The sequence below is a fragment of the Aquabacterium sp. A08 genome, from assembly GCF_011742065.1.
Genome location: NZ_JAAQQT010000633.1, coordinates 1 through 40,659, shown reverse-complemented (window position 1 = coordinate 40,659; position 40,659 = coordinate 1). Strand labels below are relative to the sequence as shown.

Sequence of the window (40,659 nt, the reverse complement as noted above, 5' to 3'; positions counted from 1 at the left end):
GCCAGTGGAACGACGGGTTTTTGAGGTAGCGCACGCTGAACAGGTAAAACACCTCCATCGCCACCAGGGTGTTGACGGCCAGGGTGCGGGCGTGTTCCACCGCGTGCCCCTGGGCCAGCGACCACTGGTAGGCGCCAAAAATGCCAGCGGTGAACAGGCCCGACACCAGCAGCACCCGCCACACCACAAAGCCGCTGAGCATGGGTTCGCCCGGTGGGCGGGGGGCGCGGCGCATGACGTCGCGTTCGGTGGGCTCGAAGGCCAGCACCATGGCCAGGGCGATGGAGCTGACCATGTTGACCCACAAAATTTGCGCCGGCGCGATGGGCAGCGCCAGCCCCAGCAGCACCGCCACCAGCAGCGACAGGGATTCGCCGCCGTTGATGGGCAGCAGGAAAGTGACGGTTTTGCGCAGGTTGTCGTACACCGTGCGGCCTTCCTCCACCGCGTGGGCGATGGAGGCGAAGTTGTCGTCGGCCAGCACGATGGCGCCGGCCTGTTTGGCCGCTTCGGTGCCCTTGCGGCCCATGGCCACGCCCACGTCGGCCTGCTTGAGCGCGGGGGCATCGTTGACGCCGTCGCCGGTCATGGCCACCACCTCGCCGCGGGCCTGCAGGGCGCGCACCAGCCGCAGCTTGTGTTCGGGGCTGGCGCGGGCGAACACGTCCACCGACTGCACCGCGTCTTGCAGGGCGGCGTCGTCCAGCGCCTCAATGTCCGGCCCGGTGAGGGCGCGCAAACCGCCGCCCATGCCCAATTGCCCAGCAATGGCGCTGGCGGTGACGGCGTGGTCGCCCGTGATCATCTTGACCCGGATGCCGGCGGCGCGGCACTGGGCCACCGCCTGGATGGCTTCCTGGCGCGGCGGGTCGATGATGCCGACCAGCCCCAGCAGGGTGAGGCCTTGGGCGACGTGGGCGTGGTCCAGCCGCTGGCCAGCGGCCACGGTGGTGCGGGCCAGCGCCAGCACCCGGCGGCCGGCGCGGGCCTGGGCTTCGATGGCGGCGAGCCAGTGGGCGTGGTCCAGCGGTGCGGATTCGCCGTTGGTTTGCAGTTGCCGGTGGCACATGTCCAGCAGGCGTTCGGGTGCGCCCTTGACCCAGACCGTCCATTGGCCGGGGTCGCCGTTGGGGTGGGCGGTGGCCATGTAGCGGTGTTCGGACTCGAACGGCACCACGCCCAGACGCGGGCGCTCCTGCGCCAGTTCGCTGGGGGCGATGCCGGCCTTCATGGCCAGGGTGAGCAGGGCGCCTTCGGTGGGGTCGCCGGCCAGGTGCCACAGGTCGCCCTGGCGGTGCAGGGCGGCGTCGTTGCACAGCGCGGCGGCTTCGGCCAGGGCCAGCAGGGCGGGGGCTTCGCGGAACAGCTCGGCCGGCTGCAGCGTGTGGCCCTGCCGCTGCAGCGTGCCCAGCGGGGCGTAGCCGGCGCCTTCGACGGCGATGGTCTGGTCGGCCAGCACCACCTGCTGCACCGTCATTTCGTTGCGGGTGAGGGTGCCGGTTTTGTCGGAACAGATGACGGTGACCGCGCCCAGCGTTTCCACCGCCGGCAAGCGCCGCACCACCGCGTGGCGGCGCGCCATGCGCTGCACCCCGATGGCCAGGGTGATGGACATGATGGCGGGCAGCCCTTCGGGGATGGCGGCCACGGCCAGGCCGACGGCGGTCATGAACACGTCGGCCACGGCCATGCCGCGCACCAGCACACCGTAGGCGAACAGCGCGGCGGCGGCGCCCAGCACCGCGAAGGTGAGGGTGCGGCCCAGTGCGGCCATTTGCCGCACCAGCGGGGTGGTGGTTTGTTCCACCGTGGCCAGCAGCTTGCCGATGCGGCCCATTTCGGTTTGTGCGCCGGTGGCCACCACCACGGCGGTGCCTTGGCCCTGGGTGACCAGCGTGCCGGCGTAGCCCATGCCCAGGCGGTCGCCCAGGGCGGCGTCGGGCGCCACGGGGTGGGGGGCTTTTTCCACCGGCACCGATTCGCCGGTGAGCGCGGCTTCGTCCACCCGCAGGTTGTGCGTCTGCAGCCAGCGCACGTCGGCGGGCAGGCTGTCGCCCGAGGCCAGAGCAACCACGTCGCCGGGCACCAGGGCGGCGGCGTCCACGTCATGGGCGCGGCCGTCGCGCCAGACGCGGGCGTGCGGCGCCAGCAGGTGGCGGATGGCCTCCAGCGCCTTTTCGGCCTTGCCTTCTTGCAGCACGCCAATGCCGACGTTGAGCAGCACCACCGCGAGGATGACCGCCGCGTCCACCCAATGCGCCATGAAGGCGGTGGTGAGCGCCGCCGCCAGCAGCACGTAGATGAGCAGGTTGTGGAACTGCGCGGCGATGCGCCGCCACAGCGGCGGCGGGGCCACGGTGGCCAGGCGGTTGGGGCCGTGCTGGCGCAGGCGCTGTTCGGCCTCGGCCTGGCCCAGGCCGTGGGCACTGGCGTGCAGGGCCTCCAGTGCCTGGGCGCTGGTGAGCGCATGCCAGGCGGGCGCCGGGCGGGCGGGCGGGGTGGGGGCGGCGGGTGTCATCCGGCGCAGGGCGGGGCGGGCTGGAGAGGGGTGCCGGCCGGGGTGAGGGCGGCGGCCAGGCCGCGGAAAAAGCCCACCAGTTCTGGGCTGACCGGGGCCGCCGTGGCGTCGCTCGTCGGTGGCAGGTGGCCCAGCAGGTGCGCCGCCTGCCACAGGTCGCGCTGCTGGCCGATGCGCAGCTGCCAGCCGCTGGCGCGCCGCGTCCAGCGCCGGGTGCGGCGGGCCTCGGCGGCGGGCAGGGTGGCGGCGATGGCCTCGCTGGCGTAGCGCAGGCGTTTGGCCAGCAGGCGGGCGTCGTGCAGCAGGGCGGGTTGGGTGTGGGCGGCGGCCACCAGCTGTTCCATGCGGCGGTGCCAGCGCGCCAGCCGGCGCGTGGCCCAGTCGCCGTGCGGCGTGGGGGTCGCTGGGGCGGGGTCGATGGGGGCGCCCAGGCCGTGCAGCCAGGCCGTCAGGGCCAGCAGGGCGCCGCCCGCGCCGGGCGTGGCCAGCCGCTGGCGCACCTGGGCGCGGGCGGTGTGGCCGGCGTCGGTCAGGGCGTGCAGGGCGGCGTCCCAGTCGGCCTGGCGGGCGCGGGCGGGGTGGGCGGTGTCGGGCAGGCCGGGCGGGGGGCTCAGGTAGGCCGTGGCCCAGGCGGGCAGGGTGTCGTGGCGGGCCACGTCCAGGTCGCGCAACTGGCCCAGGGCGTCCAGCAGGGGGCGCAGCGCGGTGGTGTCGGGCGCGGCGGGCAGCCAGGGGCGAAGCAGCCGGGTGACGCTGCGCCAGCGCCGCCACGCCACCCGCGCCTGGTGGACGAGCTCGGGCTCGTCGCGGTGCAGCAGGCCCTCCAGGTTGCGGGTGAACTGCTGCAGGATTTCGGCCAGCACCGGGCGCGCCAGGGCCTGGGGGGGCAGGCGTTTTTTCAGGGGCACAGGCTGGGCCTTGGCCACCGGGTGCACAGCGCCGCTGGCCAGGGCGTGGCCGCGCTGGGCCTTGCTCACGTCGCTGGGCAGCAGGGGCAGGTGCTGGGCCAGCTCCTGCGCCAGGGCAAACAGCGCGGCGCGTGGCCCGCTCAGCAGTTCCAGTTCCAGCTCCAGCAGGGGCGTGGTGCGGTCGCCGGCGCGCACGCTGCCGGCGTCCAGCGCCACCTCGATGTCGGTGCCGTTGCGCCTGCGCACGCGCCAGGTGGTGCGCAGGCAATGGGTCTCGAAGCGGGGCTGCAGGGTGGCCAGCAGGGTGCCGTGCGGGTCCAGCGCGTCCCAGGCGGTGCCGTGCAGGGCGGCCGGGTCGAGCCGGCCCTGGGCCACCGGGCTTTCCCATTCGCCGCGCTGGCTCAGGCCGCCGTGCGAGGTGCCCGCGGTCTTGAGCGTCTGGACCCAGCTGCCCGGGCCGGCGTCGCCCGGCGTGCCGATGTGGCGCAGGCGCAGCGCGCAGCGCTGGCGCTGCAGGGCCAGGTCGGGGGTGTCGAAATAGCGGTTGAGCAGCAGCTGCTGTTGCGGGCGGCGCCGGCGCAGGCTGGGGGCGCGGCGCAGGCGTTGCAAGGCCTCGTCGGGCGACAGGCCGGGCACCAGCAGCTTGAGTTCGATTTCCTGGGGCGTGAGCATGGGGCTTAGCTTACACAGTCTGCGGGTTTTCGCCACCCTGGCCGGGTGACGCGCCGCACGGAAGCGCCACGGGTTTCCGGCAAAATGGCTGGCTGACGCGGCCCCGCCGCCCAACCCGAACTGCCGACCATGAGCCACACCCCGCACCCCACCCGCGACACCTCGCACATCCAGCCGCGCGACCGCGCCGAAATCCTGGCCCAGGCGCTGCCCTACATCCGCAAGTTCCACGGCAAGACCATGGTCATCAAGTACGGCGGCAACGCCATGACCGACCCGGAACTGCAGCAGGCCTTTGCCGAGGACGTGGTGCTGCTCAAACTCGTGGGCATCAATCCGGTGGTGGTGCACGGCGGCGGCCCGCAAATTGAAGGGCTGCTCAAGCGCCTGGGCAAGCAGGGCGAGTTCATCCAGGGCATGCGCGTGACCGACCCCGAAACCATGGAGGTGGTGGAGTGGGTGCTGGCCGGCGAGGTGCAGCAGGACATCGTCGGCCTGATCAACCGCGCCGGTGGCAAGGCGGTGGGCCTGACCGGCCGCGACGGCGCCATGATCCACGCCCGCAAGCTGCGCATGGTGGACCAGAAAGACCCGAGCAAGGAACACGACGTGGGCCAGGTGGGCGACATCGTCGGCATCGACCCCAGCGTGGTCAAGGCGCTGCAGGAGGACCAGTTCATTCCGGTGGTCAGCCCCATTGGGTTTGGCGAGCACAACGAGAGCTACAACATCAACGCCGACGTGGTGGCGGCCAAGCTGGCCACGGTGCTGCAGGCCGAAAAACTGCTGATGCTGACCAACATCCCCGGCGTGCTGGACAAGGACGGCCAGCTGCTGCCGTCGCTGACCATGAAGCGCATCGACGAACTGGTGGCCGACGGCACCATCAGCGGCGGCATGATCCCGAAAATTGCCGGCGCACTGGACGCGGCCAAGAGCGGGGTGAACGCGGTGCACATCATCGACGGCCGGGTGCCCCACGCCATGCTGCTGGAGATCCTGAGCGACCAGGCCTTCGGCACCATGATCCGTTCGCACTGACCGCGCCATGGCCACCCGCCCCGCGCCCGGCGAACGCCGCCTGCAGATTTTGCAGGCCCTGGCCGACATGCTGCAGACCCCCGGGGGCGAGCGGGTGACCACCGCCGCATTGGCCACGCGCCTGGGCGTGAGCGAGGCGGCGCTGTACCGCCACTTCGCCAGCAAGGCGCAGATGTTCGAGGGGCTGATCGACTTCGTCGAGCAAAGCGTGTTTGGCCTGATCCAGCAGATCGAGGCGCGCCAGCCGCAGCCGCTGGCGCAGGTGCCGCTGGTGGTGACGATGGTGCTGCAGTTCGCCGAGAAAAACCCCGGCATGGCCCGGGTGATGGCCGGCGATGCGCTGGTGGGCGAGCACGAGCGCCTGACCGCGCGCGTGGCCCTGCTGTTCGACAAGCTGGAAAGCGCGCTGAAGCTGCGCCTGCGCGAGGCCGGCCACCCCGACGCGGTGGCGCTGGGCGCGGTGCTGGTGGCCTTTGTGACCGGGCGCCTGCAGCGCTACGCGCGCAGCGGCTTCCAGCGCCCTCCCACCGAACACCTGGCCGACTGCCTGCGGGTGATGCTGACGGCCTGACGGCCACCCCCGGGTTTACCCCGGGGCCGCGCGGGTTGACGCGCCCGGCTTTGCCTCTAAAATAGTACGACCGTTCGTTTTATTTTGGATGCCATGACCGCCGCCACCGCCCCCCGCACCGCCCGCAGCCAGAAAGCCCTGCACAAAGGCCAGCAGACCAAGGCCGCCATTGTGGACGCGGCCCTGGCCCTGGCCGCCCAGGTCGGGCTGGAGGGCTTGAGCATCGGCGCCATTGCCGAAATCACGCAGATGAGCAAGTCCGGCGTGTTCGCCCACTTCGGCTCGCGCGAGGAACTGCAGATATCGGTGGTGCACGAGTACCACCGCCGCTTCGAGGCCGAGGTGTTCACCCCCGCGCTGCAAGAGCCGCGCGGCCTGCCGCGCCTGCGCGCCCTGTTCGACAACTGGATGCGCCAGACCTCGCTGGAGATCGACTCGGGCTGCATCTACATCAGCGGCGCGGTGGAGTTCGACGACCGCCCCGGCCCGGTGCACGACGCGCTGGTGGCCACCATGAACACCTGGCAGTCGGCCATGCACCGGGCGGTGGAACTGGCGATTGCCGAAGGCCACCTGCAGGCCCAGGCCGACCCCGGGCAGCTCGCGTTCGAGATCCACGGCCTGATCCTGGCCCTGCACTACGAGGCCCGCTTCCTGCGCAACCCCAAGGGCCTGGCCCGCGCCCGCCAGGGCTTCGACAACATCGTCGCCCGCAACCTGCCCTGACCCGTTTTTTCCCCGACCCACACCCATCCCAGGAGACCGCCATGCCCAGCTACACCCCGCCCCTGCGCGACATGCAATTCGTGCTGCACGAAGTGCTGAACGTGACCGACGAACTGAAGGTGTGCCCGCCGCACGCCGAGATCGACGCCGACACCATCAACGCCGTGCTGGAAGAAGGCGGCAAGTTCGCCGCCGGGGTGGCGTTTCCGCTGAACATCAGCGGCGACGCCGAGGGCTGTGTGCTGGACAAAACCACCCACGAGGTGCGCACCCCCAGCGGCTTCAAGGCCGCTTACCAGACCTATGTGGACGGCGGCTGGCCGGCGCTGAGCTGCGACCCCGAATACGGTGGCCAGGGCCTGCCGTTCGTGGTGAACCAGTGCTTTTACGAAATGCTCAACAGCGCCAACCAGGCCTGGACCATGTACCCCGGCCTGAGCCACGGCGCCTACGAATGCCTGCACGCCCACGGTTCGCCCGAGCAAAAAGCCCTGTACCTGCCCAAGCTGACCAGCGGCGAGTGGACCGGCACCATGTGCCTGACCGAGCCCCACTGCGGCACCGACCTGGGCCTGCTGCGCACCAAGGCCGAACCGCAGGCCGACGGCAGTTACCGCATCACCGGCCAGAAGATTTTCATTTCCGCCGGCGAGCACGACATGGCCGCCAACATCGTGCACCTGGTGCTGGCCCGCTTGCCCGACGCGCCCAAGGGCAGCAAAGGCATCAGCCTGTTCCTGGTGCCCAAGTTCCACGTCAACGCCGACGGCTCGCTGGGCGGGCGCAACGGCATTCACTGCGGCGGCCTGGAGCACAAAATGGGCATCCACGGCAACGCCACCGCGCAAATGGTGCTGGACGGCGCCGTGGGCACCCTGGTGGGCCAGCCGCACAAGGGCCTGCAGGCCATGTTCGTGATGATGAACGCCGCCCGCCTGGGCGTGGGCAACCAGAGCCTGGGCCTGACCGAGGTGGCCTTCCAGAACGCGCTGGCCTACGCCAAAGACCGGCTGCAAATGCGTTCCCTGACCGGCACCAAGGCCAAGGACAAAGAGGCCGATCCCATCATCGTCCACCCCGACGTGCGCAAGATGCTGCTGACCGCCAAGGCCTACGCCGAAGGCGGCCGCGCCCTGCTGTGCTACAGCGCCGTGCTGCTGGACAAAGAGCTGCACCACCCCGATGAAAAGGTGCGCGCCGACAGCGCCGAACTGCTGGCGCTGCTCACCCCCATCGTCAAGGCCTTCCTGACCGACAACGGCTTCAACGCCGCGGTGATGTGCCAGCAGGTGTACGGCGGCCACGGCTTCATCAAGGAATGGGGCATGGAGCAGTTCGTGCGCGACGCCCGCATCAACATGATTTACGAAGGCACGAACACCGTGCAGTCGCTCGATTTGCTGGGCCGCAAGGTGCTGGGCAACAACGGCGCCAGCCTGAAGAAGTTCGCCAAGCTGATTGGCCGCCTGGTGGAAGAAGAGGGCGTGAACGAGAAGATGGCCGAGTTCATCAACCCGCTGGCCGGGTTGGGCGAGCAGATGACCAAGTTCACCACCGAAATCGGCTTCAAGGGCTTCCAGAACCCGGACGAGGTGGGTGCCGCAGCGGTGGACTACCTGCGCGTGGCCGGTCACCTGGTGTTTGGGTACTTCTTCGCGCGCATGGCGTCGGTGGCGTTGAAGCAGATCGCTGCCGGCAGCACCGACCCCTTCTACACCGCCAAGCTGCAGACCGCGCGCTTCTACTTCGCCAAGCTGTTCCCGGAAACCGCCACGCTGATGCGCACTGCCCGCGCCGGCAGCCGCGTGCTGATGGACACCGACGCCGCCCTGGCCTGAGCCCCGCACGGCTGCCCCGACACAAGGAAACACCATGTCCCGTTTCACCGTGAAACAAGTCGCCGTGCTGGGTGCCGGCGTGATGGGGGCGCAGATCGCGGCGCACCTCGTCAACTGCCAGGTGCCCGTCATCTTGTTCGACCTGCCCGACTCGACATCGGCCGACAAAAACGGCATCGCTACCCGGGCCATTACTAACCTGAAAAAACTCAAGCCCAGCCCCTTGGGCGTGGCCAGCGACGCCGACTTGATCCGGCCCGCCAACTACGAAGAGCACTCGGAACTGCTGCGCGGTTGCGACCTGATCATCGAAGCCATTGCGGAACGCCTGGACTGGAAGCGCGACCTGTACGCCAAGATCGCCCCGTTCGTGGCCGAAGGCGCGATTCTGGCGTCCAACACCTCGGGCCTGTCGATCGGCGCCTTGGGCGAGGCGCTGCCCGAAGCCCTGCGCCCGCGCTTTTGCGGCATCCACTTTTTCAACCCGCCGCGCTACATGCCGCTGGTGGAACTGATCGCCACCCCGGCCACCCAGCCGCCTGTGCTGGACCAGTTGGAAGCCTTCGTGACCACCGGCCTGGGCAAGAACGTGGTGCGCGCCAAGGACACGCCCAACTTCATCGCCAACCGCATCGGCATCGCCGGCATGCTGTCCACCCTGCACGAGGCCGAGCGCCTGGGCCTGAGCTACGACGTGGTGGACGACCTGACCGGCAAGCGCCTGGGCCGCGCCAGCAGCGGCACCTTCCGCACCGCCGACGTGGTGGGCCTGGACACGATGGCCCACGTCATCAAGACCATGCAGACCGCCCTGAACGCGCAGAGCGACCCGTTCTACGGCAGCTTTGCCACGCCCACCGTGTTGCAGACGCTGCTGAAGATGGGGAACCTGGGCCAGAAAACCAAGGCCGGTTTCTTCAAGCGTGTGGGCCGCGAGACCTTCCGTTTTGAGCTGGAGAGCAAGGACTACATCCCCGCCGGGCAAAAAGCCGACGAGGTGTACGGCCGCATGCTGAAAAAGCCCGCCGCCGAGCGCCTGAAGCTGCTGCGCCACGCCGAAGGCCCGCAAGGCCAGTTTCTGTGGGCGATTCTGCGCAACGGCTTCCACTACGCCGCGGTGCACCTGGCCGGTATTGCCGACAACGCGCGCGACCTGGACCAGGCCATGCGCTGGGGCTACGGCATGCAGCAAGGCCCGTTCGAGCTGTGGCAAGAGGCCGGTTGGCTGGCCGTGGCGCAGATGATCCAGGAGGACATCGACGCCGGTAAAACGCTGTGCAGTGCGCCGCTGCCCGACTGGGTATTCCACGGCCCGGTGGCCGAGCGCGGCGGCGTGCACCAGCCCGAAGGTTCGTGGAACCCGTCCAAAGGCAGCTTTGACCCCAAGCGCCAGTTGCCCGTGTACCAGCGCCAAATCTTCCGCGAACCGGTGCTGGGCGAGGCCGCGCCGGTGTTCCAAACCGCTGGCAAAACTGTCCATGAGGACGCCGACATCCGCCTCTGGACGCTCGACAACGAAGTGCTGATCGCCAGCATCAAGAGCAAGATGCATGCGATCGGCCCCGGCGTGACCGAGGGCCTGGGCCGCGCCGTGGACCTGGCCGAAGCCAGCTACCAGGGCCTGGTGGTGTGGTCGGGCGACGAGCCCTTCAGCGTGGGCGCCGACCTGCAGGCCGTGATGCCCGCCTTCATCGCCGCCGGCGTGGCGGCCATTGAGGACGTGGAAGCCGAAATGCAGCGGGTGATGCTGAAGCTGCGCTACGCCCAGGTGCCCACCGTGGCCGCCGTGCGTGGCATGGCGCTGGGCGGTGGCTGCGAACTGGCGGTGCACTGCGCCCGCCGCGTGGCGCACCTGGAAAGCTACATCGGCCTGGTGGAAGTGGGCGTGGGCCTGGTGCCCGGCGCCGGCGGCCTGACCTACATCGCCCGCCGTGCGGCGGAGAACGCCCAAGCCAGCACCGGCACCGACCTGCTGCCCTTCCTGAGCGAAGGCTTCAAGGCCGCCGCCATGGCCACCGTGGGCACCAGCGCGCTGGAAAGCCGCAAGATCGGCTACCTGCTGGACAGCGACCGCGTGGTGCCGCACAAGGACGAGTTGCTCTACGTGGCCATTGCCGAAGCCAAGGCCATGGCCAACGCCGGCTACCGCCCGCCGCTGAAACGCCTGTTCCCGGTGGGGGGACGCTCGGTCAAGGCCACCATCCTGGGCTCGTTGGTGAACATGCGCGACGGCGGCTACATCAGCGAGCACGATTTCCACATCGCCGGCCTGATCGCCCACGTGCTGACCGGCGGTGACGTGGAAGCCGGCACCCTGGTGAGCGAGGAATACCTGATGCAACTGGAGCGCCAGGCCTTCTGCAGCCTGATCGTCCACCCCAAGACGCAAGCGCGCATTCTGGGCATGCTGTCCACCGGCAAACCCCTGCGTAACTGATGCGGAGCACCGACATGAAACACCTTCAAGACGCCTACATCGTCGCGGCCACCCGCACCCCCATCGGCAAGTCGCACAGGGGCTATTTCAAGCACACCCGGCCCGACGACCTGCTGGCCCACGTGCTGCGCGCGGCCGTGGCCCAGGCCCCGGGGCTGGACCCGGCGGCCATCGAAGACGTGATCTGTGGCTGTGCCATCCCCGAAGCCCAGCAGGGCCTGAACGTGGCCCGTGTGGGCGCGGTGCTGGCCGGCCTGCCCCAGAGCGTGGGCGGCATCACCGTCAACCGCTTCTGCGCCTCGGGCCTGAGCGCGGTGCAGATGGCCGCCGACCGCATCCGCGTGGGCGAGGCCGACGTGATGATCGCCGCCGGCGTGGAAAGCATGAGCCTGGTGCCCATGATGGGCAACGCGCCCAGCCTGTCGCCCAGCATTTTTGCCAACACCGCCAACGTGGACGACTACGGCATCGCCTACGGCATGGGCTTGACCGCCGAAAAAGTGGCCCAGCAGTGGCGGGTGAGCCGCGACGCGCAGGACGCCTTCGCCCTGCAGTCGCACCAGCGCGCCCTGGCCGCGCAGGCTGCCGGCGAATTCGCCGACGAAATCACCCCGGTGGACGTCACCCAGCGCGAGCTGGACCTGGCCAGCGGCGAAGTGCGCATCAGCCAGCGCACCGTCAGCCTGGACGAAGGCGCGCGCCCCGACACCTCGCTGGAAGGGCTGGCCAAGCTCAAGCCGGCCTTTGCCATACCGCGCCGGGCCGACGGCACGCCCACCGGCCTGGGCAGCGTGACCGCCGGCAACAGCTCGCAAACGTCGGACGGCGCCGGTGCCCTGATTCTGGCCAGCGAAGCGGCGGTGAAGCGCTTCGGCCTCACGCCGCTGGCGCGTTTCGTCAGCTATGCGTCACGCGGCGTGCCGCCGCACATCATGGGCATCGGGCCGATCGAGGCCATCCCGGCCGCGTTGAAAGCCGGCGGCCTGTCGCAGAACGACCTGGACTGGATCGAGCTGAACGAGGCTTTCGCCGCACAGTCGCTGGCGGTGATGCACCAGCTCGGCCTGGACCCGGCCAAGGTCAACCCCAACGGTGGCGCCATCGCCCTGGGCCACCCGCTGGGCGCCACCGGCGCTATCCGTTCCGCGACAGTGGTGCACGCGCTGCGCCGCCACAATCGGCGTTACGGCATGGTGACCATGTGCGTGGGCATGGGGCAGGGCGCGGCGGGCATTTTCGAACGCGTCTGACCCACCCGCAGGGGCTGCCAAGGCAGCCCCTTTTGCCGCCCCCACACCAGAACAACAGGAGACCCGATTGACCACAGCTCCCTCCAGCGGCGGCGCGCACCCGTTTGACGAGGCCATGGCGCTGCAGCCACAGCCCACGGCCGGCGCGCCCGCGCCGGGCACCCGGTGCTGGCAGGGCCGGGCCCACCCCGGCTACCAGAACATGGTGGGGCCGTTCGGCGGCGTCACCGCAGCGCAGGCGCTCAACGCCGTGCTGCAACACCCGGACCGGCTGGGCGAGCCCGTCACGCTCACCGTCAACTTCGCCGCGGCGGTGGACCCGGCCACCCCGTTCCGGCTGGAAGCCACCCCGGCCCGCACCAACCGCTCCACCCAGCACTGGACGCTGCGCATGCTGCAGCCCGACGCCCACGGCGCCGACCAGGTGGTGCTGACCGGCAGCGCCGTCACCGCCGTGCGCCGCGACACCTGGAGCGCGACGGACGCCGTGATGCCCCAGCTGCCGCCGCCCGACGCTGTCGCCCCCACCCCCTGGGGCGGGCCCATTCCGTGGATACAGCGCTACGACTTCCGCTTGTGCGAAGGCAGCCTGCCCCAGCACTGGGACGGCAGCGAAGCCGACAGCCTGACCCGGCTCTGGCTGCGCGACGAGCCGCCCCGCCCGCTGGACTTCTGCAGCCTGACCGCCTGTGCCGACGCCTTCTTCCCGCGCGTCTGGCGCCGCCGGGCGCTGATGACGCCCATCGGCACCGTGTCCATGACCGTGTACTTCCACGCCAGCCGCGCCGAACTGGCCGCCACCGGCACCGGGCACCTGCTCGGCCAGGCGCGGGCACAATCGTTTTTCAACGGCTATTTCGACCAAAGCGCCGAACTCTGGAACCCCGCCGGCCACCTGCTGGCCACCACCCACCAGATCGTCTATTTCAAGGAGTGAACCCCATGTCCGACATCCTGAGCCACGTCGACGGCGGCGTGATGACGCTGACCTTCAACCGCCTGGCGCGCAAGAATTCCCTGACCGCCGCCATGTACGCCACCCTGGCCGACGCGCTGGAACAGGCCCAGGCCGACGCCAGCGTGCGCGTGGTGGTGCTGCAGGGCGACGAGGCCATCTTCAGCGCCGGCAACGACGTGGGCGACTTCCTCAACGCCCCGCCGGCCGACCAGAACACCCCGGTGTTCCGCTTCCTGCGCAACATCGCCAGCTTCCCCAAACCGCTGGTGGCTGCTGTCTGCGGCCCGGCCGTGGGCATCGGCACCACCCTGCTGTTCCACTGCGACCTGGTGTATGCCGGCGACAACGCCGCCTTCTCCATGCCCTTCGTCAACCTGGGGCTGTGCGCCGAAGGCGCGTCCAGCCTGCTGGCGCCGCAAATGTTCGGCTACCACCGCGCCGCCGAAGCCCTGCTGCTGGGCGACGCCTTCTACGCCGAAGCCGCGCTGGAAGTGGGCCTGGTGAACAAGGTGCTGCCGCCCAGCGAAGCCAACGGCTACGCCCAGGCCGTGGCGCGCAAGCTGGCCGCCAAACCCCTGAGCAGCCTGGTGGAAACCAAACGCCTCATGAAAAAAGGCCAGCAGGCCCTGGTGCTGCAGACCATGGCCGAAGAGGGTGACGTGTTCGGCCGCATGCTGCGCGAACCCGCCGCCAAAGAGGCGTTTTCGGCCTTTCTGCAAAAGCGCCAACCGGATTTTTCGCAGGTATGAGCAAACCCATCGTCCACCCCCCCGCCGCGCCGGTGGTGTTTGAGCCCGAGTTCATCGAGGGCGTGCGCCAGATCTTCGAGGAAAAAATCGTCTTCAACACCGTGCTGGGGCTGAAGATCACCGCCATCGCGCCCGAGCAGGTCACGGCCCGCATCGACATGCGGTCCCAGTTGGTGGGCCACTTTGCCTACAACCGGGTGCACGGCGGCGTCATCAGCGCCGGGCTGGACGCCATGGGCGGCCTGGCGGCCATGGCCGCCATCGGCGCGCGCCACATGGACGAAACGCCGGAACAGCGCCTGCACCGCTTCGGCAAGCTGGGCACCATCGACCTGCGCATCGACTACCTGCGCCCCGGCATTGGCGAGTGGTTCGAGCTGCGCGCCGAGGTGTTGCGGCTGGGCTCGCGCGTGGCGTCCACCCGCATGGGGTTTTATGGGGCCGATGGGAAGTTGTTGTCCACGGGGGCCGGGGCGTATATCGTGTCTTGACCCTTGAGTCAGGTCGTGTCTTATTCAGCGTTGCACGGATTCCGTGAGTGTTTGTCGGTCGTAGTGCAACGCTGCGTAGCGGAAGAAACATTCCAGCGCGATAAAGAACGCATACAAGAAACCCGGCCCTCCCGATAAGAAACTGGCTCTGAAAATGTACAAGCGTACAAACATTGCGAGCCCCGAAGCAATTCCTCTCATCACGCCACCGTATTTGCCTTTGGAGGCGCGCTTGGCTGCACCGAGCATGGAGTATTGCGTCAATTTCCGCAGGCTGTCGTGAACAGTCTCGCGAGAATAGTGCAACAGAGGGGACTGAAAAACACGACGTGGAATGTCTGGGTCTTTAAGTAAAGCGTGTTCGTGAACCACCCCTTCAAAGTGCAGAAGCACCGAGCGAGGGAACAGGCGTGCCAGACTCTTTTTTCCGAATAAATTAAAGATCGGGCGCCCGAAGGCCACTTCTCTCCAGTAAGTTTCCCAGACGGTGGGGGTGGCGGCCGTTAAGGCTGCTTGAATTTCTGCCCGCAAACCAGGGGTGATTACTTCGTCAGCATCCAGGAAGAACACGTAGTCTTCCTTGCAGAACGTTAACAATCGATTGCGTTGCACGGCAAAGCCTTGCCAATCCAGCGATTGATGTACTTCAGTGCCCATTTTCTGGGCAATCTCACGTGTGCTGTCGGTGCTGCCGCTGTCCAACACCACCACTCGATCTGCAAACGAGGCGCTTTCTAAGCACTGACGAATTCGGCGTGCTTCGTTCAGCGTCAGCACCCCAATGCACAGGGTGGGGCGGGGGGCGGGGGCGTCAGCCATGGGGCGGGGTCCAGTCCAGGGCCCCGCGCAGCCGCCCGATCATGCGGGCCGCCAGCCGGGGCGAAATGAGCAAAAGGCGCAGCGGCAGCCCGAGCAGGGTGGTGCCCACCAGGCGGCGCCGCTGGCGCTGGGCCAGGGTCACCGTCTGGTGCTTGGCCGTGAAGATGAGTTTGGATTGCGCGTGGTGGTAGCCGCGCAGGTATTCGCTGCGCCAGGGGCTGTTGCCGCGCACCGAGCCGCGCGAGCGGTGCACCGCCGTCACGCTGGGCACCACCACCAGCGGCCGTTGTGCCTGGAACAGGCGCAGGCACAGGTCGTCGTCTTCGTAGTACAGGAAGAAGCGTTCGTCGAAAAAACCCACGCCTTCAAAGGCCGACAGGCGGCACAGCATGGCGGCGCCGCACACAAAACCCACGCAGGCGGGGCCGTCGGCGGCGGGGCCACGGCTGGCCCAGTGCAGGTGGGGCCAGCGGTAGTTCACGTCGGGCCGGCCCTGGGCGTTGGTCAGCTGCGGGGCCAGCACGGCGGCCTGGGGGTCGGCGTCGGCGGCGGCCACCAGGGCGGCCAAGGCCTCGGGCGCCAGTTCGCAGTCGGGGTTGAGCAGCAGGGCAAACGGGGTGCGCACCTGTGCCAGGGCGCGGTTGTTGGCGGCACCAAACCCCAGGTTCTGGGGCAGGGCCAGCACCTGGGCTTGCGGCAGGTGCTGCGGTGTCAGGGAAGCGCAGCCGTCGTCGCTGCCGTTGTCCACCACCACCACCTGGGGGCAGGCGGCCAGCGCGCGGCCCAGGTCGGGCAGGCAGTGGGCGCTGTTGAACGTGACCACCACCACGGTGACGCGCTCCAGCGCGGCGCGCACCTCGGCGCTGACGGGGTTGACGAGGCTCACGGTGGGCTCAGTGCCCGTGGGCCACCACCTCGCCCGCCTTCAGGCGGTACACGGTGCCGCAGTAGGGGCAGCGGGCCTCGCCGGTCTTGGCCACGTCCAGGTACACCTTGGGGTGGCTGTTCCACAGCTTCATGTCGGCCAGGGGGCTGGGGCAGAACACGCCGCCGTGGGCGTTCAGGTCTTTGGCGGCCAGTTCGATAGCAGAAGGGACTTGGCTCATGGCAATCACACTTTGGTCAGCCAATGGGCGTATTTCGGGTTGCGGCCGTTGACGATGTCAAAGAACGCGGTTTGCACCTGTTCGGTGATCGGCCCGCGGCTGCCCGCACCGATCTCGATGCGGTCCAACTCGCGGATCGGCGTCACCTCGGCGGCGGTGCCGGTGAAGAAGGCTTCGTCGGCAATGTACACCTCGTCGCGGGTGATGCGCTTTTGCACGATGTCCAGGCCCAGGTCTTTGGCGATGTGGAACACCGTGTTGCGGGTGATGCCGTTGAGCGCGCCGGCCGACAGGTCGGGGGTGTAGATCACGCCGTTCTTGATGACGAAAATGTTTTCGCCCGCGCCTTCGCTCACGAAGCCGGCGCTGTCGAGCAGCAGGGCCTCGTCGTAGCCCTCGTCGGTGGCTTCCATGTTGGCCAAAATGCTGTTGGTGTAGTTGCTCACCGCCTTGGCCTGCGTCATGGTGATGTTGACGTGGTGGCGGGTGTAGCTGCTGGTCTTGACGCGGATGCCGCGCTTCATGCCTTCTTCGCCCAGGTAGGCGCCCCAGGCCCAGGCAGCGACCATCAGGTGGATGGTGTTGCCCTTGGGGCTGACGCCCAGCTTCTTGTCACCGATCCAGGTCAGCGGGCGCAGGTAACCGCTTTCCAGCTGGTTTTCACGGATGACGGCTTTTTGCGCTTCGTTCACCTCTTCCTGGGTGAACGGGATCTTCATGCGCAAAATTTTGGCACTGTTGAACAGGCGCTGGGTGTGTTCTTCCAGGCGGAAAATGGCCGGACCGTTGACGGTGTTGTAGGCCCGCACCCCCTCGAAGGCGCCGCAGCCGTAGTGCAGCGTGTGCGTCAGGACGTGGATTTTGGCGTCGCGCCAATCGACCATCTGGCCATCCATCCAGATTTTGCCGTCGCGGTCGGACATGGAGGGGATCACGGACATTGCTTGCCTCGGTAGGTTGCTTATCCACGCATTTTACGGCGTGGCGTGGCTTGAATTTTTTGGATGCGGACCCTAAAGTTTGCTTCAGGAGGTCCGATAGAACGAGGGAAAGCGGAAATCCCGTGCAATCTGGATGCTTCGCCGAGGAGTTCGCCATGTTGACCATTTCTTCTGTCGCCGTCTCACCCGTGCCGCCACAGGCCCCCGTTGCCAAGGCGCAGCCGGTGGTGCCGGTCAAGCCCAGCAACGCGGTCTCGCCCGAGAACGCGGGTGTGTCCGTGGTCGTGTCGCAGGGCGGGGGCGATGGCGGGCGTGCCGCGGCGGTGTACGCCCCGCCGGCCCTGCCGCCGGTGAACCCCACCGGCCAGACCGCCACCGTGGAAGTGCGCAACAACGCCGCCGCGCCCGACAAGGTGGGCCAGGTGCCGGCTGCGGCCCAGGCCACGGCCGGTGCTGTGGCGCAGGCGTCGCGGGCCGCTGCGCCTGCGCCCAGCAACGCCGCCGACGGCGCGGCCCAGGACGCCACGGCCGCGGCCCCCGAAGCGGACGAAGCCAACCCGGCCGCCGCCCCCAACGCCCAGACGCAGGCCCAGGCCCGCCAGGCCGAAGCCGAGCGCGCCGCCCAGGCGCGGGCCGAGCAGCAGCGCTTCAAGGGCGAATTCCCGCGCGAGGTGAAAAGCCCAGCGCAGGAGGCGATGGACACCCAGATCAACGAACTGCTGCCCAACATGTGGAAGGCCAGCCGCGCCGCGGTGGACGTGCTGATTGGCGACGACGCCCGCGCCGCCGCCGCCGCCCGGGCCGAGGTGCTGGCGCCGCAACCGCCTATGCCCAGCGAACGCGCGCTGGAGGCCACCGAAAACTACGTGCGCACCGGCAGCGGCGACTTCCCGGCGCCGGGGGCCAACGTCAACCAGCGCGTCTGAGCGGCTTCAGATGCGGTGGCGCACGCCACCGGCGCTGTTGACCCGTTCCATGATTGCGCGCGCGATCTGCCGCAGCGGCAGCACCTCGTGTGCCGCGCCGTGCTGGATGGCCATTTTGGGCATGCCAAACACCACGCAGCTGGCTTCGTCCTGCACGATGTTGTAGCTGCCGGCGTCGCGCATCTCGCGCATCGCGGCCGCGCCGTCGCCGCCCATGCCGGTCAGCATCACGCCCACCGCGTTGGGGCCCAGCACCCGGGCGCACGACTTGAACAGCACCTCCACCGAGGGCTTGTGGCGGTTGACCGGCGGGCCGTCGTCCACCACCGCCACGTAGTTGGCGCCGCTGCGTTCGATGTGGAATTGGGTGCCGCCCGGCGCGATGTAGGCGTGGCCCGGCAGCAGGCGCTGGCCGTGCTGGGCCTCGGCCACGCGGATTTTGCACAGCGAGTCCAGCCGCGCGGCAAAGCTGCTGGTGAAGCCGGCCGGCATGTGCTGGGTGATGACGATGGCCGGCGCGTCGGCCGGCAGCTCCACCAGGATTTCCTTGATCGCTTCGGTGCCGCCGGTGGAGGCGCCGATGCAGATCATTTTTTCGGTGGACAGCAGCCGGGTGGCCGGGCGCGGCGGCGCGGCGGCGCCACCGTCCGCGCGGGGTGGCGTCGGCGGGGCGGGCGGGGCCACGTGGCGGCTCACCCGCGCCTGGCTGGCGATGCGGATTTTCTCCACAATCTCCTGCCCCAGCTCGCGCAGCCCGGCCGAGACGCCCACGCGCGGTTTGGCCACAAAGTCCACCGCGCCCATTTCCAGCGCGCGCAGCGTGGTGTCGGCGCCCTGCTCGGTCAGGGTGGACACCATGACCACCGGCATCGGGCGCAGCCGCATCAGCCGCGACAGGAATTCCAGCCCGTCCATTTTGGGCATTTCCACGTCCAGGGTGATGACGTCGGGGTTGAGTTCGCGGATCATCTCGCGCGCCTGCAGCGGGTCGTTGGCCGCGCCGATGCACGCCATGTCCGGCTGCTGGTTGATGATTTCGGTGAGCAGGCTGCGCACGAGCGCCGAGTCGTCCACCACCACCACTGTGATTTTCTGCATGCCGCGCCTGAATGGGGTCAGAACAGGTCGACCGAGCCGCCGGCGGTGGACTGCACCACGCGGGTGGCCACGCCCTGGCGTTCCTGGGATTCGAGCGTTTCGGGGTGGGCGTGGGCCAGGCGTTTGACCATGGCCTTGCCGGTGACCGGGAAAAACACCACCTTGCGCGGGTAGATGTCCATCACGTCTTTGGAAACCACCGGAATGCGTTCGGTGGCCAGGTAGTCGAGCACGAATTTGGTGTTGCGTTCGCCCACGTTCATGCTGGTGAAACCGGCAATGACCGCGCCGCCACCGAACACCTTGGCCTGCATGTACTCGCGCGAGGAACCCATTTTCACCAGTTCGTTGATCAGCAGTTCCATGGCGTAGGAACCGTAGCGGCCCGAGGTGTCGGCGCCGCCTTCGGGCAGCATGAAGTGGTTCATGCCGCCGATGCGCAGGCGCGAGTCCCAGATGCAGGCGGCGATGCACGAGCCCAGCACGGTCATGATGACCACGTCCTCGTTGGACACGAAATATTCGCCCGGCAACACCTTGGCCGCGTTGTACTTGAAGTGCTGGTCGTGGAAAAAGAACGACGCCTCCCCCGGCTTGCGCGGCCGGGACTTGAGGGTTTGCAGGTGCGCGGTGCTGCGGTGCATACGGTTCAGACTTTTTCGTAAACGGTTTTACCACGCAGCGCGAACAAGGAGCGTGCATCGCTGAAGTTTTCGGCGTGCCCCACGAACAGCGTGCCCTTGGGCTTCATCAGCCGGTGGATGCGCGCCAGCACCTGCCGCTGCGTGGTGTTGTCGAAATAGATCATGACGTTGCGGCAGAACACCACGTCAAACTCCTCGCGCAGCGCCCAGCTGTCCTCGATCAGGTTGAGGTTGAAGAACTGGATGTGCTTTTGCAGCTCGGGCCGCACCCGGGCCAGGCCGCTGTTGTGGCCGGTGCCTTTGAGGAAGTATTTGCGCAGTTGGTCCGGGCTGACGTTTTTCAGGCCGTCCAGCTTGTACACCCCGCGCGAGGCGGTCTGCAGCACCTTGGTGTCGATGTCGCTGGCCCAGATGCGGAAGCGGCCGTTGAGGCCCAACGCGTCGGCCAGGGTGATGGCGATGGAGTACGGCTCCTCCCCGGTGGAGGCGGCGCTGCACCAGACCTTCCATTCGTGGCCGGCGCCGCCTTCCTTGAGCAGCCGCGCCAGCTCCACGAAGTGGTGATTTTCGCGGAAGAAGGAGGTGAGGTTGGTGGTCAGCGCGTTGACGAATTCCTGCCACTCGTCGGCGCTGCCGTGCTGTTCCAGCCAGTCCAGGTAGTTGCGGAAGCTGCCGTGCCCGGTGTCGCGCAGCCGCCGCGCGATGCGGCTGTACACCATGGCCTGCTTGCCATCGTGCAGGCTGATGCCGGCGTGCCGGTAGATCAGCTGCTGGATGCGGGTGAAGTCGGCCGGGGTCCAGGCGAACTCCCGGCTCTGCAGCGCGCTGTCGTCGTCAACGGCCATGGGCGGGGTCCGTCATTGGCGGGCGCGGCGCACCAGCGAGGAGGTGTCCAGGATCAGCGACACGCTGCCGTCGCCCAGAATGGTGGCGCCGGACACGTACTGCACCTTGCGGTAGTTGGACTCCAGGTTTTTGATCACCACCTGCTGCTGGCCCAGCAGCTCGTCCACCATCAGCGCCACCCGCGAGCCGTCGGACTCGATCACCACCATGATGGTGTTGCCCGGCGTGGCCTCGGCCGGGCGCGGCACCGCGAACAGACGGTCCACCTCGATCACGGGCATGTACTCGTCGCGCACCTTCACCAGCTGCGCGTTCTGCGCCACGGTGTTGATGTCCTTGGCCTGGACCTGGAACGACTCCACCACCGACGACAGCGGCAGGATGTACACCTCGTCGGCCACCCGCACCGTCATGCCGTCCATGATGGCCAGCGTCAGCGGCAGGCGCACCTTCACGCTCATGCCAAAGCCTTCGGACGAGTCCAGCTCCACCGAACCGCCCAGCGCGGCGATGTTTTTCTTGACCACGTCCATGCCCACGCCGCGGCCGGACACGTCGGTCACCACCTCGGCGGTGGAGAAGCCCGGTGCGAAGATGAGCTGCCAGGCCTCCTGGTCGGGCATGTCGTCCGACACCGGGATGCCCTTGGCCCGCGCCTTGTCGATCAGCTTCTGGCGCGACAGGCCCTTGCCGTCGTCGCGCACCTCGATCAGGATGGAGCCGCCCTGGTGCGCCGCAGACAGGGTGATGGTGCCGATTTCGGGCTTGCCTTTGGCCAGCCGTTCGTCGGGCTGTTCGATGCCGTGGTCGCAGCTGTTGCGGATCAGGTGGGTCAGCGGGTCGGTGATTTTTTCGATCAGGCCCTTGTCCAGCTCGGTCGCTTCGCCGTGCGTGAGCAGTTCCACCTTCTTGCCCAGCTTGGACGCCAGGTCGCGCAACATGCGCGGGAAACGGCTGAACACCACCGACATCGGGATCATGCGGATCGACATGACCGATTCCTGCAGGTCACGGGTGTTGCGCTCCAGGTCGGCCAGGCCCGACAGCAGCTGCTGGTTCAGCGTCGCGTCCAGGCTGCGGCTGTTTTGCGCCAGCATGGCCTGGGTGATGACCAGTTCGCCCACCTGGTTGATGAGCTGGTCGATCTTGCTGACCGACACCCGCAGCGAGGTGGTTTCCAGTTGCGCGGTGGCCGCGGCGCGGGTGGCCTTGGCGCCTTCGCGCGCCTTGGACTCGGCCGGGGCGGCGGCGCTGCCCGCCGCCAGGCCGCTTTCGGCCTGGACGATGTCGGCATGGGCGCGGGGGGTCAGCGGGTTGCCGGGCGCGCCGGGGAACAGGCCGTAGCCTTGCACCAGGTCGTCGGCCGGCACCGGGGCGCCCGAGGCCCCGGGCACGGTGGACGCCACCGGGCTGCCCGGGGCGCCGGCGAACAGGCCGTAGCCCTGTTCGATGATGTCCTGGCTGTGGTCAAAGCCCGACCCTTCGGCGGCGGCCGCGGCCGGTGCCGGCGGCGCCACGGGGGCGGGCGCCGGGGCCGCGCCGGCCGGCAGCAGGGCGATTTTTTCTTTGGCCACGTGGAAGGCGAACAGGTCCAGCAGGTCGGCGTCGCTGCTGGTGGTGTCGATCAGGTAGACCTTGCGGCCGCCGTCGTCGCGTTCGCCGGTGATGGTGCCCAGGCCTTCGATGTCGCGGAACAGCTCCTTGATGGCCTCGGCCTGTTCGGGGTGGTCCAGCGGGCCGATGACCGCCTGCAACTGGCGCGCGGCGCCGGGCGCGCTGGCCGCCGGCATGCCGCCGGGGGCCGGGGCGGGCGGGGGCGGAGGGACCGGCGCAGGGGGGGGCGGGGGCACCGCCGCGCCGCCCGAGGCCAGCACCCGGATGCGCTGCACCAGACCGGCGGTTTCGGGCGGCTCACCGCCCAGGCCCTGGTGGCGCGCCAGCAGGCCCTTGAGCGCGTCGGAGGCTTCCAGCAGCACGTCCACCATGGGCATGGTGGGGGCCAGTTCGTGGCGGCGCAGCTTGTCCAGCAGCGACTCCATTTGGTGGGTGAGTTCGGCCACGTCTTCGAAGCCGAAGGTGGCGGCGCCGCCCTTGATCGAGTGGGCGCAGCGGAAGATGGCGTTGAGTTCTTCGTCGTCGACCGTCTCCAGGTCTAGGTTGAGCAGCTGTTGCTCCATCTGCTCCAGGTTCTCGCCCGCCTCTTCAAAGAAGATTTGGTAGAACTGGGTCAGGTCAAAGCCGTCGTTCTTGTCGTCTGCCATGGGCGTGGTTCTCGGTGGAGGCCGGTGGGGGGAGCGGGGGCGTCAGGCCGGCTTCAACGGATGACCTTGTTGATGACCTCGATCAGGCGGTTGGGGTCGAAGGGCTTGACCAGCCAGCCGGTGGCGCCGGCGGCGCGGCCGGCCTGTTTCATCTGGTCGCTGGACTCGGTGGTCAGGATCAGGATGGGCGTGTTCTTGAACGCCGGGTGCTCGCGCAGCTTGCGCGTCAGGCCGATGCCGTCCAGGCGCGGCATGTTCTGGTCGGTCAGCACCAGGTCGAAGGTCTGTTTCTGGGCCTTTTCGAACGCGTCGACGCCGTCGACCGCCTCGACCACGTTGAACCCGGCGCCCACCAGGGTGAAAGACACCATCTTGCGCATGGAGGCGGAATCGTCAACGGCGAGAATCGAATGCATGGGGTTACCTTGTGAACGGGGCGGTGATGGCGGGAGAGATCAGAACAGTTCGATGGAACCGGCGTCCATCTCGCTCTGGGTCACGGGGTTGGGGTTTTGCGGCAGGTGGGTCACCACCACGCCGATTTCGTCTTCTTCGGGCTCCATGGCCTGTTCGGCCAGGGTGTAGGCGCAGCCCTTGAGCACCTTGCCGGTGTGCACCAGCAACTGGCTGGCCATGTCGTGGAACTGCAGTTCGGTGACGGCCAGGTGCAGCGCGGCACGGATGGACTGGGTGTCCGGGCTGTCGGGCAGGCCCTCGGCCACCTGCATGGCCTGGTTGAAGCGGTCCAGCAGGTTGCCGGTGGCGTGGTCGAGCAGGCCCTCCAGGCGCTTGAGGTCGTTCATGGCCACGAGCAGCGAGTCCTGCAGGTCGGCCACGGCGGCCACGTTCATGGCAACCGCCGGCTCGTCGGAGCGGTCGGGCAGGGGGGCCACCGTGGTGACTTCTTCGCGCGGCCAGCGGCGTTTCTGGCGTGGGTCGGCGGGTTCTTCTTGCATGGGGCGGTGCACAGGGTCCCGAAAAGGTGTCGTTCCCTGCAAATATAAGCGCGAGTGACAGTCTAGACTAGGGCGCGGGTCTGACATGGCTCAAAATAGTGCGCATCCACCGTCCATCTTTCGCAAAAATGCGGGCTCCCAGCACGCACAGGCCCCTTTGACCGATTTGCACCTCCTCCATCTGGAAGACAACCCCGCCGACCACGAGCTGGTGGCGCGGGCGCTGGCGCGCGCCGAGGTGCCGTGTGCGCTGACCCTGGTGGACACGCTGGAGGCCTTCCAGGCGGCGGTGCGCCAGGGGCCGGTGGACGCGGTGCTGGCCGACTACCACCTGGCCGGGTTTTCCGGCCTGGACGCCTGGGACTGGCTGCGCGCCGAGGGCATCGAGCTGCCGTTCGTGATCGTCTCGGGCGCCATCGGCGAGGCCACCGTGGCCGACGCCATGGTGCGCGGCGTGAGCGATTACGTGGACAAACACCGGCTGGCGCGCCTGCCCGGCGCCCTGCAGCGGGCGCTGGACCTGGCCGCCGCGCGCCGCGCCCAGGCCGATGCCGCGCGCGCCCTGACGGAGTCGCGCCAACGCCTGGTGGAGCTGACCGAGCACCTGCAGGCCAGCATCGACCGCGAACGCGCCGACATCGCGCGCGAAATCCACGACGACATCGGCGGCTCGCTCGCGGCGGTCAAGCTCGACCTGGCCTGGCTGGCGCGGCGCAGCACCGACGCCGAGGCGCAGACCCACGTGCAGGCGGCGCTGGCCATGGCCGAACACGCCCTGGGCGCGAGCCAGCGCATCATGCGCAACCTGCGCCCGGCGGTGCTGGACCAGGGCCTGATGCCAGCCCTGCAGTGGCTGACCCGCACCTTTGCCGAACGCACCGGGCTGGCCGTGGGGCTGCACGGCCGCCTGCGCGCGCCGCTGGACCCGAAGGTGGACATGGTGGCCTACCGCACGGTGCAGGAGGCGCTGACCAACGTGCTCAAGCACGCCCAGGCCCGCGCGGTGCGGGTGGAGGTGAGCGACCTGGAGGACTTTCTGACCCTGGAAATCTCGGACGACGGCCGCGGTGCCGGGCCGGCCGAGCTGGCCAAGCTGCAGTCCTTCGGCTTGCTGGGCCTGAAGGAGCGCGCCCAGACCGTGGGCGGCTGGCTGGACGTGGCGACCGCGCCCGGCCAGGGCATGACGCTGATACTTTCGGTGCCGCTGGGCGGCGCCACGACCCCCGAACCGGAGACTGCCGAATGATCAAGGTGGTGCTGTGCGACGACCACGCCGTGGTGCGCCGCGGTGTGCGCGACACGCTGATGGAGGCCACCGACGTGCAGGTGGTGGGCGAGGCCGACGGCTACGCCAGCCTGCGCGACGCCCTGCGCCAGCACAAGCCCGACGTGCTGCTGCTGGACGTGGACCTGCCCGGGCGCAGCGGGCTGGAAATTCTGGCGGTGCTGCAGGAGGAGCAGAACCCGGTGCGGGTGGTGATGGTGTCGATGTACCCGGAGGACCAGTACGCGATCCGCTGCCTCAAGGCCGGCGCCATGGGCTACCTGAACAAGGGCGGCGACCCCGCCGCGCTGCTGGCGGCGGTGCGCACCGTGGCGCAGGGGCGCAAGTACATCACGGCCGAGATCGCCGAACTGCTGGCCAACCACCTGAACGCGCCCGAGGGCGCCGAGCTGCACGACAGCCTGTCGGAGCGGGAGTTGCAGACGCTGAAAAAAATCGCCTCGGGCAAGAAGCTGTCGCAGATCGCCGAGGAGCTGATGATCAGCCCCAAAACGGTGAGCGTGTACCGCGCCCGGGTGCTGGAAAAGCTGGGCCTGAGCAACAACGCCGAGCTGACGGTCTACGCCATCCGCAACCAGCTGGTGTGAGGCCGTGCCGGTGTTGGGCCGGCGTCTTTAGCCGGCACCGAACAGGTCGGCGATCACCCGCATGAGCTGCGTCACCGGGCGGTCCATCATCGGCAGGGTGAAGGCGATGCCCAGCAGCCCGACCGACAGGGTCAGCGGAAAGCCGATGGCGAAGACGTTCATCTGCGGCGCGATGCGGGAGACGATGCCCATGACCACGTTGACGAACAGCAGCATGCCGATCATGGGCAGGGCGATCCACAGACCGTAATAGAACACCAGCCCGCCCAGTTCGTGCAGGCGCAGGGTGCGCACCGCGCCGAAGGCGTCCTCGCCGACCGGAAAGGTCTGGAAGCTGGCGGCCACGGCCTGGATCAGCATCAGGTGGCCGTTGAGCACGATGAACAGCAGCATGGCGGTGTTGCCAAAGAAGCGGCCCACGGTGCTGGTCTGGGCGTTGGTGCTGGGGTCGAAAAAGCCGGCGAAGTTCAGGCCCATTTGCAGGCCGACGATTTCGCCCGCCATTTCCACCGCGGAAAACACGATGCGCACCGCCAGCCCGATGGCCAGGCCGATGGACAGCTGCTGCACCACCGCGCCGAAGGCGGCCGCGCTGTTGAGCGAGAGCAGGGGCGGCTCCGGCAGCGCCGGCTGCAGGCACACCGCGATGACGAAGGCCAGGCCAATTTTGGTGCGCACCGGCACCGACCGCGCCGAGAAGATGGGCGCGCTGGCGAACACCCCCAGCACCCGCAGAAAGGGCCAGAAGATCGGCGCGACCCAGGCCATGAGCTGGGCTTCGCTGAAGGTGACCATGCGGGCGGGGCGTGGGCCGGGGCGGTCAGACCGCGAAGTCGGGGATGGCCATGAGCGTGCGGCGGATGAAGTCCACCAGGGTGCTCAGCATCCACGGCCCGGCCAGGGCGAACACCGCCACCGCCGCCACCAGCTTGGGCACGAAGGACAGGGTGGCTTCGTTGATCTGCGTCAGCGCCTGGAACAGGCTGATGACCAGGCCCACCACCAGCACCGTGCCCAGCACCGGTGCGGCGACCATGAGCAGCAGGAACAGGGCGTTTTGCCCGATGGTGAGGACGGCTTGGGCTTCCATGGCGGGGCGGCTCCGGGGCTAGGTGGCGAAGCTGGCGGCCAGCGAACCGATGAGCAGGTTCCAGCCGTCGGCCAGCACGAACAGCATCAGCTTGAAGGGCAGGGCCACCAGCACCGGCGACAGCATCATCATGCCCAGCGACATGAGCACGCTGGCCACGATCATGTCGATGACCAGGAAGGGGATGAAGACCATGAAGCCGATCTGGAACGCGGTTTTGAGTTCGCTGATGACGAAGGCCGGCACCAGCACGCGCAGCGGCGCGGTCTCCACCGTCACTTCGGGGCCGAGCTGGCCCAGGCGGGCGAACAGCTCGAAGTCGGACTGGCGGGTCTGCTTGGTCATGAACTCGCGCAGCGGGATTTCGCCCTGCGCCAACGCCTGCTCGAAGCTCAGGGTGTTCTGGGTGTAGGGTTGGTAGGCGTTGTCGTACACGCGGTCCAGCGTGGGGCCCATGACGAACAGGCTGAGGAACAGCGACAGCCCGACGATGACCTGGTTGGGCGGCGAGGACTGGGTGCCCAGCGCCTGGCGCATGAGCGAGAGCACGATGACGATGCGGGTGAAGGACGTCATCATCAGCAGCACCGCGGGCAGGAAGGACAGCGCGGTGAAGAACAGCAGCGTCTGGATGGGCACCGAGTAGCTGGTGCCGCCCGGCCCCTGGCCGATGACCAGCGGCAGCTGCCCTCCGGGCGCGGCCTGGGCCAGCGCCGCACCGGCCAGCGCGAGCAGGGCCGCGCCAAGCAGGCCCTGGCGCCAGCGCGTCCGTGCGTGGCCGGGCGTCATGCCGAGGGCTCCTGCCGCGGCTCGCTGCCCCGCAGCGCCTGGGCCACGGCGGCGTAGCTGGGGGTGGCGGGCGTGGGCGCCGCACCGGCGGCCGGGCGGGCCAGGGCTTGCGTGTGCAGGGTGCGCACGTGCTGGGGCGTCACGCCCAGGGTCAGCTGCACCGGGCCGTGGGGGCTGTTGACCTCCACCACCACCACACGCTGCTGCGGGCCCAGCGCCAGTTGCGACACCAGCCGCAGTTCGGCGCCCTGGCCGCTGCCGGTGGGGGCGGTGCGCTGCTTCAGCCAGTGGAGGGCCCAGGCCAGCAGGCCCATGATGAGCAACAGGCCCAGGGCGGGCGCGTAGGCAGCAAAGCTCATGGGGGTCAGTGCCGGCTGAGGCGGCGCAGGCGTTCGGACGGGGTGACGATGTCGGTCAGGCGGATGCCGAATTTCTCGTTCACCACCACCACCTCGCCCTGGGCGATCAGGTAGCCGTTGACCAGCACGTCCATGGGCTCGCCGGCCAGCGCGTCCAGTTCCACGATGGAGCCCTGCGCCAGTTGCAGGATGTACTTGATCGGCACCTTGGTGCGGCCCAGTTCCACCGACAACTGCACCGGAATGTCCAGCACCATGCTGATGTCGTTGTTGCCCACCGGCTGGCTGGGCACCTCGCCGTCGAAGTGCGGCGCCCCCGAGGCGAAGTCGTCGTTCACGCCCCCGGTCTGTTCCTGCAGGGCCTGGGCCCAGTCGTCGGCCATGGCCTGCTCTTCCGGGCTCGGGGCGTTGGTGTCTTGTTCATTTGTCATACTGATCTCCGTGCCAGGTCTTGTCGGTGCTGCGGATGGTGCGCTGGACCTTCAGCGCGTACTTGCCGTTGTGGGTGCCGTATTCGCATTCCAGTATGGGCACACCGTCCACCTTGGCTTCGATGATGCGCTCGCGCTCCAGCTCGATGAAGTCGCCCACCTTCATGGCCAGCAGCTGTTCGATGGTGGCGCCGGTGGTGGCCAGCTCGGCCACCAGCTCCACCTCGGCCGCCTGGATCTCCTGGCTCAGCAGCTTGACCCAGCGGCGGTCCACCTCCATCGAATCGCCCTGCGAGGTAGAGTAGAGCAGGTCGCGGATCGGCTCCAGCGTGGAGTAGGGGATGCAGATGTGCAGCGAGCCGGTGAGGTCGCCAATCTCCAGTGAGAAGCTGGTGCTGACCACGATTTCGCTGGGCGTGGCGATGTTGGCGAACTGCGGCTGCATTTCGGAACGCTGGTAGGCCAGCTCCAGCGGGTACACGCCTTTCCAGGCCTTTTTGTACTCCTCCGAAATCACCTCGACCATGCGGTTGATGACGCGCTGTTCGGTGGGGGAAAAGTCGCGCCCCTCGATGCGGGTGTGGAACTTGCCGTTGCCGCCGAACAGGCTGTCGATCACGCCGAACAGCAGCGTGGGTTCGCACACGATCAGGCCGCTGCCGCGCAGCGGGCGCACCGCCATGATGTTGAAGTTGGTGGGCACCACCAGCTCGCGCAGGAACATGCTGTACTTCTGCACCTGCACCGTGCCGACCGAGATTTCCGGGCTGCGGCGGATGAAATTGAACAGCCCCACCCGCAGGTTGCGCGCAAAGCGTTCGTTGATGACCTCCATCGTCGGCATGCGCCCGCGCACGATCCGCTCCTGGCTGGAGAGGTCGTAGCTGCGCACCCCGTCGGTCGGGAAGTCTTCCTTGGCGAGCTTCTGGCTCTCGCCGGTCACGCCCTCGAGCAGGGCATCGATCTCGTCTTGGGAGAGAAAGGCGTCGCTCATGGTGGGGTCTCGGGTGGCCGGGGGCGCTTACTGGACGATGAGGCTGGAGAACAGCACCGCCTGCACCGGGCTGTAGCCCCGGTTCAGCGGCATGCCGGCTTCCTCGCGCACCAGGGTCAGGATGTCGTTCATCAGCGCCTCCTTGCCCTCGGGGCGCAGCAACTCGTCGGCGGTGCGGCGCGAGATCTGCATCAGGATGCCGTTGCGGATGGTGGGCAGGAAGGCCTTGATCGCCTCGGCGGTGGCCGCGTCGTCGAGCTGCAGCGTGATGCCGACCTGGGCGTAACGGGTGCCGCCTTGGTCGGCCAGGTTGATGACGAGGGCGTCCAGCGGCATGTACTGCGGCGGGGCCTTGGGCTTGCCTTTCTTGACCGGCTGGTGGGTTTCGGCGGCGCCGTCCTCCTCGTCCTCCGGGGCGGGTTTGAGCAGCAGAAACGCCGCGGCCGCCCCGGCGACGGCGAGCAACAGCACCACCACCAGGACGATGACGAGCATTTTCTTGCTCTTGGGTTTTGCCGCGCCATCGGCGCTGGCGGCGGGTTTAGCGGCCATGGGTCTGCCTTCGCATCGGGTCTGACGAAATGCCCGCGCCGGCACGGCGTGGGCACCCGGTCTATTTTGTCATGCCCGATTATGGTCGCCGCGCCCGACCCTGAAACCCGGAAAAGGGGCGGTATGCCCGGTTGTTCAGGCGTACACGCTCAGGCCGCGGTGGCCGTTCGGGTGGTGGGGGTCGGCCGGGCTTGTTGCCGGCCCAGCCGCTTCGGCGGTGGCGCGCAGGGCCATCCAGGGCCCGGGGCGGCCATCGCCGCCGGGCTGGCCCGGCTGGCCCGAGGTCTGGGCCCCGACGGACAGGCCGTCCAGCGTCAGCCCGGCACGGGCCAGCAGTTCGGCCAGCACCCGCGGGGCCTGGGCCTGCAGGGCCTCGCGCACCTGGGCGTCGTCGGTGCGGAAGCTCAGCAGAGTCTTGTCGCCGTCCAGGGCCACGTCCACCTCCAGCGCCTCGGCCCGCCCCAGATCCAGCCGCAGGCTGGCGCGCTTGGTATGGGCCGCGGCCCACAGGCTGACCTGCGCGCCCAGGGTTTCGTAGGCGTCGCCCATGGCTTCGCCCAGGCTGGCGGCAAAACCGGGGCCTTCGGCACCGGCGTCGGCCATGGGGCCGGCCGAGCCCGGTTCGGCCGCGAGCAGACCGCTGGTGGGTGCCTGGCCGGCTTGGCCCTGGCCGCCGGCATTGGTACCGGCGCTGGTGCCGGCGCGGTCGGCGCTGGCCAGGGCGGCCACGCCGGCACCCCAGCCGGCGGGGGGCAGCGGGGCGTCGGCCAAGGCGCCGCCGGGCTGGCCGGGGGCGCCCATGTGCCAGGCGCGGCTAAGGCTGTCCAGCAGGCCGGCGTGGCCGGGGGCGGTGAGGCCTTGGCCCTGCGCGGCGGTGGCTTCCGGCAGCTGGCGCGACCAGTGCGGGCCTGGGGCGCCGCCCGGCCCCTGGGCCGCTTCGCCCGCGGCCTGGGCCACGGCGGTGCGGCTGCGGGCACCGGCAGAGCTTGGGGTGGCGGCTGGTGCGGAGGAGGGAGCGGCCGCCTCACCGGCCAGCGTTTGCGCCGAACTTGCCTCACCGTCGGGGTCGGACAGGACCGCGTCCCCGGTGGGTGCGGTGGCGACCGCGTCTGCGGTCTGGCCGGTGGCGTTGACGGGGGCAGCGTCGCCGCGCGCGCTGGGCGTGATCAGCGCCAGAAAGGGGGCCAGGGGGTTGTCCGTGGGAGCCTCTTCGCCGGCGGCCTGTGCAGTGTCCAGGGGGGGCTGGGTCGTGGCCGGGTCCGTCAGCTCGTCGGCCAGAGCCTCGGTCTCGGGGCCGGGCGCGGTACCGTCCAGGCCCGCCTGCAGCAGTTGCGCGAAGGCATCGGCCGCTGGCCCGCCAGGGGCACGGCCCCGAGCGGCGTGGGCCTGGGCAGGGGGTGTGGCGGGCGTGGGGGCGGTGGCGTGTGCGGTTTTCATGGGGTGGACTTCCAGGGGTGGGCGGCGCTGTGCTGGCGGTGCTGGTTGGCCGCCATCTCGTCGTTGCTTTTTTGGTCCTGCCGTTGCAACCGGTGCTGTTGTGCCTGGTGGCGGCGTTCCAGGTATTTGGTCAGGCTGGCCAGTTCGCGTTCGGCCTGCAGCAGCTGTTCGCGGCAGTGGTCGATGTGGAGTTGCAGCCGCTGCAGCACGCCGTGCTGGAAGGCCACGGCGTGGTCCAGCTTGCCCATGAAGGTCTGCTGGGTGCGCAGCAGGGTCGGGCTGATGCCCTGGCCGGCGCGCTGTTGCCAGCGCTGCAGCGATTCGCGGGTGTAGTCCTGCAGCTGCACCAGTTGCCCCTGCGCCTGCTGGTGCTCGCGCTGGGCCCGGCCGAGAGCCTGCAAGGCCTCGTCACGGCGGCGGGTGGCCACTTCCACCACGGTGTCCAGGGCGTGGGCGGTGCTCATGCGGGTCGGCCGGTGGCGCCGCGCGCGCCAGTGGCCGGGCGGGCGGTTGGGTTGTCGGGGCCGGGCAGGCCCAGGGCCTGCGCCAGCTGGGTCACGCTGGCGGCAAAGGCGGCTTGTTCGCGCATGTCCTGCATCAGGAAGCGCTGCATGCCGGGGAACAGGGCGATGGCCTGGTCGGTTTCCGGGTCGCTGCCGGCCACGTAGGCGCCGAGCTGGATCAGGTCGCGGCTCTTCTGGTAGCGCGAGTAGAGCTGGCGGTATCGGCGCGCGTGTTCCTGGTGCTGCGGGGTGACGACGTTGTGCATCACCCGCGAGGCCGAGGCCTCGATGTCGATGGCGGGGTAAATGCCCGACTCGGCCATGGCGCGCGACAGCACGATGTGCCCGTCCAGGATGGCGCGGGCGGCGTCGGCGATGGGGTCCTGCTGGTCGTCGCCTTCGGACAGCACGGTGTAGAAGGCGGTGATGGAGCCCTTGCCCTCGGGCCCGTTGCCGCTGCGCTCCACCAGCTGTGGCAGCTTGGCAAAGCAGCTGGGCGGGTAGCCTTTGGTGGCCGGCGGCTCGCCAATGGCCAGGGCAATTTCGCGCTGCGCCATGGCGTAGCGGCTCAGCGAATCCATCAGCAGCAGCACGTCCAGCCCGTCGTCGCGGAAGCGCTCGGCGATGGCGGTGGCGTAGTTGGCGCCCTGCATGCGCACCAGCGGCGGCGAGTCGGCCGGGGCCGCCACCACCACCGAGCGGCGCAGGCCGTCCTCGCCCAGGATGTCTTCGATGAATTCTTTGACCTCGCGGCCGCGCTCGCCGATCAGCCCAACCACGATCACGTCGGCCTGGGTGAAGCGCGCCATCATGCCCAGCAGCACGCTCTTGCCCACGCCGGAGCCGGCAAACAGGCCCAGGCGCTGGCCGCGGCCCACGGTGAGCAGCGCGTTGATGGCACGCACGCCTGTGTCCAGCGGCTGGCGCACCGGCGCCCGGTCCATGGAGTTGATGGGCGTGCGCTCCATCGGCTCGACCTCGATGTCCTGCAGCGGGCCGCGGTGGTCCAGCGGGTGGCCGTGGGCGTCCACCACCCGGCCGAGCAGGCCCCTGCCCAGCGGCAGGCGCAGCACGCCGCGGTCGTTCGGGGCCAGCGGTTTGAGCGGCTGGCCCAGCCGGGGTTGTGGCCGGTAGGGGGGCAGGGGCCGCACCCGGGCGCCGCTGCTCAGGCCCTGCACCTCGCCGGCGGGCATCAGGAAGGCGCGCTCGCCGCTGAAGCCCACCACCTCGGCCAGCACCGCGGTGTCCGGGTCGTGCGGCATGTCGATCACGCACTGCGACCCCACCGGCACCTTCACGCCCTGCGCCTCCAGCACCAGCCCGGCCAGGCGGATCAGCCGGCCGCTGCTCTCCAGCGGGGTGTGCTGGCCGGCGGCCTGGCGCGCCACGGCCAGGAACTGCTGCCAGCGGGGCGGGGCGGTGGGCTCAGACATCGGCCAGTTCCCCCGGCTTCCAGGGCGCTTGCAGCCCCAGGTTGGCCACGGCGCGGGCCCAGCGTTTTTCCACGGTGGCGTCCACCGCGCCTTGGGGGCTTTCCACCACGCAGCCGCCGGGCGTGAGGCTGTCGTCGGCTTGCAGCTGCACCGCCAGGCCGGCCCAGGGCGTGCTGGGCTCGGCCTGCAGCAGGGCCAGGTCGTCCGGGTGCAGGCGCAGTGTGGCGGGCTTGCCGTCTTCCACCAGCAGGGCCAGGGCTTCCTGCACCGCGGCCTTCAGCGGCTCCAGCGGGGTGGCCAGTTCGCGGCGCACCACCTGGCGGGCCAGGTCGCAGGCCAGTTCCAGCACCTGGGCGGTCAGGCCCTGTTCCAGGGTGGCCAGGTCGGCCTGGGCCTGCTGCAACACCTGGGCCAAGCGGGCGGCCTGGTCCCGGCCCAGCTGGCGCAGCGGGGCTTCCAGGGCCTGACGGGTTTCTTCGGCGCCGGCCTGGCGGCCGTGCTCAAAACCCTCGGCCCGGGCCTGCTGTCTGACCTCCTCGATCCATTCGGGCGACACCGTGGGCGCCTCCGGCTCGGCCGCCGGCAGCGGGGCGGCGGCGGGCGGGGCCTCGCCCACCGGCGCGAATTCCCAGGCCGACACCTTCTCCACCTCTTCCCGCGGGATGAAGCGGTGGTAGGGGCTGGTGTGGCGGTTAGACGAAGGCATCGTCCCCGCCTCCGCCCAGCACGATCTGGCCTTCGTCCGACAGGCGGCGCACCACCTTCAGGATGTCCTTTTGCTGGGTTTCCACTTCCGACAGACGCACCGGCCCGCGGCTGTCCAGGTCCTCGCGCAGCGCCTCGGCGGCGCGGCTGGACATGTTGCCCAGCACCTTTTCCTTCAGCTCCGTGCTGGCGCCCTTGAGGGCGATCACCAGCGCGTCCGAGGCCACCTCCTTGAGCACCATCTGCATGGACTTGTTGTCCAGCTTGAGCAGGTCCTCGAAGGTGAACATCTTGTCCATGATCTTCTGGGCCAGATCCACGTCGTTCTCGCGGATCGAGTCCACCACGCTGGCCTCCAGGCTGGTGCCCAGCAGGTTGATGATCTCGGCCGCCGTCTTGACCCCGCCCAGCGAGCTTTTGCGGATCTTGTCGCCGCCGGCCAGCACGTGGTAGAGCGCCTCGTTCAGATCCTTGAGCGCGTTGGGCTGGATGCCTTCAAGCGTGGCGATGCGCAGCATCACCTCGTTGCGGGTGCGTTCGGTGAACTGCTTGAGGATGTTGGCCGCGTGGTCCTGGTCCAGGTGCACCAGCGTGGCCGCCAGGATCTGCGGGTGCTCGTTGCGCAGCAGCTCGGCCACCGAAATCGGGTCCATCCACTTCAGGCTCTCGATGCCCGAGACGTCGCCGCCCTGCAGGATGCGGTCGATCAGCAGCGAGGCCTTGTCTTCGCCCAGCGCGCGCTTGAGCACCGCGCGCACGTAGTTGTCGGTGTCCGACACCAGCAGGCTTTGCGACGCCGCCTCGTTGGTGAATTTGTGGATGACGTCGTCCACCTTGTCCTTGGAGACGGTGCGCATGCGCGCGATCGTCTCGCCCAGGCGCTGCACCTCTTTGGGGGAAAAGTGCTTGAAGACCTCGGCCGCTTCCTCTTCGCCCAGCGACATGAGAAAAATCGCGGCGTCCTGCAGTCCGTCTTCGGGTTCAGCCATGTCCGTGTACCTTTCGGGCCATCAGGTGGCGGCCGCCGCGCTTTCCCCGTTGACCCAGCCTTTGACGATGTTCGCCACGGCCACCGGGTTCTCCCGGGCCAGCCGCTTGGCGTCTTCCAGCCGAAGCATTTCGACCGTGACCTCATTTTGCACCGGCATGGGCAGGCCGGGGCGCTGCGGTTCGTCGTCCACCAGGGTGTCGAGCTGGCCCCCGGCCGTGCGGGTGCCTTCGGCGTCCGGCGCGGCGGCGGGCGGGGCTTTCATCAGCTTCAGGGCCGGGCGCACCATGCCCAGGAACAAAATCAGGCCCAGCACCAGCATGCCCACCGGCCACGCCAGGCTGCGCGCCAGGTCGAAGGTGTCGGCCTGCTTCCACCAGGCGATGTCGGTGGTGTCGGTGGCCGGCTTGTTGAAGGCCGCGTTCATCACGTTCACCGAATCGCCGCGCTGGGTGTTGAAGCCGATGGCCTCGCGCACCAGGGCGTTGATCTGTTCCATCTGCTCGGGCGGCAGCGGGCCGCTGCTGGCCTGGCCCTTGCGGTCGGTGCTGGCCACGTGGTTGAGCACCACCGCCGCGCTCAGCCGGCGCACCGTGCCGGTGGCGTTGCGGGTGACCGAGACGGTCTTGTCCACCTCGTAGTTGATGACCTGTTCCCGGCGGCGGTTGGCCTCGCTGGCGCCCCCCGCGTTGCCGCCCGGCACCACGCCCGCCGGGGCGGCGGCGCCGTTGATGGGCGCTTCGGTCGCGCCCGGCGCCACGTTGGAGACCGCGCCCGGCGCGCCGGGGGTGGTCTGGTCCAGGTTGCTGCCGCTTTCCACCAACTGCTGGCTGCGCACGGCCGCCGGTTCGGTGCCCTGGTTGGGGCGGTGCTGTTCGCTGGTCTGCTCGGTCTGGGAAAAGTCCACGTCGGCCGTGACCTGGGCGCGCACGTTCTCGCGGCCCAGCACCGGCTCCAGCAGGTCCATGATGCGCTGGGTGTACATCTGCTCCAGCGTGCGCACGTACTCCAGCTGCTGCGAGTCCACGCTGCCGGCCGGCGCGTCGGCCGTCTGCGACAGCAGGGCGCCGTGCTGGTCCACCACGCTCACGGCCTTGGGGTTCATTTCCGGCACGCTGCTGGCCACCAAATGCACAATGCCCGCCACCTGGGTGCGGTCCAGCGTGCGGCCGGGGTAGAGGGTCAGCAGCACGCTGGCCGACGGTTTTTGCTGTTCCCGGAAAAACCCGTTCTGGTTGGGCAGGGCCAAGTGGACGCGCGCCTCGGCCACCGAGCTCAGCGCGGTGATGGAGCGGGTCAGCTCCCCCTCCAAGCCGCGCTGGAAGGTCAGCCGTTCCTGGAACTGGGTCATGCCCAGGCGGTTCGCGTCCATCAACTCAAAGCCGTTGATGGCGCCCTTGGGCAGCCCCTGCGACGCCAGTTTGAGCCGGGTGTCGTGCACCCGGTCGGCCGGCACCAGGATGGCGCTGCCCCCCTCGGCGTGCTTGTAGGGCACGTTCATTTGCGACAGCTGGGCCAGCACGGCACCCCCATCCTTGTCGGACAGGTTGGCGTACAGCACCCGGTAGTCGGGCCGGTTGGCCATGAAGAACGCGGCGGCCAGCACCCCCACCAGGGCCAGCACGCCCAGGCCCAGCAGGCCTTTGCGGGTGTTGTCCAGCCGGGCAAAGCCCTCCACCAGCGGGTTGGGCCGCTTGTCGGGCAGGGTCGTGACATCGAGTTCGGCGACGGCGGTGTTCATGGGGGCGATTATGAAAGTGGCCCGCCCAAACTAAAGCCCGAAAAGCCGGGCAAGACCCCGTTTGTTCGGGGTCAAGTTCGCGCCGGGGTGGCCGTACCATCGCCGCATCGGGTGGCCCTGCCGCTCACCAGCCTTCAGGAAGCACCGCCATGGACCTGCGCCTCACCCCCTTGACCTCTGCCACCGTGAACACGCTGCGCCCCGCCACCGCACCCACCCAGGCCGGTGCGGCGGGTCGGGTGGGGGCCGCCGCCGAAGGCGGTTTTGGCGAAGCCTTCAAAACCGCGCTGCAAAGCGTCAGCGCGGCGCAGAACCAGTCCAGCGAACTGCAGACCCAGTTCCAGCTGGGCAACCCCAACGTCAGCCTGGAAGCCACCATGCTGAGCATGCAGAAGTCGCAAATCGGGTTTCAGGCCGCGCTGCACGTGCGCAACCGCATGATGCAGGCCTACACCGACGTGATGAACATGCAGGTCTGACGCCGGCGCCGCGCCGGCTCAGTGCAGCTGCACCGGGCGCTGCACTGCCACCATCTGCCCCAGGTCGTCGATCCAGGGTTCCACCAGTTCGCGGATCTGCGCGTCGTGGCGCAAGATGGTCATCATGATGCGGTGCTTCTCGGCCCGCTCCTGCACCGTCAGGTCCAGCCCGGCGGCGCGTTCGCGCAACTGCTCGATCAGCACCGCGCAGGCGCCTTCCAGGCGCACCACCTCGTCCCAGTCCTCCACCAAGGCGGCGTCCAGCATTTGCTGGCTGGTGCTTTCGATGGCCTTGTAGTAGTCGATGAGGGGGAGGGTCATGGTGGAAATCCTGTGTCGGCGCTGGGCTCTCTTGGGGTTTATATCGGCCAATTCCCGGGCAACTTGACCGGGGCTTGCAGCGCCACGTCTTCGTACACCGCGGCCATGGGCAGCCGCAGGTCCACACTGGCCAGTTCCACCGTGGTGCCTGGGCCGTGGGGAAACAGCACCCACTGCCCGGCCGGGTTGCGGCGGAACACCTCCACGCTCTGGCGTTCGGCGTCCACCAGCACGTATTCCTGCAGGCTGGGCAGGCTGCGGTAGTACTCGAACTTCAGGCCCCGGTCGTAGGCCGCGGTGGATGGCGACAGCACCTCCACCACCAGCGTGGGTTCTTCCTTGGCGCTGTCGCGCCCGGCGTCGGCCGGGGAGTAGGTCACGAACACATCGGGGTAAAAGTACGCGTCCACCGCCTGGGCGCGCACCTTCATGTCGGCAATGTAGCTGCGGCAGGGTGTGCCGCGCAGGTGCTGCTTCAGTGCCGTTGCCAGATTCAGGCTGATGGTCACATGCGCATCGCTGGCGCCGGCCATGGCAAAGGTCTCGCCCTGCACGTATTCGTGCTTGGTGGGCTGCAGGCTCTCCCAGTCCAGAAAGTCCTGTGCGGTGAAGGGCAGTGTTTCGGCGGCGGTCATGGGCCCCATTGTGCGGGAAAGGGTGCCGCGCTTCAAATGCCGGGCCGGTTTCAGTGCAGCTGCGGCCGGCCTTGCGTGACCCGGTCGATGACCGGCTCCGCCAGGGCGCGCACCTGGGCGTCGTGGCGCAGCACCGCCAGCAGGGCGCGCTGGCGGGCCTGGCGCTCGGCCGGCCCGGCAGGAGCCGGTCGTGGCGCTTGCAGGCGCAGGGCGGCCACCTGCCCCTGGGCCACCCCTTCCAGGCGGCGCACCTCGGACCAGTCGCTGCGCTGGGCAGCGGCCAGCATCAGGCGGCTGGTGTGCTCCAGTTGTTGGTGGGGTTCTGGCCGGGAGGGGATGACGGGGGCTTGCATGTGTTCTATATCGGTGCCGCACCCGCCAACTTGACCGGCCCCAGCAGCGGAAAAGCCCGGCAAAACCGGGCTTTTGTGGGGCAGGGGAAGTGGCGGCGTCAGGCGCCTGCCAAGGCCATGCCGGCGCCATACAGGCTGCCCATGCGGCGCGCGGCCGGTGGCGCTTTGGGGGTGCTGGGGGTGGCGGGGGTGGACGGTGTGGCGTCGGCCGCTTGCGGGTCGGGCGTGGCGCCGCTGCGCATCTGGCGCCAGGCTTCGGCCAGGGGTTTGATCAGTTGGGCCACTTCGGCGAGCTTCTTGGCGTCGTTGAACGCGTTGGCCTCGGTCAGGCGCAGTACGCAATAGTCGTACAAAGCATCCAGGTTCTGGGCCAGTTCGCCGCCGTGTTCCAAGTCCAGGCTGGTACGCAAACCATCTTGCAGGATTTTGAGGGCCCGGTTGATCTGCTTCACCTTCAGCGTTACATCGCCGCTGGCAATCGCGCCTTGGGCCATGGTCACACTGTCCAACACCGCTTCAAACATCATCAAAGCCAGTTCGTACGGGTCGTGTTCGGTCGCACGGGTGTTTACGTCCACGTTGCGGTAAGCGGCAGCGGCGCGGTGGGAAAAGGCAGGCATGGTGGCGATCCTTGGTGTCGGCGTCAATCTCTTGAAATTTTTATCGGCTGACCGGCCCCAAACTTGACCCCCAGCCTCAGTTGGACTTGGCGTTGTTCCACATGGTCACTTGCTGGGCCACGTAGTTGTTCAAGGCCGTCAGACTGGCCACCTGGGCGTCCAAGGCGCTGTAACGGCGGTTCAACTGGGCTTCTATGCGGGCCACCTTGGCATTGACCCGTTCTTGGTCCGAACTGTTGCGGTTCAGTGCGCGCTCCAAAGCGTCTTGTTTGTTCTTGAACAAACCGTCGGTGGCCAGCAGGCCTTGCGCAAAATTTTTCAGCTTCAAGGCAAAACCGTTGCTCAAGGGGTTGCCGTTGTCGGTGCGGAAGAACTTGTTCAGTTCGTCGGTGTTGCTCAGCGCCGCGGTGAATTTGGTGTTGTCAATTTCCAGGTTGCCACCGCGCAGTGCCGTCACCCCAATGTCGGCCAACCGGCCGAACTGCGACCCCGACATGGTGGACTGCAGCATGCCCCGCAACGCGTTTTGCAAACCCACCGCGGTGCTATCGCCTTGCAGCAAACCCGCCGATTTTTGCGCCGGGTCGAACTTGGTGGCCTCGTTCAAAAAATTGTTCAAGGTGTTGTAGGCAGCGACAAATTCTTCCACCGCCGTGCGAACGGTGCCGTTGTTGGCCGCCACGTTGATTTGCGCCGTGGTCCCCACCGTGGCGTTGTCGCTCAGGGTAAGCGACAAGCCCGAGACCACGTCTTTGAAGGTGTTGCTGCTGGAGGTGACCGCAATGCTGCCATTGACGGTGATGGCCGCGTCCTGGCCGTACTGCGTCACCGTACCGCCATTGACCAGTCGCGACAGGCCGCTGGCGTCGGTGTTGTTGCCGTCGCTGTCGGTTACTGTCAGTTCAAACCCTGCGGCTTCGCCCGTGGTTTTGGAGGTGAGCAGCAAGCGCTGCCCGCTGCCGTCGTTCAGCAAGGTCGCGGTCACCCCGGCGTTCTGGCTGTTGATTTTGCTGGCCACATCGGCCAGGGTGTCGTCGGCTTCGATGTCGATGGTGATCGGATCAACCCCCACGCTGGCCGCAAATGTGGGGGTGCTGTTATAGCGCCCGGGCTGGATGCTGAGGGTGCCTTGCCCGATCGGTAAGGAGCCATCCAGCGAGACAGAGGCGTAGCTTTGTGCCTGCGCCAGGCGGTCTACGCTGATGCCAAAGCTATTGGCCGCCGTGCCGCCGCCGGCACTGACAGAGACCAAGTCCGGTTTGGAGGAGCTGGCCGACACCGCGGTGTAGGTGGTGAGACTGCCCAATTTGCTTGCGGCATCCGACAGCTTGGAGACCAGCGACTTGATCTCGCCGTACACCGAAATTTTCGTTTGTACGGTGGCCGCCTGCAGCTTCAGGTTGTCCAGCGGCACCTTTTCCAGCGCTACCAACTGGGAGACGATGGATTTGATGTCCAGCCCGCTGCCAATGCCGGGCGATGAGATGGTGGCCATTGCAATATCCTCCGGGCGGGCGCAACACCCACAACCCCATTAAAACGAAAAAAGCGACAACAGGATAGCCCCGTTGCCGCTGTGGCGATGGGGCGGGGTAACCCCC

43 protein-coding genes are annotated in these 40,659 nt (G+C 68.6%); 13 read left to right on the top strand and 30 right to left on the bottom strand.

Annotation, left to right across the window (positions count from 1 at the left end; all coding sequences use genetic code 11):
* Positions 1-2,518 (bottom strand): HAD-IC family P-type ATPase (locus HA630_RS12995; protein ID WP_166835277.1); only part of this gene is annotated, 2,518 nt, incomplete at its 3' end.
* Positions 2,515-4,098, bottom strand: coding sequence for a CYTH and CHAD domain-containing protein (locus HA630_RS12990; protein ID WP_166835275.1), 1,584 nt, complete (start codon positions 4,096-4,098; stop codon positions 2,515-2,517). The genes HA630_RS12995 and HA630_RS12990, both read right to left, overlap by 4 nt.
* Positions 4,099-4,227: 129 nt before the next feature.
* Between HA630_RS12990 and argB the strand changes: the two genes are divergently transcribed.
* The 9 genes from argB (at position 4,228) to HA630_RS12945 (ending at position 14,159) form a co-directional block, all read left to right on the top strand.
* Positions 4,228-5,139 (top strand): acetylglutamate kinase, encoded by a 912-nt coding sequence (gene argB / locus HA630_RS12985; protein ID WP_166835273.1) that lies wholly within the window; start codon positions 4,228-4,230, stop codon positions 5,137-5,139.
* Between the two features lie 7 nt (positions 5,140-5,146).
* Entirely contained in the window at positions 5,147-5,710 is a 564-nt protein-coding gene (slmA, locus tag HA630_RS12980) for a nucleoid occlusion factor SlmA (RefSeq protein WP_166835271.1), read from the top strand.
* Positions 5,711-5,803: 93 nt separating this feature from the next.
* Positions 5,804-6,436 carry a TetR/AcrR family transcriptional regulator gene (locus tag HA630_RS12975; protein ID WP_166835269.1) on the top strand — a complete coding sequence of 211 codons (633 nt, stop codon included), beginning with the start codon at positions 5,804-5,806 and terminating at the stop codon, positions 6,434-6,436.
* Between the two features lie 41 nt (positions 6,437-6,477).
* Positions 6,478-8,274: an acyl-CoA dehydrogenase C-terminal domain-containing protein gene (locus HA630_RS12970; RefSeq protein ID WP_166835267.1), complete on the top strand. Its 1,797-nt coding sequence runs from the start codon at positions 6,478-6,480 to the stop codon at positions 8,272-8,274.
* Between the two features lie 34 nt (positions 8,275-8,308).
* A complete protein-coding gene (locus HA630_RS12965; protein ID WP_166835265.1) occupies positions 8,309-10,711 on the top strand; it encodes a 3-hydroxyacyl-CoA dehydrogenase/enoyl-CoA hydratase family protein in 2,403 nt (800 codons plus the stop codon).
* A 14-nt stretch (positions 10,712-10,725) separates the two neighbouring features.
* A complete protein-coding gene (locus HA630_RS12960) occupies positions 10,726-11,961 on the top strand; it encodes an acetyl-CoA C-acyltransferase (RefSeq protein WP_166835263.1) in 1,236 nt (411 codons plus the stop codon).
* Positions 11,962-12,076: 115 nt separating this feature from the next.
* Positions 12,077-12,898 (top strand): acyl-CoA thioesterase II, encoded by an 822-nt coding sequence (locus tag HA630_RS12955; protein ID WP_166835282.1) that lies wholly within the window; start codon positions 12,077-12,079, stop codon positions 12,896-12,898.
* A 5-nt stretch (positions 12,899-12,903) separates the two neighbouring features.
* The gene (locus HA630_RS12950) at positions 12,904-13,668 is read left to right on the top strand and encodes an enoyl-CoA hydratase (RefSeq protein ID WP_166835261.1); all 765 of its coding nucleotides are present in this window, start codon (positions 12,904-12,906) and stop codon (positions 13,666-13,668) included.
* Positions 13,665-14,159, top strand: coding sequence for a thioesterase family protein (locus tag HA630_RS12945; RefSeq protein ID WP_166835259.1), 495 nt, complete (start codon positions 13,665-13,667; stop codon positions 14,157-14,159). The genes HA630_RS12950 and HA630_RS12945 overlap by 4 nt, the downstream gene beginning before the upstream one ends.
* A gap of 24 nt (positions 14,160-14,183) precedes the next feature.
* Here HA630_RS12945 and HA630_RS12940 read toward each other — a convergent pair whose 3' ends face one another.
* From HA630_RS12940 to HA630_RS12925, 4 genes are read right to left on the bottom strand one after another with little or no spacing between them, the layout of a single operon-like run.
* The gene (locus HA630_RS12940) at positions 14,184-14,978 is read right to left on the bottom strand and encodes a glycosyltransferase family 2 protein (RefSeq protein ID WP_166835257.1); all 795 of its coding nucleotides are present in this window, start codon (positions 14,976-14,978) and stop codon (positions 14,184-14,186) included.
* Complete coding sequence (locus HA630_RS12935; protein ID WP_371809248.1) at positions 14,971-15,864, bottom strand: glycosyltransferase family 2 protein; 894 nt, start codon at positions 15,862-15,864, stop codon at positions 14,971-14,973. The genes HA630_RS12940 and HA630_RS12935 overlap by 8 nt, the downstream gene beginning before the upstream one ends.
* Positions 15,865-15,871: 7 nt before the next feature.
* Positions 15,872-16,084: a zinc-finger domain-containing protein gene (locus tag HA630_RS12930; RefSeq protein WP_166835255.1), complete on the bottom strand. Its 213-nt coding sequence runs from the start codon at positions 16,082-16,084 to the stop codon at positions 15,872-15,874.
* Between the two features lie 5 nt (positions 16,085-16,089).
* Positions 16,090-17,025, bottom strand: a complete 936-nt coding sequence (locus HA630_RS12925; protein WP_166835253.1) for a branched-chain amino acid transaminase — start codon at positions 17,023-17,025, stop codon at positions 16,090-16,092.
* A 155-nt stretch (positions 17,026-17,180) separates the two neighbouring features.
* Here HA630_RS12925 and HA630_RS12920 point away from each other — a divergent pair, with 155 nt between their 5' ends.
* Positions 17,181-17,951, top strand: coding sequence for a hypothetical protein (locus tag HA630_RS12920; RefSeq protein ID WP_166835252.1), 771 nt, complete (start codon positions 17,181-17,183; stop codon positions 17,949-17,951).
* A 6-nt stretch (positions 17,952-17,957) separates the two neighbouring features.
* Here HA630_RS12920 and HA630_RS12915 read toward each other — a convergent pair whose 3' ends face one another.
* From HA630_RS12915 to HA630_RS12890, 6 genes are read right to left on the bottom strand one after another with little or no spacing between them, the layout of a single operon-like run.
* Positions 17,958-19,049 (bottom strand): chemotaxis response regulator protein-glutamate methylesterase, encoded by a 1,092-nt coding sequence (locus HA630_RS12915; protein ID WP_166835250.1) that lies wholly within the window; start codon positions 19,047-19,049, stop codon positions 17,958-17,960.
* Between the two features lie 17 nt (positions 19,050-19,066).
* The gene (cheD, locus tag HA630_RS12910; RefSeq protein WP_166835248.1) at positions 19,067-19,693 is read right to left on the bottom strand and encodes a chemoreceptor glutamine deamidase CheD; all 627 of its coding nucleotides are present in this window, start codon (positions 19,691-19,693) and stop codon (positions 19,067-19,069) included.
* A gap of 5 nt (positions 19,694-19,698) precedes the next feature.
* Complete coding sequence (locus tag HA630_RS12905) at positions 19,699-20,538, bottom strand: CheR family methyltransferase (RefSeq protein ID WP_166835246.1); 840 nt, start codon at positions 20,536-20,538, stop codon at positions 19,699-19,701.
* Between the two features lie 12 nt (positions 20,539-20,550).
* Entirely contained in the window at positions 20,551-22,800 is a 2,250-nt protein-coding gene (locus HA630_RS12900; RefSeq protein WP_166835244.1) for a chemotaxis protein CheW, read from the bottom strand.
* 53 nt (positions 22,801-22,853) lie between these two features.
* Positions 22,854-23,216, bottom strand: coding sequence for a response regulator (locus HA630_RS12895; RefSeq protein WP_166835242.1), 363 nt, complete (start codon positions 23,214-23,216; stop codon positions 22,854-22,856).
* Positions 23,217-23,255: 39 nt separating this feature from the next.
* The gene (locus tag HA630_RS12890) at positions 23,256-23,651 is read right to left on the bottom strand and encodes a hypothetical protein (RefSeq protein WP_166835279.1); all 396 of its coding nucleotides are present in this window, start codon (positions 23,649-23,651) and stop codon (positions 23,256-23,258) included.
* A 262-nt stretch (positions 23,652-23,913) separates the two neighbouring features.
* Between HA630_RS12890 and HA630_RS12885 the strand changes: the two genes are divergently transcribed.
* Entirely contained in the window at positions 23,914-25,002 is a 1,089-nt protein-coding gene (locus tag HA630_RS12885) for an ATP-binding protein (protein ID WP_243855457.1), read from the top strand.
* Entirely contained in the window at positions 24,999-25,628 is a 630-nt protein-coding gene (locus HA630_RS12880) for a response regulator transcription factor (protein ID WP_166835238.1), read from the top strand. The genes HA630_RS12885 and HA630_RS12880 overlap by 4 nt, the downstream gene beginning before the upstream one ends.
* Before the next feature lie 27 nt (positions 25,629-25,655).
* On the opposite strand, the gene fliR is transcribed toward HA630_RS12880, so the two are convergent.
* The 13 genes from fliR to fliF all read right to left on the bottom strand — a co-directional run bounded on the left by fliR (position 25,656) and on the right by fliF (position 36,650).
* Positions 25,656-26,423, bottom strand: coding sequence for a flagellar biosynthetic protein FliR (gene fliR / locus HA630_RS12875; RefSeq protein WP_166835236.1), 768 nt, complete (start codon positions 26,421-26,423; stop codon positions 25,656-25,658).
* 25 nt (positions 26,424-26,448) lie between these two features.
* Positions 26,449-26,718 carry a flagellar biosynthesis protein FliQ gene (fliQ, locus tag HA630_RS12870; protein WP_166835234.1) on the bottom strand — a complete coding sequence of 90 codons (270 nt, stop codon included), beginning with the start codon at positions 26,716-26,718 and terminating at the stop codon, positions 26,449-26,451.
* A gap of 18 nt (positions 26,719-26,736) precedes the next feature.
* Positions 26,737-27,507, bottom strand: a complete 771-nt coding sequence (gene fliP, locus HA630_RS12865; RefSeq protein ID WP_166835232.1) for a flagellar type III secretion system pore protein FliP — start codon at positions 27,505-27,507, stop codon at positions 26,737-26,739.
* Positions 27,504-27,866 (bottom strand): flagellar biosynthetic protein FliO, encoded by a 363-nt coding sequence (locus tag HA630_RS12860; protein ID WP_166835230.1) that lies wholly within the window; start codon positions 27,864-27,866, stop codon positions 27,504-27,506. The genes fliP and HA630_RS12860 overlap by 4 nt, the downstream gene beginning before the upstream one ends.
* Positions 27,867-27,871: 5 nt before the next feature.
* Entirely contained in the window at positions 27,872-28,297 is a 426-nt protein-coding gene (fliN, locus tag HA630_RS12855; RefSeq protein ID WP_166835228.1) for a flagellar motor switch protein FliN, read from the bottom strand.
* Positions 28,287-29,291: a flagellar motor switch protein FliM gene (gene fliM / locus HA630_RS12850; RefSeq protein ID WP_166835226.1), complete on the bottom strand. Its 1,005-nt coding sequence runs from the start codon at positions 29,289-29,291 to the stop codon at positions 28,287-28,289. Before fliM ends, fliN begins: the two co-directional genes overlap by 11 nt.
* 27 nt (positions 29,292-29,318) lie before the next feature.
* A complete protein-coding gene (gene fliL / locus HA630_RS12845) occupies positions 29,319-29,843 on the bottom strand; it encodes a flagellar basal body-associated protein FliL (RefSeq protein ID WP_166835224.1) in 525 nt (174 codons plus the stop codon).
* Between the two features lie 135 nt (positions 29,844-29,978).
* Positions 29,979-31,280: a flagellar hook-length control protein FliK gene (locus HA630_RS25655; protein ID WP_166835222.1), complete on the bottom strand. Its 1,302-nt coding sequence runs from the start codon at positions 31,278-31,280 to the stop codon at positions 29,979-29,981.
* On the bottom strand, positions 31,277-31,744 hold the full coding sequence (gene fliJ / locus HA630_RS12835) for a flagellar export protein FliJ (RefSeq protein WP_166835220.1): 468 nt from the start codon (positions 31,742-31,744) through the stop codon (positions 31,277-31,279). The genes HA630_RS25655 and fliJ overlap by 4 nt, the downstream gene beginning before the upstream one ends.
* Positions 31,741-33,216 (bottom strand): flagellar protein export ATPase FliI, encoded by a 1,476-nt coding sequence (fliI, locus tag HA630_RS12830; RefSeq protein ID WP_166835218.1) that lies wholly within the window; start codon positions 33,214-33,216, stop codon positions 31,741-31,743. Before fliI ends, fliJ begins: the two co-directional genes overlap by 4 nt.
* Positions 33,209-33,922, bottom strand: coding sequence for a FliH/SctL family protein (locus HA630_RS12825; protein ID WP_166835216.1), 714 nt, complete (start codon positions 33,920-33,922; stop codon positions 33,209-33,211). The genes fliI and HA630_RS12825 overlap by 8 nt, the downstream gene beginning before the upstream one ends.
* Positions 33,909-34,910 (bottom strand): flagellar motor switch protein FliG, encoded by a 1,002-nt coding sequence (fliG, locus tag HA630_RS12820; protein ID WP_166835214.1) that lies wholly within the window; start codon positions 34,908-34,910, stop codon positions 33,909-33,911. Before fliG ends, HA630_RS12825 begins: the two co-directional genes overlap by 14 nt.
* Positions 34,911-34,931: 21 nt before the next feature.
* On the bottom strand, positions 34,932-36,650 hold the full coding sequence (gene fliF, locus HA630_RS12815) for a flagellar basal-body MS-ring/collar protein FliF (protein WP_166835212.1): 1,719 nt from the start codon (positions 36,648-36,650) through the stop codon (positions 34,932-34,934).
* Between the two features lie 149 nt (positions 36,651-36,799).
* Between fliF and fliE the strand changes: the two genes are divergently transcribed.
* Positions 36,800-37,129 (top strand): flagellar hook-basal body complex protein FliE, encoded by a 330-nt coding sequence (gene fliE, locus HA630_RS12810; RefSeq protein WP_166835210.1) that lies wholly within the window; start codon positions 36,800-36,802, stop codon positions 37,127-37,129.
* An 18-nt stretch (positions 37,130-37,147) separates the two neighbouring features.
* On the opposite strand, the gene HA630_RS12805 is transcribed toward fliE, so the two are convergent.
* The 5 genes from HA630_RS12805 to fliD all read right to left on the bottom strand — a co-directional run bounded on the left by HA630_RS12805 (position 37,148) and on the right by fliD (position 40,553).
* Positions 37,148-37,450, bottom strand: coding sequence for a flagellar protein FliT (locus tag HA630_RS12805; RefSeq protein WP_166835208.1), 303 nt, complete (start codon positions 37,448-37,450; stop codon positions 37,148-37,150).
* Between the two features lie 38 nt (positions 37,451-37,488).
* Positions 37,489-38,085 carry a Uma2 family endonuclease gene (locus tag HA630_RS12800; RefSeq protein ID WP_166835206.1) on the bottom strand — a complete coding sequence of 199 codons (597 nt, stop codon included), beginning with the start codon at positions 38,083-38,085 and terminating at the stop codon, positions 37,489-37,491.
* A 50-nt stretch (positions 38,086-38,135) separates the two neighbouring features.
* Positions 38,136-38,438, bottom strand: a complete 303-nt coding sequence (gene fliT / locus HA630_RS12795; RefSeq protein WP_166835204.1) for a flagellar protein FliT — start codon at positions 38,436-38,438, stop codon at positions 38,136-38,138.
* 98 nt (positions 38,439-38,536) lie between these two features.
* Positions 38,537-39,058: a flagellar export chaperone FliS gene (gene fliS / locus HA630_RS12790; RefSeq protein WP_166835202.1), complete on the bottom strand. Its 522-nt coding sequence runs from the start codon at positions 39,056-39,058 to the stop codon at positions 38,537-38,539.
* 76 nt (positions 39,059-39,134) lie between these two features.
* Positions 39,135-40,553: a flagellar filament capping protein FliD gene (gene fliD / locus HA630_RS12785; protein WP_166835200.1), complete on the bottom strand. Its 1,419-nt coding sequence runs from the start codon at positions 40,551-40,553 to the stop codon at positions 39,135-39,137.
* Positions 40,554-40,659: the final 106 nt, after the last annotated feature.

Bases quoted from the DNA above. Each gene is read 5' to 3' on its own strand.
- HA630_RS12990 (WP_166835275.1), bottom strand. From the start codon at position 4,098: ATGCTCACGCCCCAGGAAATCGAACTCAAGCTGCTGGTGCCCGGCCTG.
- argB (WP_166835273.1), top strand. From the start codon at position 4,228: ATGAGCCACACCCCGCACCCCACCCGCGACACCTCGCACATCCAGCCG.
- slmA (WP_166835271.1), top strand. From the start codon at position 5,147: ATGGCCACCCGCCCCGCGCCCGGCGAACGCCGCCTGCAGATTTTGCAG.
- HA630_RS12975 (WP_166835269.1), top strand. From the start codon at position 5,804: ATGACCGCCGCCACCGCCCCCCGCACCGCCCGCAGCCAGAAAGCCCTG.
- HA630_RS12970 (WP_166835267.1), top strand. From the start codon at position 6,478: ATGCCCAGCTACACCCCGCCCCTGCGCGACATGCAATTCGTGCTGCAC.
- HA630_RS12965 (WP_166835265.1), top strand. From the start codon at position 8,309: ATGTCCCGTTTCACCGTGAAACAAGTCGCCGTGCTGGGTGCCGGCGTG.
- HA630_RS12960 (WP_166835263.1), top strand. From the start codon at position 10,726: ATGAAACACCTTCAAGACGCCTACATCGTCGCGGCCACCCGCACCCCC.
- HA630_RS12955 (WP_166835282.1), top strand. From the start codon at position 12,077: ATGGCGCTGCAGCCACAGCCCACGGCCGGCGCGCCCGCGCCGGGCACC.
- HA630_RS12950 (WP_166835261.1), top strand. From the start codon at position 12,904: ATGTCCGACATCCTGAGCCACGTCGACGGCGGCGTGATGACGCTGACC.
- HA630_RS12945 (WP_166835259.1), top strand. From the start codon at position 13,665: ATGAGCAAACCCATCGTCCACCCCCCCGCCGCGCCGGTGGTGTTTGAG.
- HA630_RS12940 (WP_166835257.1), bottom strand. From the start codon at position 14,978: ATGGCTGACGCCCCCGCCCCCCGCCCCACCCTGTGCATTGGGGTGCTG.
- HA630_RS12930 (WP_166835255.1), bottom strand. From the start codon at position 16,084: ATGAGCCAAGTCCCTTCTGCTATCGAACTGGCCGCCAAAGACCTGAAC.
- HA630_RS12925 (WP_166835253.1), bottom strand. From the start codon at position 17,025: ATGTCCGTGATCCCCTCCATGTCCGACCGCGACGGCAAAATCTGGATG.
- HA630_RS12920 (WP_166835252.1), top strand. From the start codon at position 17,181: ATGTTGACCATTTCTTCTGTCGCCGTCTCACCCGTGCCGCCACAGGCC.
- HA630_RS12915 (WP_166835250.1), bottom strand. From the start codon at position 19,049: ATGCAGAAAATCACAGTGGTGGTGGTGGACGACTCGGCGCTCGTGCGC.
- cheD (WP_166835248.1), bottom strand. From the start codon at position 19,693: ATGCACCGCAGCACCGCGCACCTGCAAACCCTCAAGTCCCGGCCGCGC.
- HA630_RS12905 (WP_166835246.1), bottom strand. From the start codon at position 20,538: ATGGCCGTTGACGACGACAGCGCGCTGCAGAGCCGGGAGTTCGCCTGG.
- HA630_RS12900 (WP_166835244.1), bottom strand. From the start codon at position 22,800: ATGGCAGACGACAAGAACGACGGCTTTGACCTGACCCAGTTCTACCAA.
- HA630_RS12895 (WP_166835242.1), bottom strand. From the start codon at position 23,216: ATGCATTCGATTCTCGCCGTTGACGATTCCGCCTCCATGCGCAAGATG.
- HA630_RS12890 (WP_166835279.1), bottom strand. From the start codon at position 23,651: ATGAACGTGGCCGCCGTGGCCGACCTGCAGGACTCGCTGCTCGTGGCC.
- HA630_RS12880 (WP_166835238.1), top strand. From the start codon at position 24,999: ATGATCAAGGTGGTGCTGTGCGACGACCACGCCGTGGTGCGCCGCGGT.
- fliR (WP_166835236.1), bottom strand. From the start codon at position 26,423: ATGGTCACCTTCAGCGAAGCCCAGCTCATGGCCTGGGTCGCGCCGATC.
- fliQ (WP_166835234.1), bottom strand. From the start codon at position 26,718: ATGGAAGCCCAAGCCGTCCTCACCATCGGGCAAAACGCCCTGTTCCTG.
- fliP (WP_166835232.1), bottom strand. From the start codon at position 27,507: ATGACGCCCGGCCACGCACGGACGCGCTGGCGCCAGGGCCTGCTTGGC.
- HA630_RS12860 (WP_166835230.1), bottom strand. From the start codon at position 27,866: ATGAGCTTTGCTGCCTACGCGCCCGCCCTGGGCCTGTTGCTCATCATG.
- fliN (WP_166835228.1), bottom strand. From the start codon at position 28,297: ATGACAAATGAACAAGACACCAACGCCCCGAGCCCGGAAGAGCAGGCC.
- fliM (WP_166835226.1), bottom strand. From the start codon at position 29,291: ATGAGCGACGCCTTTCTCTCCCAAGACGAGATCGATGCCCTGCTCGAG.
- fliL (WP_166835224.1), bottom strand. From the start codon at position 29,843: ATGGCCGCTAAACCCGCCGCCAGCGCCGATGGCGCGGCAAAACCCAAG.
- HA630_RS25655 (WP_166835222.1), bottom strand. From the start codon at position 31,280: ATGAAAACCGCACACGCCACCGCCCCCACGCCCGCCACACCCCCTGCC.
- fliJ (WP_166835220.1), bottom strand. From the start codon at position 31,744: ATGAGCACCGCCCACGCCCTGGACACCGTGGTGGAAGTGGCCACCCGC.
- fliI (WP_166835218.1), bottom strand. From the start codon at position 33,216: ATGTCTGAGCCCACCGCCCCGCCCCGCTGGCAGCAGTTCCTGGCCGTG.
- HA630_RS12825 (WP_166835216.1), bottom strand. From the start codon at position 33,922: ATGCCTTCGTCTAACCGCCACACCAGCCCCTACCACCGCTTCATCCCG.
- fliG (WP_166835214.1), bottom strand. From the start codon at position 34,910: ATGGCTGAACCCGAAGACGGACTGCAGGACGCCGCGATTTTTCTCATG.
- fliF (WP_166835212.1), bottom strand. From the start codon at position 36,650: ATGAACACCGCCGTCGCCGAACTCGATGTCACGACCCTGCCCGACAAG.
- fliE (WP_166835210.1), top strand. From the start codon at position 36,800: ATGGACCTGCGCCTCACCCCCTTGACCTCTGCCACCGTGAACACGCTG.
- HA630_RS12805 (WP_166835208.1), bottom strand. From the start codon at position 37,450: ATGACCCTCCCCCTCATCGACTACTACAAGGCCATCGAAAGCACCAGC.
- HA630_RS12800 (WP_166835206.1), bottom strand. From the start codon at position 38,085: ATGACCGCCGCCGAAACACTGCCCTTCACCGCACAGGACTTTCTGGAC.
- fliT (WP_166835204.1), bottom strand. From the start codon at position 38,438: ATGCAAGCCCCCGTCATCCCCTCCCGGCCAGAACCCCACCAACAACTG.
- fliS (WP_166835202.1), bottom strand. From the start codon at position 39,058: ATGCCTGCCTTTTCCCACCGCGCCGCTGCCGCTTACCGCAACGTGGAC.
- fliD (WP_166835200.1), bottom strand. From the start codon at position 40,553: ATGGCCACCATCTCATCGCCCGGCATTGGCAGCGGGCTGGACATCAAA.